The sequence below is a fragment of the Streptomyces rimosus subsp. rimosus genome, assembly GCF_000720725.1.
Lineage (GTDB): Bacteria > Actinomycetota > Actinomycetes > Streptomycetales > Streptomycetaceae > Streptomyces > Streptomyces rimosus_A.
In genome coordinates, this window is record NZ_JOCQ01000073.1 from 1 (window position 1) to 42,321 (window position 42,321).

Sequence of the window (42,321 nt, forward strand, 5' to 3'; positions counted from 1 at the left end):
CCCCGGGCCCGCACCCGCACCAGCCACTTCGCAGCGCTTTGTCCCGTCGAGCTGGCGCTCGACGGGACAAAGCAGAGGACCGATTAACCAACAGCATCCCATGAGGAGCGGCCCACACGTGCTCTGCGGCCATGTCGATCACACGGCACGTGCGGAAGCCGTAACCGCGCGCCGAAGAGGCCGCGAGCTCTGGGCCGCACCCCGGTGGGACGGCAGAATCACTGCATGGTGATCACCGCACGTGCCCTCAACCGTTCCACTCTCGCCCGGCAGTTGCTGCTCGCCCGTGCGCCGCTCGATGTGGCCGACGGGCTGAAACAGGTGGTCGCCCTGCAGGCGCAGCAGCCGGCATCGCCGTACGTCGCCCTGTGGAACCGGCTCAGCGCTTTCTCCCCCGCCGGCCTCGACGCCGCCGTATCCGGCTTCCAGGCGGTCAAGGCAACGCTGATGCGGGTGACGTTGCACATGGTGCACGCCATGGACTACCGCGCCTTCCGTGAGGCCGTGGAACCGACGCTCCGCGGCTCCAGGCTCGGTGACGCCCGTTTCACGGCGTCCGGACTGACCGCCGCCGACGCCGACACGCTCGTACCGCAGTTGCTGGAATTCGCCGACCGGCCGCGCACCACCGGCGACATGCAGGGATGGCTCGAAGAGCGTCTGGGCGCGCCACTGGAGCCGTCGGCGTGGCGCATGCTGCGTCAGTACGCTCCGCTCTGGCACGCGCCTGTTGACGCGCCCTGGCTGTTCGACACCCGTCAGACGCACGTCGCGGCGAGCACGCGGCCGGTCCTGGCGGACCCCGGCGCGGCCGCCACGGGTTTGCAAGCGCTGGTCCGCCGCTATCTGGCGGGGTTCGGGCCGGCGTCGGTGGCGGACATCGCGCAATTCGCGCTGGTGCAGCAGTCGCGGGCCCGCGCCGCTGTACAGGCGCTCGCCGACGAGCTCGTATCTCTGGAGGGCCCCGACGGGGCGGTGCTGTACGACATACCGGGCGCGCCCCGGCCGGACGAAGACGTTCCGGCGCCACCCCGCCTGATGGCGATGTGGGACAGCGTCCTGCTCGCCTACGCCGACCGCGGCCGTGTCCTTCCTCCCGCGTACCGCAAGCATGTGATCCGCAGGAACGGCGACGTGCTGCCCACTCTGCTGGTCGACGGGTACGTCGCCGGCGTCTGGCGCCTGGTCGACGGCAGGATCGAGGCCGGGGCCTTCCACCCGCTCCCCGGTCACGTCTGGGACGGGCTGGCCGCCGAGGCCCGTTCGCTCGCGCGGCTTCTCACCGACCGCGACCCCGGGGCGTACCGCCGTTACGACCACTGGTGGGCCAAGGGTCTTCCGGCGGCCGAGACGCGGCTGCTCCCGCCGGGCCCCTGAGCCGGGGCCGGAACCGCCCTGTACTCCGGCCCGCCCCGTGCTCCGGCCCGCTGCGTCACCCGGCCGGATCGTCGGCCGATGGGAACGTCGCGTCGATGGACTCGCGGATGACGCGGTAGCAGCTGCAGGCGTTCGCTTCGAGGCGGTCGCGGTCCAGGAGCGTGATGGTGCCGCGGCTGTAGGTGATGCAGCCGTCCTCGGCCAGGGCGCCCGCGACCTCGCTGACCGACGATCTGCGCACCGCGAGCATCTGGGCGAGGAACCGCTGGGTGAGCGGGAAGTGGTCGCTGTGCATCCGGTCGCCGGTCATGAGGAGCCAGCGGGCGCACCGCTGCCGGGTGCGGTGGCTGCGGTTGCAGGCCGCGTTCCGTGCCAGCTGGGTGAACATGGCCTGGGTGAAGCGTTGCAGCATCTGCTGGAGCCGCCCGTCCAGGACGGCGATCTCGTGGCGGAACCGGTCGGCGTCCATCCGCAGCCCCCGCCCGGGGACCTGGCACACCGCCCGTTCGGTGGGGCTGCCGACGCCCAGGAAGACCGGGAGTCCGACCATGCCCTCGTCGCCGACGGTGGCGACCTCGACGGCCGGGCCGTCCAGCTCGGCGACGATCGAGCACACGCCCAGCACGGGGAACCACAGGGTGTCGATCGTCTTTCCGGGGGTGTACAGCACGTCGCCGGTGTTCAGCTCGGCCGGCTCCAGGTGGGGCGCCAGCCGGCGGCGCTCGGCCTCCGGCAGGGCGGCGAGGAGCCGGTTGCCCCTGGGGTCGTACGGACCGGTGGCGCCATTCGTCATGCGTACCCGCCTTTCGTGCCGTGGTCAGGCGGTGGCCTCGGGCGGGATCACCGCGGCCCAGGACGGCAGCGACACCCGCATCAGTCCCGCGGCGCCCGGCACCATCACCAGGCTGACCAGCGCGTGAGCCAGCACCGGCAGGGGCAGCACGAAGTCTATGCAGCCGGTGGCCATCGCGGCGCTCGGCATGCCGAAGGCTTCCGAGGTGGTGATGTCCTGGGCCAGCACCCGTCCCCCCGCGCCTCTGATGTGCCGTACGCCCAGGGCCCCGTCCTCCAGGCGCCCGGTGAGCACCGCCGCCAGTACCCGGGACCCGAAGGCGGCCGCGGCGGACGCGAACATCGGATCCGCCGAACGGTGGCCGGTCGCGGTGTGCAGCGACACCTTTCCCTCGGGCGTGAAGGCCGCCCACTGGCCCGCCGGTACGACGTGCGCGACGCCGGGCGCCAGCTGATCGCCGTCCTCCAGCAGCCGTACGGGCAGCGCGGACCGGTACCGCAACACCCCGACCAGACCGTCCCGCTCCCGCACCGGCCGGTGCTGCACCAGCACCACTGCGGCGGGGAACGCCTCGGGCAGCGCCGCCAGGATGTGGCGGTACGCGCTCACGCCGCCGAGCGACGCGGCCATACAGACCACGTCGAAGGCAGCGGAGGACTTTTGAACGGTACCGAACACAAGGCCAGCCTAGTGCCCGGAACCGTACACAGGAGCACGGCGGGGCCGGGGCCTCCACGTCGGGTGGGTCGGGGCGGCCTGCGCGGCTTGCCCAGGGGTCGGTGGGGGCGGGCCCCTGGGCCCCGGCTCCCAGCCCCCAGCCCCCGGCTCCCAGCCCCCAGCCCCCAGCCCCGGACCGAAAAGTCGCATGCCCCCCGATCCTCCGTGCTGGAGAATTTCGGAGCATGGACAGTGCGTTGCATGTGTTGCGTCGCCGGTACTCCGGCCACCAGTGGGCTCCTGTGAGTGATGGGGCCTCGGGGGCTGGTGTGTTTCGGCTCGGGGGTGAAGGGCGGGACTTGTTCGTCAAGGTGGCGGCTGCTGGTGCGTCCGCTGCCTCTGGGCTGAGCTTGTCGGCTGAGGCGGAGCGTCTGGTGTGGCTGGCGGGGGTGGGAGTTCCCGTACCGCGTGTTGTGGAGAGTGGTGGGGACGGGGCAGCTGCCTGGTTGGTCACCGAGGCGGTTCCGGGGCGTCCGGCGAGTGCGCGGTGGCCGCGGGAGCAGCGGCGGGACGTGGCCGTCGCGCTCGCCGGGCTCGCTCGTTCGCTGCATGAGCTGGACTGGGAGCGGTGTCCGTTCGACCGCAGTCTCGCGGTGACGGTGCCGCAGGCGGCCCGCGCCGTCGCTGAAGGGAGCGTCGCTCTGGCGGATGTGGACGAGGAACGGGAGGGGTGGTCGGGAGAGCGGCTGCTCGCCGAGCTGGAACGGACCCGGCCTGCCACGGAGGACCTGGCGGTGTGCCACGGCGACCTGTGTCCGGACAATGTGCTGCTCGATCCTCGCACCTGCGAGGTGACCGGGCTGATCGACGTGGGCCGGGCCGGTCGTGCGGATCGGCACTCCGATCTCGCTCTGGTGCTGCGCGAGTTGGCGCATGAGGAGGATCCGTGGTTCGGGCCGGAGTGTGTCACGGCTTTCTTGCGGGAGTACGGTCGCGGACGGGAGGAGTCGGTGTCGGAGGAAAAGCTGGCGTTCTACCGGCTGTTGGACGAGTTCTTCTGAGGTGTGGCTGACGCGGGGGTGGTGACGGTGGCTGGGTAGGGTTGCGTCGCGTGGGTGACAGCACAGTGTGGACGCTGGCCATTGCGTCCGTGACGGGCGGTACGGCGGTCCTTGCGAGTTGGGTGGCCGGCCGGGGCAGTACGCGGGCCGCGCGGATCCAGGCAGAGACGGCCGCGCGGGCGCAGCGGTCCGAGCGGTTGCGGGAGAGCCGCCGGGCTGCTTACCTCGACCTGATCGAGCAGACGCACCGCATGGGCGAGCTGTATTGGGAGATCTTGGCGTTGCTGCGGAATGGTGCCGGTGGCGTTGGGGGTACTGGTGGTGCCGGGGGTACTGGTGGCGTCGGTGGGTCCGGTGGCACTGGTGATGCGGGTGGTGTCGGCGGTTCCGGTGGGGCGGGCGGCATGGCGGATGCCCTGAAGGAGCTGCACGATCGGGAGATCGCGGAGTACGCGAAGATCCGTCGTTGTGCGCGGGTCGTCGAGCTGGAGGGGCCGCCCGAGGCGGCGGCCGCCGCGCTTGCCCTCCAGCGGACGACCGGCACGTTCTACCGGTGCGTCAAGGCGGCGATGGAGGGCGATCCCGACGCCCGGGAGGAGTTCCGTACCGCCTTCTCGCCGTTCTGGGCGGCGCTGGAGGACTTCATCGAAGCGGCTCGCACTGCTCATCAGGCGGGCTGAGGGAGGGGCTCGGGGGCATGGCTCCGCTCACTGGAGGGGGCGGGGGCGAATTGGGCAGCAGGGGGCGTTAAGAGCCGTATCCGCTCGCTGCCCCCTGCCCCCAAGGCGCCGCCCTTCCGCACACCCCGGCGCCACCGCCCCTCCCTACGCCCCGGCCACCGTCACCCGCGCCCCCGTCGACGCCTCCACCAGAGCGACCGAGAAGGGGTGCCTGGGCGCGGTGAGGATTCGGTTGGCGGGGCCTTGCTCGACTGTGTTGCCTGCGTCCAGGACGAGGATCTGGTCGGCCGCGGTGACCGTGCTCAGGTCGTGGGTGATCCATACCAGTGCCAGGTCCGGCTGTTCGCTCAGGTGGCGGTCGAGGGTGGTGAGGATGCCGCGCCGGGTGACGGTGTCCAGGCCCGAGGTGATCTCGTCGCAGATCAGGACGCGGGGACGGGCGAGGAGAGCGCGGGCGAGGGCCGCGCGCTGGAGTTCGCCTCCGGAGAGCCGCCCTGGACGACTGTGGAGGTGCTGCTCGCCGAGCCCGACCTCGGCGAGCAGTTCCCCGGCCTCCCGCGCGGCGTCCGCCGGAGCGGCTCCGCGCAGGCGGATCGCTGTGCGGGCGACCTGCGCCAGGAGCGTGCGGTGTTCGTCGAAGGACGCCTGTGCGTCCTGGAAGACGTACTGGACGGCTGCCAGTTGCGCGGGCGTACGGTCGCGCAGGCTGCGCGGCAGGGGTACGCCGTCGAGGAGGACTTCGCCTTCGTACGTACGGTGGAGGCCTGCCAGGCACCGGCCGAGTGTCGTCTTGCCGCTGCCGGAGCGGCCGACGGCCGCCACCCGCCGGCCGGCCTGGAGGCGGAGGGAGGCGTTGCGCAGCACCTCGACGGTGCGGCGGGACCCGCGGCCGCGATGGTGGGCGGTCAGGTCCTGGACTTCCAGTACGGGGACTTCCGGTACGGGGGCTTCCAGTACGGGGAGGGGGTCCGGAACCGGTCCTGTGCGGAGCCCAGCACCGGACGCTCCCTCCCGTGGCGCGGCACCGGCCGCCCCGTCCCGAGGCTCGGCGCCGGCCGCCCCGACGCGAGGTCCGGCACCGGCCGCCCCCTCCCGAAGTGCGAACATCTGACGCGTTCCCTCCTGAGGCGCGAACATCTGGCGCGTCCACGTGTGCCGAGGCGCCGACACCACCTGCTCCGCGGGCCCCGCCTCGACCACTCGGCCTCCTTTGAGGACCACGATGTCGTCGGCGAGTTCGCGCACCACGTCCAGGTCGTGGCTCAGCAGCAGGACGCCGATGCCCTGCTGGACGACCGACGTCAGTTCCGCCACGATGCGGCGCTTGGTGAGGGCGTCCTGACCGGTTGTCGGTTCGTCGGCGACCACGACGCGGGCGCCGAGCAGGAGGGCCTGGGCGAGTACGACGCGCTGTTGCTGGCCGCCGGACAGCTGGTGCGGGTAGCGGCGCAGGAGGGCGGCGCCGTCCTGGAGTTGGGCTCGGCTGAGGGCTTCGGTCACGCGGTGTTCGGCGGCTTCGGCACGCTCGCGGCGCGGGAGGTGGCGTACCTGCGTACGGGCGATGTCGGCGAGCAGGGCGCCGGCCCGGCGGGCGGGGTTGAGGACGGCCGCCGGATGCTGCGGTACATGGCCGACCAGGTCGTCGGTGACGGTCACCGTGCCCGTGACCCGGGCGTCCGGCGGGTACGCGCCGAGCAGGGCCAGTCCCGTGGTGGTCTTGCCACTGCCGGAGGCGCCGACCAGGGCGGTGACCGCACCCGCGCGGACCCGCAGGCTCACTCCGTCGACGACGGCCCGGCCGCCGACCTCGACCCGCAGGTCGTCGACCTCGGCGACGACGTTCGCTGCCGCGCTCACCGTCGGCCCTCCTTGGTGTGTCGTGGGAAATACCGCAGATATCGGAAGTAGCGGAAGTAGCGGAAGTATTGGCGGAAGGGTTTTGGGTGGGGTCGTGGGGGCTTCCGGTTCTCCCCGTCCTCCCTCTCCAGCAGCGCGTCGAAGAACAGGTTGCCGCCCATCGACAGGGCCACGATCAGCAGCGCGGGCACGACCACGGCCCACGGCTGTACGAACAGCCCGGTGCGGTTGCGGTCGACCATGACCGCCCAATCCGCCGCGTCCGGTTCCACGCCGACGCCCAGGAACGCGGCGGTGGCGACGAGGTAGAGCACGCCGGTCAGCCGTACGCCCGCGTCGGCGGCGAAGGTGCGCAGCGCCGACCGGCCGACGTAGCCGACCGCCGTGCGCCACCACGTCTCGCCCTGCATACGCAGTGCCTCGACGGCGGGGCGGGCGGCCGCTTCGGAGGCGGCGGCGCGTACGATGCGGGCCGCGTCCGGGATGTTGACGAGGGCCACCAGCAGCGCGAGGCCCGCCGCGCCCGGTGAGAAGACGGCCGCGACCAGCAGGATCAGCAGCAGCGACGGTATCGCCAGCAGCACGTCCAGCGGGCGCATCAGGAGTTCTTCGAGCCAGGCGCGGTGGGTGAGGGCGGCGGCCAGGCCCAGCGGTACGGCGATCGCGTAGGCGAGGGCGGTCGCGGCCAGCGCGACGAGCACCACCGACTGTCCGCCGAGCAGGATCTGCCGCCACACGTCGCGGCCGACGAAGTCGGTGCCGAGCCAGTGGCCGCCGCCGAGGGTGAAGGACGCGGTGCGCGGCCCGGCGTCGCCCGCGATCAGCGGGCCCAGGAGGGCGAGCAGGAGCGGCACCGCGGCGATCAGCAGCCCGGCCCGGCCCGGCCACCGTGCGGCCCTCTTCAGCCGTTCCCCCGTCAGCCCTCTCCCCACAGCGCACTTCAGCCGCTCCCCCGTCAGCCACCCCTGCATCAGCCGTTCCTTCGTCAGCCGTCCCCTCGTCACGCCGCCACCCCCGCCCGCGGTGCCAGCCGGCGGGCGACCAGGTCGGCGCCGAGGTTGAGGACGACCGCGATGACGCCGAAGACCACGGCCAGGCCCTGGACCACCGGGACATCGCGTTCGGCGACCGCGTTCATCAGGACGGTGCCCAGGCCCGGGATCACGAACAGGGCCTCGACGACGATCACTCCGCACAGCAGCCAGTCGACGGTGCGGGCGAGCTGCTGGGCGGCGGGCGCGAGGGCGTTCGGCAGGGCGTGCAGGTAGCGGACGCGCGCGGTGGACAGGCCGTACCGGGTCGCCTGGCGGACGTACGGGGACCGCAGCGCGTCGATCATTCCGGCCCGTACCAGGCGGCTGATCGAGCACACCGGCCGGGAGAGCAGTACGAGTACGGGCAGGACCAGGACGGCCGGGTGGGCGAGCAGGTCGCCACCGAAGCCGACGGCGGTCGGTGGGAGCCAGCCCAGCCGCAGCGCGAAGAGGGTGACCAGGAGCACGCCGAGCGCGAACTCCGGTACGGCGTAGACGGCGAGGGTGGCGGAGCTGACCAGCCGGTCGGCGAGCGAGCCCGCGCGGCGCGCCGCCAGCACCCCGAGCCCGACCCCGGCGGGGACGAGCAGGACCACGGTGAGGGCGGCGAGCAGCAGGGTGGGGCCGAAGCCGTCGGCGAGGTAGGTGGCGACGGGGCGGCCGGAGGCCAGCGAGGTACCGAGGTCGCCGTGCAGCAGCCCGAGGACCCAGTCGGCGAACCGTTCGGCGGCCGGGCGGTCCAGGCCCAGTTCCGTACGGATGGCCGCGATGCGGGCCGGGTCGGGCTGGTCGCCCGCCAGGGCTACGGCGGCGTCGCCGGGCAGCGCCTCGGTCAGCGCGAAGACCAGCAGCACGACGGCGGCGGTCTGCGCGACACCGAGCAGCACACGGCGCGCGAGCCAGGAGCGCAGCAGTGCCGCCGGTACGGACCTCGCCCTCGCCGTCCGGGACGGCACGACCTCCGCCGCCCCAAGGGCCTCAGCGGTCCCCACAGAATCGCCGACCACACCCCCGGTCACTTCTTCTCCCCTCACACCGGCCACACCCCCCGTCGCTTCTCCTCCCCTCACACCGGCCACACCCCCCGCCCTTTCTCCTCCCCTCACGCCAGCCACACCTTGTCGAACCGCGCCCAGTCCAGGGTGTTGGCGGGCGCGTCGTGTGCCACGCCGTGCACCCGGCGGGACGTGCCGACGATCCAGTCCGCGAAGCCCCACACCAGGAAACCGCCCTCGGTGTACAGGCGGCGCTGCATCCGCCCGTACACGGCCGCGCGTTCCTTCTTGTCCTTGGTGGACTGGGCCTGCTGGTACAGGGCGTCGAAGTCCTTGTGGTGCCACTTGGTGGCGTTGGTGGTCGAGTCGCTGAGCAGGCGCTGGGAGATGTGCGATTCGATGGGCATGGCGCCGGAGCGGTAGCAGCACAGGGTGCCGCCGTCGAGGATGTCGCTCCAGTAGCTGTCCTTGCTGCCGGACCTGACCCGGACGGTGACGCCCGCCTTGGCGGCCTGGTCGCGGAAGATGCCGGCCGCCTCGGTGAACCCGGCGGCGACGGGCGAGGTGTCGAGGGTGATCCGCAGGTCCTCGGCGCCCGCCTGCTTGAGGAGGTGGCGGGCCCGGTCGAGGTCCTGGTGGCGCTGCGGCAGGTCGCCGGCGTAGTACTCGTAGCCCTTGCCGAAGAGATCGTTGCCGATCTCGCCCGCTCCGGAGAGCGCGCCGTCGACCAGCTCCTTGCGGTCGGCGATGAGGAAGAATGCCTCGCGGACCCGTGGGTCGTCGAACGGGGCGCGGTCGGTCTTCATCGCGAAGGACTGCATGGCGCTGTTGCGCAGCCGGACGATCTCGATCTGGCCCTTGCCCTCGTGGGCGCGCGCGGTGGTGGGGTTGAGTTCGTGCGCGTACTCGACCTGGCCGCCGAGCAGGGCGTTGACGCGTGCCGATTCCTCGTTGGCGACGACGAATTCCAGCTCGTCCAGGTGGGGGGCGCCGTCCCAGTAGGCGTCGTTGCGCTTGACGACGCAGGAGCGGCCCGGGGCGAAGGAGACGAAGCGGAAGGGGCCGGAGCCGACGGGCTTGGCGAGGTCCGCGGTGGTCGTGTCCTTGGGGATGATGTACGCGCCGAACGCGGCGAGGACGTTGGGGAATTCGGCGGTGGGTCGCTTCAGCCGGAACTCGACGGTGTCCGGGGAGACGGCCCGGCTGGCGGCGAGGTCGATGGGCTCCAGGGACGCCTTGGCGCGGTACGCCTTCTTGGGGTCGGCTATGCGGCGGTAGCTGTAGAGGACGTCCTCGGCGGTGACGGGCCTGCCGTCGTGGAAGGTCGCCTTGCGCAGGGTGATCCGCCAGCGGTCGAGGGTGTCGTTGGGTTCCCACTTGGCGGCCAGGCGGGGGCGGGCGGCCATGTCGGTGCCGCAGTCGGCCAGCTTGTCGTAGAGGGCCTTGGCGCGGGCGGCGTCGGCGAAGAGGTTGCCCAGGTGCGGGTCGAGGGTTTCGGAGGCGCCGCCTCCGGCGAAGGCGGCGCGCAGTCTGCCGCCGCGCCGGGGGCTGCCGCCGCCGCTGCCGGACGAACCGGACCCCGTACCGCAGCCCGCCAGGACGAGGCCGGTGGCGGCCGTGACACCGGCGGCCGCCGCCAGGAAGGCGCGCCGGCGCGGTCCGGGGAATCCGTCGGCGGCCGGGTCGGGGGAAGGGAAGTCGGTCATGGTGGGTCTCGCCTCGTGGTGAGTGAGTGGATGGGAGGGAGGGCGGGAGGCCGGTAACGGCTCAGGTGTCCGACAACCGGGCCACGACGTGCAGCCGGTCCCCGTCGGCACGGTCGCCGGGGACCGACCCTGGTTGCCACGCCGTCTCCGTCCGCGGCCCCGGCCCGTCGTGCAGCTCCAGCACCGTGAAGCCGTGCGCGGCGAGCGCGTACCGCAGTTCCTGGGGGAACAGCAGCCGCCACGCGGAGTGCTGTTCGACGGGCGGCGCGCCGTTCTCCGTGCTCCACACCCGCCGTCTGCGGAGCAGTTGGGCGGCCCGGTCCACGGTGAGTGTGGTGACGGACCGGTACACGGCTCCCTGCCACTCGAAGCCGCGGATCTGCGGTGCGTCCAGGAGTTCCGTACGGCCGAGGAAGAACGCTCCGTTGCGCATCTCCGCCACCAGCAGTCCGCCGGGCGCCAGCGCGCGGCGGCAGGAGTCCAGGAGGCCGTCCAGTTCGTCATTGGTGTGGCAGTACAGCAGCGCGCTGTCCAGGCAGACGACCGCGTCGAAGGGCTGCTCCGCGAGGTCCGCGCGGTCGAATCGGCGCAGGTCGGCCCGTACGTAGCGGGGTCCGGGGTGGTGGGTGCGGGCGTACGTGAGCATCGCGTCCGACAGGTCGGCGCCGACGACCGTACGGCCCGTGGCGTGCAGGTGGGCGGCGTCGCGTCCGGTGCCGCAGCCGAGGTCGAGTACGTGCGGCCCGGCGCCGTGTGTGCGCAGCACGTCCTCGGTCCAGCGGGCGGCGAGCCGGTCGGGGTCGGGGAAGCGTGCCTCGTACAGGGCGGGGTTGTCGGTCAGCAGGTTCCGGGCGGTGGCGGGCCCGCTCATGCCGTCACCGCCACGGGGCGTACGGGCAGGGCGCGCAGCCGGTGCAGCCAGAGGACGCCGGCCGCCGAGGCGAGGCCGAAGGCGAGGCAGCACGCCCAGGGCAGCCATGGGGCGTTGTGGGCTCCCGCGTCCATGGCCCAGCCGACGACGGTGTTGCCGACGGCGGCGGCGATGCCGGAGACGACGTAGAAGATCCCGAAGTAGGTGCCGGTCAGTTCGGCGCGGCCGAACTCCGGTATCAGCTCCATGACGAACGGCTGGGCGATCATGACGCCGACGTACAGCAGCAGCGCCCCGGCCAGCACGGGTACGAGGGCGAGCGCCGCGCGGCCCGCGCCGCCGCCCGCCCCGGGCAGTCCGGCGACCGCCATCGGCGGTACGAACGCCACACCCATCAGCGCCAGCCCGACGGCGACCCAGCGCGCTCGTCGGCCACGCTCCTTGAGGGTCCGGGTGATCCGCATCTGGAGGGTGAGGTTGGCCAGCGTCCCGGCCAGGAACACGATGCCCGCCGCGCCGTCCCAGCCGGTGGCCCGCCGGGCGCCGTCCGGGAGCAGCAGGTAGAGCTGGTTCTCCATGGTGAACATGCCGACCATGGCGAGGGAGAAGGCCAGGAAGGCCCGGTTGGCGAGGACTTCGCGCCAGTCGCCGAGCACGCTGCCCCGGGCGGCGGGCACCTCGCGGGCGGGCAGGACGGCGGCCTGGGCGGCGGTGAGCAGGGCGAAGATCGCGGCGGCGGTGAGGGCGGAGGCGCGGAAGTCGACGAGCAGCAGGGCGCTGCCGATCAGGGGGCCGACCAGGGCGCCGGTCGTCGCGAAGATGTTGAACAGGGCGAACGCCTCGGCCTTGCGGTCGCCCGCCTCGGCTGCCAGGTAGGCCCGTACGGCCGGGTTGAACAGGGCCCCGGCGAGCCCGCTGAGTATGGAGGCGGCCAGCAGTACGGGCAGCCCGTCGCCCAGCGCGAACAGTGCGAAGCCGACGGTGCGCAGCGCGCAGCCCGCGATGATCACGCCGCGCGCGCCGAGCCGGTCGGCGGCCGAGCCGCCCAGGATGAACAGGCCCTGCTGGCTGAGGTTGCGTACGCCCAGCACGATGCCGACCACGGCGGCGGACATCCCCAGGTCCTCGCCGAGGTGGGTGGCGAGGTAGGGGATGAGCAGGTAGAAGCCGATGTTCACGCCGAGCTGGTTGACCAGCAGGAGCCGGATGGCGAGCGGGAAGGCCCGCATCTCACTCCACGTCTTCACGGTGGTGCCTTTCCTTCGGTACTGCGGGTGGGGCGGTGCGGTCCGGGCCGCGCGGGGGCACCGGCCGTACGCCCAGCCCGGCGCCCGTTCCGGCGCGGACGGTTCCGTCGGTGCCGCCGATGCCGGTCCACGGGTCGTGGGCGAGCAGCAGGTGCCCGTCGAGGTCGACCCAGCGGGCCCGGTCGGCGAGGTGGACGGCGGGGGCGATGCCGAGGGTCCCGGCGGTCAGGCAGCCGAGCATGAGCCGAGTGCCACTGCCCGCGATCAGCTTCTCGATGCGCAGGGCCGCGTGGACGCCGCCGCATTTGGCGAGCTTGACGTTGACGCCCTGGACCCGTCCGGCCAGCCGCTCGGCATCGGCGGGGGACACGGCGTCCTCGTCGGCGATGACGGGCAGCGGGGAGCGCGCGGCGAGCCGGGCGAGCGCCTCGGGGTCGCCGGGCGGCGTCGGCTGTTCGACGGCCGCGACGCCGAGTTCGGCGAAGCGCGGCAGCAGCCGCCCGGCCTGCTGTGGCGTCCAGGCGCCGTTGGGGTCGAGCAGCAGCGCGGCCGTGGGGGCGGCGTCGCGTACGGCGCGTACGCGGGCGAGGTCGTCCTCGGGGTCCGCCGTACCGGCCTTGATCTTGAGGACGGTGAAGCCGCTCTCGGCCAGGCAGCGGGCCTGGGTACGGGCCCGTGCCGTGGGCACGATGCCGATGGTGCGGGCGGTGGCGGCGACGGGCCGCTCCGAGGTGCCCAACAGCTGGTGGACCGGCTTTCCGGCGCGCTTGCCGACGAGGTCGAGCAGTGCCGATTCGACGGCGGCGGTGACGGCGGGCGGCGTGTCCGGCGCGGGCAGGTCGCCTTCGCGGAGGGCGTCCAGGGCGCTTTCGGGGTCGGCGAAACGGCCCAGTCCGACGGCGGCGCCGGCCAGCAGACGGCTCAGGGTGTCGGTGTCGAGGCCGTAGTACACGCTGGTGACGGCTTCGCCGTGGCCGCGCAGTCCGCGGTGTTCCACGGTCAGCCAGACGGCGTCCCGTTCGGCCGTCACCGACCGCGAGATGCGCAGTGGCTCGGCGAGCCGCAGCCGTACGACGCGCAGGGTGCCCTTCATGCCACGCCCTCCCCTACGGCTGCTGCTTTCGGATCCACGACGGTGGTGCACCGCGCCCAGCCGGTGGCCTCGGCCGCCGTGGGGTAGGGCAGTTCCACCGGGCGGGTGGCGACGGCGCGGCCGTCCAGGCCGTGGGCCGCGGCGAAGTCCTCGTCGTAGACGGTGCCGAGGTAGCGGTGCAGGCCGTCGGGGAAGACGGTGGCGACGACGGCGCCGGGGTGGACGCGGGCCGCCCAGGCGGCGACCAGCGCGACGGCGCCGGTGCTCCAGCCGCCGCTGACGAAGCTGGCGCGGGCCAGCCGTCGGCAGGCGTCGGCGGCTTCGGCGGGTCCGACCCAGTGCACTTCGTCGAAGGCCCTGTAGGCGACGTTGCGCGGGTGGATGCTGCTGCCGAGGCCGCGCATCAGGCGGGGCCTGGCGGGCTGGCCGAAGATGGTCGAGCCGGTGGCGTCCACGCCGATCAGGCGCAGCGCGGGCCAGTGGCGGCGCAGCGGGCCGATGATTCCTGCGCTGTGGCCGCCGGTGCCGACGCTGCACACGAGTACGTCGAGGTGGTCGAGGGCGGCGGCCATCTCGGCGGCGAGGGAGGCGTAGCCCGCGGCGTTGTCGGGGTTGTTGTACTGGTCGGGCCAGTACGCGTGGGGCAGCAGGGTGCGCAGTTCGCGCAGCCGGGCGAGCCGGGCGGCCTGCCAGCCGCCCTCGGGCGCGGGCCGGTCGACGATCTCCAGCCGTGCGCCGTAGGCCCGCAGCAACCGGCGCATGGAGGGCTCCAGTTCGCTGTCACAGACCAGGATCACGTCATGGCCGAGGGCCTGTCCGGCGAAGGCCAGGCCGATGCCGAGGGTCCCGGAGGTGGACTCCACGACCGGCGCTCCGGGCCGCAGTTCGCCCCGTTCGCGGGCGCCGAGCAGCATGGAGACGGCGGCGCGCGCCTTCATGCCGCCCGCGCCGAGCCCTTCGAGCTTGGCCCAGAAGCCGGGGTGCGGGCAGGGCAGGTCGCCGGTGATACGGGCCAGGGGCGTACGGCCGACGAGGGCGAGGAGTTCCCGGTTGGCGGCGGGGGCGCCCAGAACGGCGGCGGTCATCGGGCGCCTCCCTGTACCGACAGTGCGTAGTCGTCGTCGCCGGTGTAGCGGTGGACGACGCCGGGTCCGCCGTCGAGCCAGAAGAAGGGGTACGGCTCGGCGCACACGGCGCTCACCCCGGCGCCCAGGAAGCGGGGCAGTACGGCGCTGCCGGTCTGCGCGAACAGCACCAGCGGCTTGGCGTGCCGCGCGCAGTGGGCGCGCAGCGGCTCGAAGGTGCCGTTGCCCAGGGTCATACCGGAGGCCAGCACGGCGTCGCACCGGTCGAGTTCGGCGAGCGCGTCGGTACGGACCGGCTCGCCCCACTCCGTACGGCCGCCCTTGAGGTCGCACGGTACGCAGACCAGTCCGCGGGCACGCAGCGCCTCCAGCAGCGAGTTGACGACGCCGACGACCAGGACGGTGCGGCCGGGCGCGACGGCGAGCAGCCCGGCGACGCCCCGGGCGCGGGCCCGGGATTTGGCGAGCGAGTCACCGGCGGGCAGCTGCCAGGGCTGCGCGCCGTTGGCGGGCGTGTGCGGCATGGCGTGCATCAGGTACGCGTCCAGGGCGGCGACCCGTACCGGCGCCAGCGGGTGGTCGAGGAGCGCCGCGATGTCGGCGCCCACGCAGTCGTCGATCGCGGCGGCGGGCAGCGCGCCGGGTTCCACGGCGCAGGAGCCCACCGCGCTGCCGAGGCGCAGGCTGAGCACTTCGTTGCGGTAGCCGCCGCTGCGTCCTTCGTGGCGTACGGCCTGGCTGGTGGTGAAGGCCACCGCGATCTTCTGCTCACGGGGGTCGGGCCCCAGCTCACCGGCCCGTACGCGGCGTACCAGGTCCGGGTAGTCGGCCGCGGCGGGCCGCGCGGCGCCTGCGACCGCCGTAGCCGACGCCTGTCCCGCCGGGCTCATGGCTCGTCCTGGGCTCATCGCTCGTCCACCACCCGCGGACACAGTCCGGCAAGCAGTTCCTCGACGCGGGCGCGTGCCCCTGCCCCGTCGCTGTCGGCGGCCATGACATGGCCGAGGTACCCGTTGTTGCTGCCGGTCTCCTTCACGGCCTTGCCGGGCGCGGCGAGCTGGACCTCCAGCACACCGGGCCGCCCGTCCAGCCGATCGGCGCCGGCTATCTCCCGGAGCACGCCGGTGCGTTCGGGGACGAGGAAGCCGATGGCGGCGCTGCGCAGCCCGGTCTCGCGCGGCACGAGGTCCGGCTCGCGGCCGAGCGCCACCTCCACGAAGGCGGCGGCCAGGTCGATGCCGGTGACGTGGCGGATCAGCTCGGTGATGCGGTTGCCGGCGGGCCGCGGATTGACCTCGACCACGCGCGGTCCGGCCGCGGTGAGCTTGATCTCGGTGTGTGCGACGACCTGGTCCAGGCCGAGCGCCTTGAGCGCGGCGCGGGCGGTGTCCGCCGCCGCTTCCGCATCGGCGGCGGACAGGGCGGCGGGGAACATGTGCCCCGTCTCCACGAACGCCGGAGCGCCGCCCACGCTCTTGTCGGTCACCCCGACGACGTGCACGGCTCCGCCGTACGACACGGTCTCGACGCTGACCTCGGGCCCGTCCAGCAGCTCTTCCAGCAGGACGACGGGGGCCCGCAGCTGCCCGCGCGCGTTGACGGGGAAGGCGGCCAGTTCGCGGTGCGCGCGGGCCAGTTCCGTCTCGTCGTCCACCCGCCGTACGTACATCCCGGCGCACAGGTCCACCGGCTTGAGCACCAGCGGAAAGCCGATCTCCCGCGCCGCCTCGGCGGTCCGTGCCCAGTCGCCGCAGACCGCGAACCGGGGGCCCGGCACTCCGGCGGCTTCCAGGGCGCGCCGGGTGGCGTCCTTGCGGCAGGCGGTCTCCACGGCGTCCGGCGCGGGTCCGGGCAGGCCCAGTCGGGCGGCGACGCGCGCCACGGCGGGCAGGTAGTAGTCGCACGAGCTGAGGACGCCGTCGAAGCCGATCGCCGCGTGCAGGCGTTCGGCGTACGGCAGCAGGGCGTCGGTGTCGTTGGTGTCGGCGGTGATCACGTTACGGGCCGCGAGCAGCGGGTGGGCGGTGCCCTCGGGGGCGGTCCGCAGGTAGTGGTGGAGGTCGCGGGTGAGGAAGGTGAAGTCGTGTCCGGCCTCGCGGAGGGCGCGGGGCAGCAGCCTGCCCATCGACCCGACCCAGCTCTCGACCATCAGCAGATGCGCCACAACTCTCCTTCTGCGCAGGTGGTTTCGCTTCCGGGCACGCCGCGGGGAGGCCCCCGGCGGCCGTGGTGCGGTGTTGACCGAACGCGATGCTAACGCTAATGATTTTCATTGTCACCTCGTGGGCTCATCTTTTCGCCGTCTTCTGCGCCCGCGATGCCGCCCGCGCCCTCCGCGCTGTCCAGAACTGCGAGCCCCATGCCTTTCGCCCTGCGGCGCACCGCGCTGCTCTGCGCGCTCCTGACGAGCGCCGTACCGCTGTCCTCCGCCGCGGCCGCCGAGCCCCGCGCCGACGCCCCCGCCCCGTCCCTGCGCTTCGGTGCCTGCCCGGCGTCGGTCCCCGCCCCTCCCCCGCCCGAGCGCGTCGAGTGCGGCACGGTGAGCGTGCCGCTGGACCACTCGCGTCCGGACGGCGCGCGCATACGCATAGCCGTCTCCCGCGTCCGCGCCTCGGGGACGCCCGCCGAGCGGCGCGGGGTCCTGCTGGTCAATCCGGGCGGTCCGGGCGGCTCCGCGCTTCCGTACGCGGTCACCAAGCGCGCCAAACTGCCGGACGCGGTCCGCCGCGCCTACGACGTCATTGGCTTCGACCCGCGCGGCACCGGACACAGTGCCCCCGTCGCCTGCGGGCCGATGGGCGGGCTTTTCGATCCGCCCGGCACCGGAACCGCGCCGCTCGATCCCGTACCGCGCGACCGGCCCGGTGAGCGCGCCTACCTGGACTCCCAGCGGCGGCTGGCCGGCGACTGCGCGGCGGGCACCGGCGACACCCTCCCCCACCTCTCCACCAGCGAGACCGCGCGGGACATGGACGCCGTCCGCGCCGCGCTCGGCGAGCGGCGCATCAGCTATCTCGGCGTCTCGTACGGTACGTACCTGGGCGCGGCCTACGTGGCTCGATTCCCGCACCGGGTGGACAGGTTGGTGCTGGACAGTGTGGTCGGGCCGCAGGACTGGCACGACTTCGACGTGCGGCAGGCCTTCGCGCTGCTGCGCCAGCGCGAGGTGCTGTTCGACTGGCTGGCGCGGCACGCCTCCCGGTTCCGGCTCGGCAGTACGGCGGGCGAGGTCCGCGCCGCGTATCAGCGGGTGCGGGACGGGCTGGCGGCGCGGCCGGTGACCGGGTTCGGTGCCGCGGCCTTCGACCGGACCGTCTACCGCGCCCTGGGGCGTACGGAACGGTGGACCGCCCTCGGCGACGGGCTGCGCGCCTATCTGGACGGGGGGAGCGTCGACCGGCTGCGGCCCGCCGCACCCTTCGACGGGGCCGAGTCACGTACGTACGAGGCCGCCAACCGGGCCGTGAAGTGCGCCGACGGGCCCGGGCCCACGCCGGGGCGGGTCGTCGCCGACATCCGGCGGCTGCGGCACGCGGACCCGCAGCCGGTACTGACCGGCCTGGAGGCGGCGGCCTGTGCGTACTGGCACGTCCGCCCGGCGGAGCGCACCCCGCTCGGCAGCCCCGCGGCGCCGCCGGCCCTGCTGGTGGCCTCCGCGCACGATCCCGTGACGCCGCTCGCCGGCGCGCGGGCCCTCGGACACGTCCTGCCCGGGTCGCGGCTGGTCACCCTGCACAACGACTACTCGCACGGCGTCTTCGCCAGCCGTGGCAACCGCTGCGTGGACGCCGCGGTCGGTGCTTATCTCGTCGGCGGCACCGTCCCCGCGCGGGATGTGCACTGCGACGGGCCGGGGCTGCCGGAACCTTCCCCGCGTACGTGAGGCACGTGCACGCGGGTGCCGCGCCCGTCCCCGGCGGCGGATTTTCCGGGAGGGCCGGAAAGCGCGGCGATCCTGCTTCGGCGGGCGGGCGGGTGCGCCCACCATGGGGGGACGACGCGGGCGGCAGCCCGCCCGGCCGCGCAGGCGCGAGCCGGTCCGTACCACCGCAGGAGCCAGCATGATCTTCATCGTCGTCAAGTTCACCGCCCGCCCCGAATACCAGGACTCGTGGCTGTCGCTGGTGGACGACTTCACGCAGGCCACCCGGCAGGAGCCGGGCAACCTGTTCTTCGAGTGGTCGACCAGCGTCGACAACCCGCGCGAGTTCGTGCTGGTCGAGGGCTTCGCCGACCGCAAGGCCGGGGATGAGCACGTGAACTCCGCGCACTTCAAGGCGGGCCTGGAGACGATGGCCGGGGCCATCGAGACCACCCCGCAGATCATCAGCAGCGAGATCGAGGCCGAGGGCTGGTCGGCCATGGGAGAGCTGTCGCCGCGCGAGGCCTGAGCGGACGGGGCGCCATGCCGCGCGGCCGACGGCCCGTCCGGCCGACGGCCCGTGTCCCGGCCGCGCGGGCTGTCGGTCCCGCGCGGCCGGGCTACGGGCAGGGCCGGTCAGAACGGCGTGGCCGGGAGGTACTTCCCGTCCAGGGTGATCACTGCTCGCGAGCCGCCCTCCGGGTCCTCGACCTTCTGTATGTCCAGCCGGAAGTTGACGGCGCTGATGATGCCGTCGCCGAACCGCTCGTGGATCAGGGCCTTGAGGGTGGTGCCGTAGACCTGGAGCATCTCGTGGAAGCGGTAGAGGGTCGGGTCGGTGGGGACGCCGTCCGGGATGCTGCCGCGCAGCGGGATCGTGCGCAGCAGCCGCTCCGCCGCCTCGTCCAGGTCCAGCCGTTCGGCGACGGTGCGGGCGGCGTCGGCGGGCAGCGCGTGCTGGCCGAGGAGCGCGGCGGTGACGAAGACGACGGACAGGCCGGTGCCGTCGGCCAGCTGCTCCCACGTGAGGTCCTTCTGGATCTTGGCCTCGACGATCGCCTGCGCCAGGTCGTGGCGGGCCTGCGGGTCGAGCTGGGCGTGGGTGTGGGTGTGGGTGTGGGACACGGGAGAAGTCCTTTCCGGACGGGGCTCAGGAGAGCGGGGTGAAGGTTTCGCCGCGCGGGTCGAGGACGTCGACGGCTCCGGTACGGATGTCGTGGGTCCAGCCGTGCAGCGTGACCGCGTCCCGCGCGAGGGCGCGGGCCACGGACGGATGGGTGGCGAGGCGGGCGAGCTGGGTGGCGACGTTGTCGCGGACCAGGGCCGCGACGCGGGACTCGGTCGCGGCGGCGGTTTCAGAGGCTTCGGTTTCGCCGGCTTCGGTTCCGCCGGCTTCGGTTTCGGAGGTTCCGGTTTCGCAGGTCTCGGTTCCGCAGGTCTCGGTTCCGGAGGCCGAGCGGGCGCGGTTCGCGGCGGGTCCGGCCGCGTCCAGCCAGCCGGCCAGGGCGGGCAGGCCGGTCAGGTCCTCGCCGGTGGCCAGGACCGTCATCGCGCCGCAGCCGGAGTGGCCGCACACGATCACGTCGGTGACGCCGAGCGCCGTGAGCGCGTACTCGATGCTGGCGGTCACCGCGTCGGGCCGCGGGCCGTACGCGGGGACGAGGTTGCCGGCCGTACGGATCACGAACAGCTCGCCCGGCTCCGACTGGGTGAGCAGCTCGGGGACCACCCGGGCGTCGGAGCAGCCGATGAACAGGGCACCCGGCCGGTGGGTGGTGGCGAGCCGCTCGAAGAGGGCCGCCCGGGCGGGGTGGACATCGCGCTGGAAACGCAGGACGCCGGCGGTGAGCTGAGGGTGCACGGACACTCCTTGCTGGGGGACCTCGGCCGGGAAGCCGATGGGTCCACCATGCGTGAGCTGGTGCTATAGCGTCCAAGACGTACAACTCATGGTGGTTATCGGTGTCGTCTATACCTGCTTGCCGTGGCTGCTTATCGTGGCAGGCATGGCCTTGGAACTGCGTCATCTGCGCTATCTGCTCGCGGTCGCCGAGCACGGGAATTTCACCCGGGCGGCCGAAGCCCTGCACGTCTCGCAGCCGACGCTCTCCCAGCAGGTCCGGCAGCTGGAGCGGGCCCTGAAGGCGCAGCTGCTGGACCGCACGGGCCGCACCGTGCGGCTGACCGACGCCGGGCAGGCGTACGCCCACTACGCCCGCGGCGCGCTGCGCGATCTGGAGGCTGCCGAGCGTGCCGTGCTGGACGTACGGGACCTGTCGCGCGGGACGCTGCGCCTGGCCACCACCCCGACCTTCACCGCCTATCTCGTCGGCCCGCTGACCGGCGCTTTCCACACCCGCCACCCCGGCATCTCGCTCACGCTGCGGGAGCTGCCGCAGGACCGCATGGAGTCCGCGCTGCTGGCCGACGAACTGGACCTGGGCATCGCCTTCAGCGGGCCGCACCTGCCGGGCATCACCGGCACCGCGCTGTTCACCGAGGCGCTCGGCCTGGTCGTCGGCGCGGCCCATCCGTACGCCGGCCGCTCCGCGCCGCTGCCCGTCCGCTCGCTGCGCGATCACCAACTCGCTCTGCTGAGCGCCGACTTCGCCACCCGGCTGCACATCGACGCATACTTCGCCGAGCACGGCGTGCGGCCCCGCATCGCCGTGGAGGCGAACTCCATCACCACCCTGACCGAACTGGTCCGGCGCACCTCCTTGGCCACCGTCCTCCCGGACGCCATCACCCGCGAACAGCCCGCCCTGCACCCGGTCGCCCTCTCCCCCGCGCTGCCCGCCCGCACGGTGACGCTGCTGCGCCGCGAGAGCGCCTACCGCAGCGCCGCGGCCGACGCCTTCGCGGGGCTCGCCCGGGAGTGGGGGCGGGAGTACGGGCAGGAGTAGCGTCCCCGCACGGTCCGGGCCGGGCGGCTCACCTCGATATGCCGCACAGGGCGTGGTCGACGAGGGTGTGCATGGCCCGGAGCTGGCGTACGGCGGTGTCCTGGTCGGCCGGGCGGCTGTGCAGGGAGACGGTGACGGAGCGGCGGCCGTCGGGGGTGGCGGCGGGCTGGACGACGTAGCCGAAGCCGCTGCCGGCGTGGCCCCGGTACGTGCCGCCGCAGGACAGCGGGACGCTGAAGAGGCCGAGGCCGGCGCGGGTGCCCGGGACCTTGTCGGGCGCGTCCGGCACCGCCACGGTACGGAGCATCTCGGTCTGTTCGGCAGGCTCCAGCAGACGTCCGGCGTTCAGAGCGGCGAAGAACGCGTCGACGTCGGCGGCCTTGCTGATCATGGCGCCGTCGGCGCCGGAGTCGAAGGGCAGGTACGGCGCGGTGGTGTCGGCGTACGGCCCGCCCGGCGTGAACTGCTGGTATTCGGTGGCGTGCGGGTGGGGGAAGTACGGGCGGCCCTCGGGCGCGCGGGTGTCCTCCAGGCCGAGCGGCCACAGGATGCGCTCTTCGACCTCCTTCTGCCAGGTGTGGCCGGTGACGGCCCGCACGATCATGCCTGCCAGGACGTAGTTGGTGTTCGAGTAGCCGTGGCGGGTGCCGGGGCGGAACGCGGGGCGGTGCTTCATGGCCAGGGCGACCAGTCGCTCCGGCGGGTGGAAGCGGTCGCGCTCGGCCTCGAACTCGCGGCTGTCGCGCGGGGCCACGTCGGCGGCGTAATCGGGCAGCCCGCTGGTGTGGCCGAGCAGCTGGCGCACAATGACGGCGCGGCCGTCGTTGCCGTTGCCGGTGACCGTGCCCGGCAGCCACCGCTCCACCGTGTCGTCCAGCCGCAGCCGGCCCTCGCCGACGAGCTGGAGGACGACGGTGGCGACGAAGGACTTGGTCGTACTGCCGATACGGAGAAACCCCCCGCGCGGCACGGGCCGGCCGGTCGCGAGGTCGCCGGTGCCGCTGGTGACCATGCGGACGCCGTCCGGGGTGCGCAGGCGTACGGCGACACCGGTGACGCCGGCGTCGCGCAGGGCGTCGGCGTCCCGCTGGAGCCGGTCGGCGCGCGCCTGACCGGCGGCGGTGGCCGGGCCCGGCAGCACGGCGAGCAGCGTGCCGAGGGCGGCCAGTGCGGCGATGCCGGTGCTGCGTGCGCGGCGGAGGTGGCGTCTCATGCGGCGATGGTCGCGTGGTGCGACGGGCTTGGGCCATCCGGCTGGCCCCCGTTCCGGTGGTGGGGTAAACCGCAGTCGGCGGGCGGCACGGGTCGCCGGTACAGGTACGGGTACTGGTACGGGCCGGTACGGCGACAGGGAGGCGCGGCATGGAACGGGTTCTGGTGACCGGGGCCACCGGGTACATCGGCGGGCGGCTGGTGCCGGAGCTGCTGGCCGCGGGGTACGCGGTGCGGTGTCTGGCCCGTACGCCGGGCAAGCTGCGGGACCACCCCTGGGCCGGCCGGGTGGAGACGGTACAGGGCGATGTCACGGACGCCCGGTCGCTCGCCGCGGCGCTGGAGGGGACCGATGTCGCGTACTACCTCGTGCACGCGCTGGGCTCCGGCAAGGATTTCGAGGAGACCGACCGCCGGGCGGCCCGCACCTTCGCCGCGTGCGCGCGTGCGGCGGGCGTACGGCGGATCGTCTACCTGGGCGGCCCGGTGCCGGAGGGCACCGACGAGCGGAAACTGTCGCCGCATCTGCGGTCCCGCAGCGAGGTGGGCCGGATCCTGCTGGAGTCGGGGGTGCCGACCGCGGTGCTGCGGGCCGCGGTGATCATGGGGTCGGGTTCGGCGTCCTTCGAGATGCTGCGGTACCTGACCGAACGGCTGCCGGTCATGGTCACGCCGAGCTGGGTGCGCACCCGCATCCAGCCGATCGCGGTACGGGACGTCCTGCACTACCTGGTGGGCTGCGCCGCGCTGCCGGACGAGGTGAACCGGGGCTTCGACATCGGCGGCCCGGACGTCCTGACGTACCGGCAGATGATGCAGCGCTACGCCCGCGTCGCAGCGCTCCCCCGCCGTCTGATCCTGGCGGTGCCGGTGCTGACGCCGGGCCTGTCCAGCCAGTGGGTGGGGCTGGTGACGCCGGTGCCGGCGGGCATCGCCCGTCCGCTGGCGGAGTCGCTGCGCCACGAGGCCGTCGTCAAGGAGCACGACATCGCGCGGTACGTACCGGACCCGCCGGACGGGCGCACCGGCTTCGACCGGGCGGTGGAGCTGGCGCTGCGGCGCGTACGGGAGGCGCGGGTGGCCACCCGCTGGTCGTCGGCCTCGGTGCCCGGAGCGCCCAGTGATCCGCTGCCGACGGACCCGGACTGGGCGGGCGGCAGCCTCTACACCGACCGCCGGCAGCGTGCGGTGGACGCGCCGCCCGAGGCCCTGTGGGAGGTCATCGAGGGCATCGGCGGCGAGAACGGCTGGTACTCCTTCCCGCTCGCCTGGGCCCTGCGCGGCTGGCTGGACCGGCTGTCGGGCGGCGTCGGGCTGCGCCGGGGACGGCGGGACGCCGAGCGGCTGCGCGCCGGTGATTCGCTGGACTTCTGGCGGGTCGAGGAGATCGAGCGGGGGCGGCTGCTGCGGCTGCGCGCGGAGATGCGGCTGCCGGGGCTCGCCTGGCTGGAGCTGCGGGCCGGGCAGGACGCGGCGGGCCGTACGGTCTACCGGCAGCGGGCGCTGTTCCACCCGCACGGGCTGGCGGGGCACGCGTACTGGTGGAGCGTCGCGCCGTTCCACGCGGTGGTGTTCGGCGGGATGGCGCGCAACATCGCGGCGGCGGCGCGGGAGCGGGGCGGCCGGGCGGCCGCGGCGGGGCGGTGAGGCCGGGCGGCGGCCCTGATCGGCTGCCGTCACCCTGCGTCCACGATCTTCGGTCGTATGAGTGAATACGCGGTCGGCGCTCTCACGGTCGGACGCAGTGGGAGGGCGGTGCGCGGACGGCGGGGAAAAGCTGGAGCCGTCCAGCCATCCCCGGCACTGGAGGCAAACCATGCCCACATCCCGTTCACTCACCGGCCGGAGGCGATCCCGGTCGTTGTACCCCCTGCTGGCCTGCGGTCTCGTCGGCGGGCTCGCCGCCCCGGCGGCCATCGCCGCGAGCCCCGAAACGTCCGGCACGTCCCGCACCGTCGCCGAGCAGCGCCAGCCTGGGCCCAGCGCGCCCGACGGCCAGGTGGGCCTGTGGACGAGCGTCAACCAGAGCCACCCGAACACGCGCTACTGGGCCACGACGGGCAACGTCGCGCGCGTCGGCAAGAGGGCCCTCGCGAACAACCGTGAGCTGAACGGCGTGTGGCGCTCGTTCATCACGATGGGCACCGACAACCTGCGCCACCGCAAGCCGATCCATAGGGCCCGACTCCTCATCCGGAACACCACGTCCCAGTCGTGCGCCCCTTACAACGTCGAGATCTGGGACACCGGCCGGGTCTACCGGAGCACGACGTGGAACACCCAGCCGCGGTGGTACCACTGGCTGGACACGAAGCACCCCCGCTCCGACGGGAACTGCCAGAACCGCCTCCTGTCCTTCGACGTCACGCGGAGCGCCAGAGAGGCCCAGAAGAACAGTTGGCCGAGCATGACCCTGGGGCTGAAGGCGTCGAACACGAACAGTTCGGACGCATACAAGACCTTCGCCCCGTCCACCGCCAGGCTGGTCGTGGACTAGTCGCAGCGCCACCCGGCACGTCCCCCAGCCGCCCCGGTGCCCGCACGGCGCACCGGGGCGGCCGCGCGCTCCGCCCACGCTGATCCGCCGTCAGCGGCTCCCGCCCGTTTTGATACCGGCGCCCGATCATCAATACGATCCGGCGATGATCACAAGAAAACGGCTGGCGGCCGGGGTGTGCGGGCTGCTCGCCACCTTGGCCGTGGGGCTGCTCCCCACCTCCGCCGCGGCGGCCGACGAACCGGACACGAAGAAGCCCTCCCCCAAGGTCGAGCTGGTGCTCGATGTCAGCGGGTCGATGCGGGCCCGCGACATCGACGGGCAGACCCGGATGGCGGCGGCGAAGCAGGCGTTCAACGAGGTGCTGGACGCGGTGCCGGGCGAGGTGCAGCTCGGCATCCGTACCCTCGGCGCGAATTACCCGGGGCCCGACCGGCAGACCGGGTGCAAGGACACCAAGCAGCTCTACCCGGTCGGGCCGCTCGACCGGACCGAGGCGAAGACGGCGGTGGCGACGCTCGCGCCCACCGGCTGGACGCCGATCGGCCCGGCGCTGCTGGGCGCGGCCGACGACCTCAAGGGCGGTGGCGGTGACGCCACCCGCAGGATCGTGCTGATCACGGACGGCGAGGACACCTGCGCTCCGCTCGACCCGTGCGAGGTGGCGCGGGAGATCGCTGCCAAGGGCATCCACCTGACCGTGGACACGCTCGGGCTGCTGCCGGACGCCAAGACCCGCAACCAGCTCAGCTGCATCGCGGAGGCCACCGGCGGCACCTACACCTCCGTACAGCACACCAGCGAACTGCGGGACCGCGTCCACCAGTTGGTGGACCGGGCGGCCGATCCGGTGGTGAACCCGGTGGCGGTCCAGGGCGCCGATCAGTGTGCCAAGGCCCCGGTGCTCAAGCCGGGCCTCTACAGCGACCGTGAGAAGTTCGCCGAGCACCGCTGGTACCGGGTGGACGTGCGGCCCGGCCAGGAGCTGCGGGCGTCCGCGAGCATCGGCGCCGACCGTGCCGTCAACAACGACTACGGCATCCTGCTGCGCGCCTCGACCGTGCACGGCCGGGAGATCGTGCGCGGCTCGGAGGCGGGCGACGGGCGCACCGACGTGATCTCGTCCGGGCTGCGCTATCCGAAGGCGCCGCTGAAGAACGCGGACGGTGCCGCGAAGGACGCGCCGGAGACGGTGTGTCTCCAGCTCAGCAACTCCTTCGCGGCGCCCGCCTCGGTGAAGACCGAGCCGGGCATGCCGGTGGAACTGGCCATCGACGTGGTGGACGGGCCGTCCGACGCCTCGGACGCCGCGTCCTTCGGCCTGGGCCGCGGCTGGTGGTTCCTGGGCGCGCTGGTGCTGGTCGGCCTGGTGGCCGGTCTGCTGTGGGGCTGGCTGTCGCGCTGGCGTGTCGCCGTCTGGAGGACCAACTGATGCGTACGCGTAAGTTCGTGACCGCCGCGCTGCTGGCGGGTGCCGCGCTCCTGGGTGCGGCGGGTACGGCGGCGGCGGACAGTCCGTCGCCGTCGCCGAGCGGCAGCGCCGCGGGGCCGACCGAGGCGGGGACCTCGTTCCGTACCGCCACGGCGGTCCAGCCGGGGCAGCGGGCGACGGCCGGGGCGTCGACCGGCGACTACCTGTACTGGGTGGTGCCGGTGGACACCGGGCAGCGCGCCACGATGAAGGCGAAGGTGACGCTGCCGAAGGCGGCCCGCCACGGCGCCTCGACGTGGCAGCTCGACGTGTACGACGGGCTGCGGCGCCGCCAGGCGTGCACCTACGGCGCGCAGACCAGGGCGGCGGCAGCGGACGCGGCGTCGGTGGAGGTGTCCTGCACGCTGCGTACGGTCCGCTCGTGGGCCGAGCAGTGGTCCAACGATCCGCTGCCGGGCAGCTATTACGTGCGGCTGACGGTCACCGGCCTGCCGCAGGACGACCTGGGCCTGCCGGTGAAGGCCGAGTTCGAGCCCACCGTGGACGAGGCGGGCGGCGCGTACGCGGTGGACGGCAAGCTGTCCAAGCCGCTCGTGCCGGGCGTCGCCACCGCGGCCCCGGAGGACGGGGCGAGCGCGTCGCCGACTCCGGCGGCGGGCAAGCGGTCCGCGGGCGCTCTGGAGCCGGAGGGCGGCTGGTCCTCGGGCCGCTGGTCCGACCGGTGGGTGTGGACGTCGGTGGGCGCGGTGCTGGCGGCGCTCGCCGGGATCTTCGGGTATGCGGTGACGCGGGGCTCCGGCCGTCCGTCGCGGGTGCCGCCGGGCGTCTGAGGCGCTGCGGGAAAGCGGAGCGGGGCGGTGCGCGGAAAGGGTCCGCGCACCGCCCCGCTGCCGTACGGTTATGGCTGACCGGTCCTCAGCCCGTGGCGCCCAGCAGCACCGCCCACTTCTCCAGGGCGGGTTCCTCCGACAGGTCGGTGACGGCGACCTCGATGCCGTGGTCGCGGTTCCAGCGGCCCACCAGGGCCATCAGGCGTACCGAGTCGAGGCCGTAGTCGACCAGGTTCTCGTCGGCGGGGATGTCGGCGGGGTCCTCGCCGAGGATGTCGGCGACATCGTTGCGCAGCTGTTCCAGGGTCAGGGCCATGGGGTCAGTTCCCTTCGAAGACGGTGGCGGTGGTGGTGACCACGGCGCACTTGCCGGCCGCCCAGCGCAGCGCCATCGCGTGGTCGTCCGCGGAGAAGTCGGCCACCGCGTCGGCCACCAGGAACGCCTGGAGGTCGCGCATCCAGGCGTCGCAGGCGGTCATCAGGACGCCGATGTGGGCGTAGACGCCGGTGATGACGAGCTGGTCGCGGCCGAGTCCGCGCAGCCGCTCTTCGAGGTCGGTGCGGACGAAGCCGCTGTACTTCCACTTGGTCAGCACGGTGTCGTCCGGGCCGGGGGCGACCGCGTCGGCGATGGCCGCGGCGTGCTCGTCGGCGGGCAGGCCCGGGCCCCAGAAGTCCTGCTGGAGGCCGCGTTCGGCGGGGGTCTGGCCGCCGGGCTGCGCGGTGTACAGGACGGGGATGCCGAGCCGGGCGGCCTGTTCCTTGAGGTCCGCGACGTTGCGCAGCAGGTCGGTGACGGGGGACGCCCCGGTCCGGTAGGCCGACAGGAAGTAGTTCTGCAGGTCGTGGACGAGCAGGACGGCGCGCGACGGATCGGCCTTCCAGTCCACGCGGTTCGCGGGCAGGTCGCCGGCGGACGGCATGGGGTAGGGGGCGATGGCGGGCAGGGCCATGGTGCGGTGCGGTCCCTTCAGGACGGGGCGGGGTGGGGCGTGGGCGGGGTGGGGTGTGGTCAGGACGCTTCGGTGCCGCCGGTGGCGGCGGACCTGAGGTCCTTCTTGGATATCTTGCCGACGCCGGTCTGCGGGAAGGCGTCCACGAACACGACGCGGTCGGGCACCTTGTAGGCGGCGAGGCCGCGGGTGCGGACGAACTTCTTGATCTCGACCGGCTTCACCGGTGCGGCGCCGTCCCGCAGGATCACGTACGCGCAGGTGCGTTCGCCCAGGTACGGGTCGGGTTCGGCGACCACGTTGGCGTCGTGCACGGCGGGGTGGGCGAGCAGGTGGTTCTCGACCTCCTCGGCGGCGATCTTCTCGCCGCCGCGGTTGATCTGGTCCTTGGCGCGGCCCTCGACGACCAGGTGTCCGGTGGGGGTGAGCCGGACGACGTCGCCGGTGCGGTAGAAGCCGTCCGCGGTGAAGGAGCGGGCGTTGTGCTCGGGCGCCTTCCAGTAGCCGCGGATGGTGTACGGGCCGCGGGTGAGCAGGTGGCCGGTCGCGCCCGCGGGCAGGTCGTTGTCCTCGTCGTCCACGACGCGGATCTCGTCGTCCGGGGAGATGGGGCGGCCCTGGGTGGTGACGATGGTTTCCTCGGGGTCGTCCAGCCGGGTGTAGTTCACCAGGCCCTCGGCCATGCCGAAGACCTGCTGGAGGGTGCAGCCGAGGGCGGGCCGTACCCGCCGGGCGGCCTCCTCGCTGAACTTGGCGCCGCCCACCAGCAGGACGTCGAGACTGCTCAGGTCGTACGGCGTGCCGGGCGCGGCCTCCGTCCAGACCAGGGCCAGCGGCGGGACGAGGCCGGTGAGGGTGACGCGTTCGCGTTCGATGAGCGGGAATGCCACGTCGGGGGTGGGCTGCGGGGCCAGCACGACGCGGGCGCCCGCGTACAGGGCGCCGAGGGTGCCGGGCGAGGACAGCGGGAAGTTGTGGGCGGCGGGCAGCGCGCACAGGTAGACGCTGTTCTCGTCGACGCCGCACAGGTCGTTGGAGCCCCACAGCGAGTAGATGTAGTCGTCGTGGGTGCGCGGGATCAGCTTGGGGACGCCGGTGCTGCCGCCGGAGAGCTGGAGGAAGGCCAGGTCGTGCGGGGCCGGTTCGTCCCAGGCCGGGCCGTCGGCGGGCGGGTCGGCCGGTACGTCGGCGAGGGCTTCGAAGGGGCCCGCGTCGCCGCCGGTGACGAAGACGTGCCGCAGGTCCGGCACGTCGGCCCGGACGGCGGCGGCCAGCTCGCGGTAGTCGTAGCCGCCGTGTTCGGCGGCGATGACGTAGGCGGCGGCGCCGGTGAAGTCGCAGAAGTAGCGGATCTCGGTCTCGCGGTGGGCGGGCAGCGCGAAGACCGGCAGGGCGCCGAGGCGGAAGAGGGCGAAGACGACCTCGAAGAACTCGGCGACGTTGGGGAGCTGGACGACGACCCGGTCGCCGCGCCCGATGCCGCGGGTGTGGAGTCCGGCGGCCAGCCGGGTGGCGCGGCGGTCGAGTTCGCCGTACGTCCAGCGGCGGCCCTCGCCGGCCGGGTCGACGACGGCGACGCGGTCCGGGTGGGCGGCGGCCCGTTCGCGCAGCATTCCGGAGAAGGTCTCGCCGCGCCACCAGCCCGCGGCGCGGTAGCGCTCGGCGAAGTCCTCGGGCCAGGTGGGGGCGTGCGAACGGGCGTAGGCGTACTGATCGGTCACAGCTCGGCTCCGACGGCGCTGAGGAAGGTACGGAACTTGGCGCCGGTCTCGGCGGTCTCGGCGGCCGGCTCGGACGCGGCGACGACGCCCGCGCCCGCGTACAGGCGCAGGGAGCGCTCCTCGGCCTCGGCGCAGCGGATGGTCACCACCCACTCGCCGTCGCCGGCCGCGTCGCCCCAGCCGACCATGCCGGTGAAGAACCCGCGGTCGAACGGTTCGGTGTCGGTGATCACCTGGCGGGCGGTGTCGGTGGGGGTGCCGCAGACCGCGGGGGTGGGGTGCAGGGCGCAGGCCAGTTCCAGCGCGGAGGTGTCCGGGGCGGCGAGGGTGCCGGTGACGGTGGTGGACAGGTGCCACATGGTGGCGGTGCGCAGCAGGGTGGGCCGGGCGGGGACGGTCAGGTCGGCGCAGTACGGGGCGAGGGCGCGGTGCACGGCGTCCACGACGACGGCGTGTTCGTGCAGGTCCTTGGCGGATTCCAGGAGCGCGGCGGCGCGGCGCACGTCCTCGGCCAGGTCGTCGCTGCGCGGGGTGGAGCCGGCCAGGGGGTTGGCGACGACGCGGTCGCCGCGGCGCGAGACCAGCAGTTCGGGGCTGGCGCCGAGGAGGGTGCGGCCGGGTGCGGTGGGCAGCGCGAAGGTGTAGCCGGAGGGGTCGCGGCGGGCCAGGCGCTGGAGCATCGCGGGGATGTCGAGCGGGTCGGGGGTGGTCAGTTCGAGGGTGCGGGCCAGCACGACCTTGCTGAACTCGCCGCGCCACATGCGTTCCACCGCGGCGGCCACGCCGGCGCCGTACACCTCGGGCTCCGGTACGGGTCTGATGTCCCACCGGGCCGCGGCGGGCGGGTCGGCGGGCAGCGCGATCAGCGGGTCGGCGGTGAGCGGCGGCGCGGTCAGCGCGCTGTCGGGGACGGCGAGCGCCGCGGGCGCGGTCTGGTCGAAGGGCACCGCGCCGACGACGAGCGGCGCGCCGTGGCCGGCGGTCCGTGCGGCGTCGAGGGTGGCGGCGACCCGCTGGGGCAGGGGGCGTTCGTCGTGCGGGACCTCGCTGTGGGTGCCCTGCGCGAGGATGGTGCGCGTGGGCGTGCCGAGGAAGCGGGCGCCGGGGGTGTAAGCGTCCAGGAGCGCGGTCGCGGCTCCGACGGCCGGGTGGGCCGGCTCGGCGAGGGGGACGTGCGTGGCGACTTCGGGTGCCGTCGGCACGGGAGCTCCAATTCTCGGAAGGTCGCGGGGATTTCCGGGGGTGACTGGTACGGGTGGTGTCGCGGAGGGTGTGCGGTGCGCGGGTGGTGTGCCGTCCCCGGCGAGCGGTGGGGTGCCGGGGCGCGGCGCGCGGGTCACCTGAGGGTGGCACCGCCGTCGACGTACAGCTCCTGCATGGTGATGTGCCGGGCGCGGTCGGAGGCGAGGAAGACGACCGCGTCCGCGATGTCGGACGGGTCGGCGATCCGGCCGAGCGGGATGCCGGTGCGGTACGTCTGCGGGTCCCCGGCGATCACGCGGCGGGGCGCGTCGTCGTCGGTCCACAGCGCGCGTTGCATGGCGGTGTCGGTGGAGCCGGGCGCGACGATGTTGCAGCGCACGCCGCTGCGGGCGAGTTCGAGGCCCAGGCATTTGGTGTACATGGCCGCGGCGGCCTTGGAGGCGGCATAGGCGGCCATTCCGGTACGGGGGACGCCGGCCGCGTTGGAGCCGACGGTCACGATGCTTCCGGAGCCTCGCTTGACCATGTACGGGGCGACGGCGGAGGCCGTGTGGAAGACGCCGGTGGTGTTCACGGCGAAGGTGTCGGCCCAGTCGGCTTCCGGCAGTTCGGCGGCGGGGCCGGGGCGCAGGATGCCGGCCACGTTCACCAGGACGGCGATCGGGCCCAGTTCGCGTTCGACGCGCTGGACGGTGGCCTCGACCGCGGCGCGGTCGGTGACGTCCATGGCCTCGGCGGTGACGGATCCCGCGGTGCCGCTCCCGTGCGGCGGGTCCGCGGGTGCGGTGCGGTCGGTGGCCACGACGTGGGCGCCGTGCCGCGCCAGCGCCGCGGCGACCGCGGCACCGATGCCCTGCCCGGCGCCGGTCACCAGCGCGATGCGCCCGGTGAACTCGGCGCGGCCGTCCGGTATGTGCTCAGGCATGAGCAACCTCCCCTTTTGTTAGGCAAGCCTAACCTAATATAGGACAGGTGCCCAGCCACGCCACCATTCCGCCCGCACGCTGGAGAAACGGTTAGGCTAGCCTCACCTTATGCAAAAGCAGCGCACGGGTATAGCGGCCCCGCCTTCCGAACACCACGCCGGGGGCGGCGCGTTGCCGGCGGCGGTGGCGCAAAAGGGCACCCCCGTACCCGCGGATGACCCGGACTTTGCCCACGCGGTACCCACGGCCGCCCCCACGGGGCACCGCGAGGGCACCGCGCGCCGGACCGTGGCGCTCGCCGTGGCGGGCTTCGCCGCCGCCGTCCTCGCGCTGGCCGCCGTGTCCCTGTGCGTCGGTGCCGGGGAGGTCGGCGCGAGCGGCGTACTGGACTACCTGCTCGACCGCGGCGGCGCGCGCAGCGACCCGCGGCTGGCCCTGGTCGTCGGCGACCTGCGGCTGCCCCGTACGCTCACCGCGCTGCTCGTCGGCGGCGCGCTCGGCGTCGCGGGCTGCCTCCTCCAGGCCGTCACCCGCAATCCGCTCGCCGAGACCGGCCTGCTCGGCGTCAACGCCGGGGCCTCGCTCGGCGTCGTCGCGGGCATCGCGCTGCTGGGCCTGGACAGCGGCTACGCCTACCTCGTCTGCGCCTTCGCCGGCGCGGTGGTCGCCAGCGGCCTGGTGCTGCTCATCGCGGGCCGCCGGGGCGGCGGCTCGCCGATGCGGCTGGTGCTGGCCGGGTCCGCGCTGGGCGCCACCTTCGGCGGGCTGACCAGCGTGATCGTGGTCAACTCGGCGGAGACCTACGACCGGTTCCGGTTCTGGGTGCTCGGGTCGCTGGCGGGTGTCGAGGGCTTCGGCGAACTCGGCAGGCTGGCGCCCGTGCTGGCCGCCGGATTCGTGGTGGCGCTGCTGGTCGCCCGGCCGCTGTCGGCCCTCGCGCTCGGCGACGACCTGGCCCGCAGCCTGGGCCACCGGCCGCCGGTCATCCGTACCGTCGTCGCCGTCGGCGTGACCCTGCTGACCGCGGCGGCGGTGGCGCTGGCCGGGCCGATCTCCTTCCTCGGGCTGCTCGCGGGCTTCCTGGCGCGGGCGGTCGCCGGGACCCGGCTCGCGGCCCGGCTGCTGCTGGCCGGGCTGATCGGCGCCGCCGTCCTCGTCCTCGCGGACGTGGTGGCCCGGGTGGTCTCCCGCCCGTTCGAGGCGCCCGTCTCCGTGATCGTGGCACTGATCGGCGCGCCCGTCCTCATCGGCATCGTCCGCTCGCGGCAGCTCGCCGCGATGGGCATGACCGAACCCGCCGCCGAGGAGCGCGCGTCCGGCAAGGCGCAGCGCGGGCCCCTGCACGCGCTGCGGCAGCGCCTCCCCCACCGCGCGCCGAAGCCCGACCGGACGCGCCCCGCCGACACGTTCGTGCTGCGCCGCGGCCCGCTCTCCTTCCTCGTCGCCCGGCGCGCCACGCTCGCGTCACTCCTGCTGGCGGCCGTGCTCTTGGTGGCGGTGGTGCTGTCCGCGTACGCCGGGCAGAGCGAGATGGGCGTGAGCCGCACCTTCCAGGCGATCTTCGGGCAGGGCGACCGGTTCGACGTGCTGCTGGTGCAGAAGTTCCGGCTGGGCCGCATCGTGGCCGGGCTGGCCGCGGGCGCCGCGCTGGGCCTGGCCGGCTGTCTGACCCAGACGCTGGCCCGCAACCGTCTCGCCACCCCCGAACTGCTCGGCGTCAACGACGGTGCCACCGCCGCCGTCCTGCTGTCCGTCACGCTCAGCGCGACCGGCACCTTCGGCGCCTGGTGGGCGGGTCCGCTGGGCGCGCTGGCCGCGGCGGTCGTGGTCACCCTCGTCTCCGGCGGCCTCGGGCAGCGCGGCTACCGCGTCCTGGTGGTCGGCCTGGCGATGTCCGCGCTGGCCTCCGCCGCCACGCAGGTCGTACTGTCCCGCCGCTCGCTGAACTCGGCGAGCTCGCTGTACGTGTGGACCTCGGGCAGCCTCAACGGGCGCAGCTACGCCGTCGCCGTGCCCGTCCTGATCGGTCTGGCCGTCCTGGTGCCGCTGAGCCTCGCGGTCGCCCGCCACCTGGGTGTGCTGCGCTTCGACGACGCCACGGCCTCGTCCCTGGGCGCCGCCCCGGCCCGTACCCGCGCAGTGTGCCTGCTGCTGGCGGTGGCCCTGGCGGGCCTGGCGGTCGGCATCTGCGGGCCGGTCGGTTTCGTGGCGCTGGCCTCGCCGGTCATCGCGTCGCGGCTGGCGGGACCGCTGCGGGTGCCGCTGGTCGGCACGATGCTGACGGGCGCGGTGCTGGTGGTGGCGGCCGACACGGTCGGGCGGATCGCGTTCGCCGGTACGGAGGTGCCGGTGGGCGTAGTGACGACGGTGCTCGGCGGGCCTTTCCTGCTGTGGGTGCTGCTGGGGCGCTCGGCGGCGACGCGTGTCTGACGAGTTGTCTTCTCCTGACGTTCCCGACGAGAGGGGTACGGAAGTGACCGCTGTCCGAAGTCCGCTGGTGCGCAGCCTCGCCGAGGACGTGCGGGCCGGGCGGCCCGGCGCCGAGGAGGAGTTCTGGCGCCGCGCCGAGGCGGCCGGGACGCCGCTGGTGGAGCCGGACCCGGACGGCGAGCCGGGCCACGTCCTGGCCACGTTCGTGTGGCGGGACGATCCGGCCCGCCCGGCCACCGACGTACTGGCGCTGCTGCACACCGTCACCGACCGCGACCGGCACGCAGGCGACCTGACGCCCCACTTGATGACCCGGATCGAGGGCACCTCGGTATGGGCCATCAGCCACCGGCTGCGGTCCGACCACCGCGCCTCGTACCAGTTCCACCCCGGCACCGGCCCGCGCGAGGACATCCTGCGCACGGACCGGCAGGCGTGGCTGAAGGTGCTGGACAGCGCCGTACCCGACCCGCTGAACACCTCGCCCGTCCTGCCGTCGCGGGACGGCCGCAACCCCGCCTCGGTCGTGGAGCTGCCGGGCGCGCCCGCGCAGCCGTGCACCGGGCGCAGGCCCGGCGCGGCGCGCGGTACGTCCGTACGCACCGAGGTGGACGGCCGTCACGTCACCGTCCACCTGCCGCCCGGCCACCGCGCCGACGGCGGCCCGTACGCGGTCGCGGTGCTGCTGGACGGCGAGATGTGGGGCCCCGTCCTCGGCGCCGCCGACCTCCTCGACAACCTGCACGCCGACGCCGACGTGCCGCCGACCGTCGCGCTGCTCGTGGACACGATGGGGCGGCGGATGGAGGACCTCAGCTGTAACGGCGCGTTCGTCGACTGGCTGGCGGACACACTGCTGCCGTGGGCGGCCGACACGTACGGGGCGGGGCTGCGCCCGGAACGCACCGTCGTCGCGGGCCAGAGCGCGGGCGGCCTGACCGCGGCGTACGCGGCCTTCCGCCGCCCGGACCGGTTCGGGCTGGCACTCTCGCAGTCCGGCTCCTTCTGGTGGCCGGACGACGCGGAACGCGGCGCCGAGTGGCTGACCCGCCAGTACGCCACGGCCGAACGCCGCCCGGTCCGCCTGCGCCTGGAGGTCGGCCTCCAGGAGTGGATGCTCCTCGCGGAGAACCGCAGGCTGCGCAACGTGCTGCGGGCGCGTGGTTACGACGTGGCGTATGAGGAGTTCAACGGCGGTCATGATTACGCGTGCTGGCGTGGGGGGTTGGCTTCGGGGCTGGGGGCGCTGCTGTCCGGGGGCTGAGCCGCGGGGAAGCGGTGCGGTGCCGGTCTTCTCCTAGGACCAGTCCACGGTTCCGGACTGGGTGATCCGGCCGAGGAAGTCGGCGTCGGCGATGTCGGTGCCGCCGCACTGGTTGACCGAGCCGCCGAAGGGGAACGCGGTCAGGCTTCCGTCGCCGGTCCCCGTGCCGTGCGTGATGGCGCCCTCGGCGTGGGGCGCGTGCTGGAGGGCGCAGCTGTTGCCGAACGCCGGAGCGAGGAAGGCGCCGATGCCTCCGGCGGAAGCGGGTGCGGCGGCGGCGAGAACCGCTGCGCATGCGACGGCAGCGAGGCCCAGGACGGTGCCGGCTCGAAGCATGGTCATGGTCGACGAACGACTGCCTCCGGGGTCGGTCACCGCTGACTCCGCCAGTCGGTGAGCGCCCGGAAAGGGGCGGGCGGTTCCCACGAGCCGCTCCGCCCGTGGGGACCGCCCGCTCCCTCAGCCCTTCACCGGGGCTTCGCAGGCCCCTCCCCCGCTCCCCCGGCTTTCCCCGTCGTTCCCGTCCTCGTCCTCGTCCTCGAACGGCGGCGGCTGCGGCGGGTCCTTCGGCAGCCGCAGGGCGGCCAGTGCGCCGACGGCGACCAGTGCGGCCGTCACCCACACCGCGGCCCGGTACGGGCCTGGGCCGGTGGCGTCCGTGCCGTGGCCGCCGATCACCCCGGCGCAGACGGCGATGCCCAGCGCGCCGCCGAGGGTGCGCAGGATCTGGAAGAGGCCCATCGCCCGGCCCATGTCGGGCGGGGCGATGTCCTCGAACCCGGCGAGCTGGACGGTGAGGACCGCCGTGCCGAGCACCAGGCCGATGGCGAACATCAGGCCCCGTACGAGCCAGGCGTTGCCCGCCGCGCCCGGTACGGCGAGGGCCGCGAAGACCACGGCGGCGAGCAGCAGGGCGGGCACCGCGAGCCGCCGCGGTCCGATGCGCGGCAGCAGCCGGTCGACGGCCTGGGAGGCGAGCATCAGGCCGACTGCCTCCGGGAAGACGCTCAGTCCCGCGTCGAGGGCCGAGGCGCCCAGCGCTGCCTGGTAGAGCAGCGGGAAGACGAACAGGACGCCCATCAGGCCGGCGGCGGTGAGCACGGCGAGCGTGGAGGCCGTACCGTACGCCCGTCCGGCCAGCAGCCGCAGCTTCAGCAGGGGCTCGGGCGTGCGGAGCTGGTGGACGACGGCGGCAGCGAGGAGCAGTACGCCGAGTACGGCGCTGACCGCGACGGCGGGCCGCGTCCAGCCCTGTGAGGGGCCGAACCCGAGAGCGTATGTGAGCAGTCCGAGCCCGGGGGTGGCGAGCCAGAACCCGGCCCGGTCGAACGGCCCGGGCACGCCTTCGACGTGCTCGCGCAGTCCGATGACGCCCAGCAGGACGGCGGCGGCGCCGATCGGCACGTTCACGAAGAACAGCCAGTGCCAGGACAGGTGCTGGGTCAGGAAGCCGCCCAGCGGCGGGCCGAGGGCCGGCATCAGGGCGGTGGGCACGATCAGGACCTTCGACAGCTTCGCCCGTTCGTGCGGCGGGAACGCGCGGAACAGCAGGGTCATGCCGACCGGGGTGAGCAGCCCGCCCGCCAGGCCCTGCACCGCCCGCGCCACCACGAGCGCGGGCAGGCCGTGTGCCAGGCCGCAGGCGGCCGAGGCGGTGGTGAAGACGGCGAGCGCGCCGAGGAAGACGCGCTTGGTGCCGAAGCGGTCGCCGAGCCAGCCGGCGACCGGCAGGGCCAGCGCGAGGGCGACGAGGAAGGCGGTCTCGACGGTGTTGGCCGCGGAGACCGGGCGGCCGAAGTCGCCCGCGATGGTGAACAGGGCGGGGTTGACGATGGTCGAGTCGAGGCCGTTCATGCACATGGCGGCCGTGTAGACGAGGATGACGGCGGTCTTCGGGGACAGCCGGGACGGTCGGGACGGCCGGGACTGCCGGGTCCGGGTCGGTGCGGTGGTCACCGGGTCATCCCTCCAGCTCGGTGAGGCGGTCGGCGACCACTCGCGCGATGTGCGCGATCGGTTCGGGCAGGGTCATGTCCTTGTGCGAGCAGGCGATGTTCGTGTTGTCGATGCGGCCGGTGACGTACGGGGTCCAGGTCTCGGGGGTGAGGGTGTCGTCGATGGTGTCGACGGTGGCCCGGAAGAAGAGAACGTCGCCGCGGAAGACGCGGTGGTCGTAGGCCCGTACGAGGTGGTTGGTGTTGAGGTAGATGTCCCCGAGCGCCTTGATCGTGTCCGTGGGCAGCGCGGACAGCGGGCTGCCCTCGCGTTGCAGGACCTCAACTACGTTGGCGGTGGTCAGCGGCTTGCCGTCCAGGCTGTCGGGCCCGTAACCGCCCATGGTGAGGAGGGATTCGAGTGCTTCGGCCTCGTCCGGTACGGGCAGGTCGCGGAAGCCCTCGGCCGGATAGGCGTCGAGGATGGCGAGGAGTTCGACCTCGTGGCCCTCGTCCTGGAGGTGGGTGGCCATGGCGTGCGCGATGATGCCGCCGGTGGACCAGCCGAGCAGCCGGTACGGGCCTTCGGGCTGCACCTCGCGGACGCGTGTGGCGTAGTGGGCGGCCAGTTCCTCCAGGGTGGCGGGCAGCGGTTCGTCGGCGGTGGCGGCGCCGACGCCCTGGGCCTGGAGGCCGTAGATCGGCACGTCGGCCGGCAGGTTGCGGATGAGCCCGGCGTAGCACCAGCTCAGGCCACCGGCCGGGTGGACGCAGTGGACGGGGGCCCGGCCGCCTCCGGCGCTTCCGGCGGACTGGCGCAGCGGCAGCAGCACGTCGAGCGGGTCGTCGTGGCGGACGGCGTCCAGCGCGGCGTCGAGGGCGGCGACGGTCGGTGACTGGAAGACCGTGCCGATGGAGACCTCGGTGCCGAGCACGGCCTTGACGCGGTCGGCGAGGCGCACCGCGAGCAGGGAGTGTCCGCCGAGGTCGAAGAAGTTGTCCTCGACGCCGACCCGGTCCAGGCCCAGCACCTCGGCGAAGACCGAGCAGAGCTGCTCCTCGCGGGGGGTGCGGGGCGGGCGCCCGGTGGCGGCCGGGCGGTCCGGGGCGGGCAGCGCCTTGCGGTCGAGCTTGCCGTTGTTGGTCAGCGGCAGCCGGTCGAGGAGCACGACGGCGGACGGGACCATGTGGGCGGGGAGTTCGGCGGCGGCGTGGTCGCGCAGCGCGGCGGGGTCGGGGGCCTGTCCGGCGGCGGGTACGGCGTAGCCGACGAGCCGCTTGTCGCCGGGGGTGTCCTCCCGTACGACGACGGCCGTGTCCGCGACGGCGGGGTGCGCGGCGAGCACCGCCTCGATCTCGCCCGGCTCGATGCGGAAGCCGCGGAGTTTGACCTGCTGGTCGGCGCGGCCGAAGTACTCCAGGGCGCCGTCGGTACGGCGCCGCGCGAGGTCGCCGGAGCGGTACATGCGGCTGCCGCGCTCGCCGAAGAGGTGGGCGTACGGGTCGGCGACGAAGCGGGTGGCGGTCAGCTCCTCGCGGCCCAGGTAGCCGCGGGCCAGGCCCTCGCCCGCGACGTACATCTCGCCGGTGACGCCCGGCGGTACGGGCTGGAGCCGGTCGTCCAGGACGTAGACGCGCAGGTCGGGGATGTTGACGCCGATGGTGCTGGAGGTGGCGCCCGCGGCGGTGGCGCGGTCGAGCGGGAAGTAGGTGACGTGCACGGTGGTCTCGGTGATGCCGTACATGTTCACCAGGACCGGCGCGTCGTCGGCGTGCCGCGCGTACCAGTCGTCCAGCCGCCCCAGCTCCAGTGCCTCGCCGCCGAACACGACGTACCGCAGCGCCAGTCCCGGACCGTCGCTCTCCCGGTCGGCGGCGGCGAGCTGGTAGAAGGCGGACGGGGTCTGGTTGAGGACGGTGACCTGTTCGGTGGCCAGCAGCTGCCGGAAGGCGTGCGGGTCGCGGCTGGTCAGGTGGGGTACGACGACGATTTTGCCGCCGTACAGGAGCGCGCCCCACAGTTCCCAGACGGAGAAGTCGAAGGCGTAGGAGTGGAAGAGCGTCCAGACGTCGCCGGGGCCGAAGCCGAACCAGGGGTCGGTGGCGGTGAACAGCCGGGTGACGTTGTGGTGGGTGACGACGACGCCCTTGGGGCGGCCGGTGGAGCCGGAGGTGTAGATGACGTACGCGGCGTCGTCGGGGCGCAGCGGCCGGGTGCGGTCGGCGTCGGTGAGCGGCCCCGCGGCGTACCCGACCGCCGCGTCGCCGTCCACGGTGATCAGCGGCAGGGTGTGGCCGGGCAGCCGGGGCGCGGTCGCGGCGTCGGTGATCAGGGCGGCCGGGCGGGCGTCGTCCAGCATGTAGGCGAGGCGGTCGGCCGGGTAGTCCGGGTCGAGCGGCAGGTAGGCGGCTCCGGCGAGGGAGACCGCGAGCAGGCCGGTGACCAGGTCGGCGGAGCGCGGCAGCGCGAGCGCGACGATCGAGCCGGGGCCGATGCCGCGGGCGGCGAGCAGCCGGGCCAGGCGCTGGGCGCGGGCGGAGAGTTCGGCGTAGGTGAGGGACTGTCCGGCGCAGCTGACAGCGGTGCGGGCGGGGTGGCTGCGGGCGGCGGCCTCGTAGACGTCGGGGAGGGTGGTAACAGGGCGTACGGGCAGCGGTTCGGCCGGGGTGTTCCACTCGACCAGGGTGCGGTGGGCCTCCTCGTCGCCGAGCAGCGGCAGCAGTCCGAGCGGCGTGTCCGGAGTGTCCGCGGCGGCGGTGAGCAGCCGGGTCAGCCGGTCGGCGAGGGCTTGCACGGTGGCGCGGTCGAAGAGGTCGGTACGGAACTCGAAGAAGCCGCCGATGCCGCCGCCGGGCTGTTCGCCCGCGTTGAGGGTGAGGTCGAACTTGGCCGTGCCGGAGGGCACCGCGGTCATCCGGGCGGTGGCCCGCGGGCCGAGCGCGAAGGCGGCGTCCGGCACGGACTGCCAGGCGAGCATCACCTGGAACAGGGGGTGCCGGGCGAGTGAGCGCCGGGGGTTCAGCTCCTCGACGAGGTGGTCGAAGGGCAGCGCGTCGTGCTCGTACGCGGCGAGGGTGGCGGACCGTACCCGCTCCAGGAGCGTGCGGAAGGCGGGGTCGCCGGAGGTGTCGGTGCGCAGCACGACCGTGTTGGTGAAGAAGCCGACGAGGGCGGCGGTGGTGTCCTCGGCGCGGCCGGCGACGGGGGTGCCGAGGGGGATGTCGGTGCCGCAGCCGTGCCGGGTGAGGAGGGCGGCGAGGCCGGCCTGCACGGTCATGAAGACGCTGGTGCCGGTGGACCGGGCGAGACGCTGGAGGGCGGTGTGGGCCGTCGCGTCGAGGGTGAAGGGGACGGTGTCGCCGACGTGCGAGGCGACCGCGGGGCGCGGCCGGTCGGTGGGCAGGTCGAGCTGGTCGGGCAGCCCGGCGAGGGCCTGCTTCCAGTGCGCGAGCTGGGTGGCGGCGAGCGGGGTGGGATCGGCGGGGGTGCCGAGGAGCTGCTGCTGGTGGGCCGCGTGGTCGGCGTACTGGAAGGGCAGCGGCGCGAATTCCGGTGCCCGGCCCGCGTGCCGGGCGCTGTAGGCGGTGGCGAGGTCGCGGGCGAGGGGCGTGGTGGAGGCGCCGTCACCGGCTATGTGGTGCAGGAGGAGGAGCAGGGTGTGGCGGTCCTGGCCGTCGCTGAACAGGGTGGCGCGCAGCGGGGGTTCGGTGGCCAGGTCGAAGCAGTGGCGTACGGCGCGGGCGAGGCCGTGACCGGGCTCGTCGCCGGGACCGGCACCGGGGTCGTCACCGGGCTCGTCACCGGGTCCGGCGAGGTGCACGTCCGGCTGGGCCAGCGGGTGGTCCGCGGGGAGAATCCGCTGGTAGGGGCGCTCCTCACCGCCGTTGTCAGTGGTCGGATATACCGTTCTCAGTGTCTCGTGGCGAGCCGTCAGGTCGCCCAGGGCGAGCCGCAGCGCGCCGCGGTCGACGGGTCCGTCGATGCGCAGCACGAGCGGGATGTTGTAGGTGGGGCTGGGGCCTTCGAGCCGGTGGAGGAACCAGAGCCGCTGCTGAGCGGGCGAGAGGGGGAGGTGTCCGGTGCGGGGTACGGCAGTCGTGGGCAGGGCCGCGGGAAGGGTCGCGGGCAGGGGCGTGGACGGCACGCCGTCGCCGCTCGCCGGAGCAGCGGAGTGGACGAGCGCGGCGAGCGCCGCGGCAGTGGGGTTGCGGAAGACGTCCGCGGTGCTCAGCGGCACCTGGAAGACCTCCCGAATACGCGCGGCCAGCCGGGCGGCCAGCAGCGAGTGACCGCCCAGGTCGAAGAAACCGGCGTCCGCCGGGGGGCTGGTGTCGAGCGAGAGGAGGTCGGCCAGGAGACCGCGGATGATGTCGGTGTGGGGGTCGGCGGGGGCGTGGGCGTCCGTACCGGTGGAGCTGGTGCCGGTGCCGGAACCGCTCCCGGTGCCGGAACCGTTGCCGATGCCCGTGCTGCCGATGCCCGTGCTGTCGGTTCCGTGATCGCCGGTGCCCGGGGCGCCGGTGCCGGGGACGCCCGGCGTGGGGTCCGGCAGGGCGCGGTGGTCCAGCTTGTCGTTGGCGGTGCGCGGCAGTTCGGCGAGCAGCGTCACCGTGGCCGGCACCATGTGCGCGGGCAGCGCCGCGGCCAGGTGCGCGCGCAGAGCGGCGGGGGTGGGGAGCCAGTGCAGGGCGCGG

At 73.9% G+C, this 42,321-nt stretch carries 35 protein-coding genes; 12 read left to right on the forward strand and 23 right to left on the reverse strand.

Annotated features, from left to right (window positions below; genetic code table 11):
• Positions 1–225: 225 nt before the first annotated feature.
• Complete coding sequence (locus IH45_RS0129835) at positions 226–1,377, forward strand: winged helix DNA-binding domain-containing protein (protein ID WP_030675358.1); 1,152 nt, start codon at positions 226–228, stop codon at positions 1,375–1,377.
• Positions 1,378–1,432: 55 nt separating this feature from the next.
• Here the strand turns inward: IH45_RS0129835 and IH45_RS0129840 are convergent, their stop codons facing one another.
• Both IH45_RS0129840 and IH45_RS0129845 read right to left on the reverse strand, forming a co-directional pair.
• Positions 1,433–2,170: a Crp/Fnr family transcriptional regulator gene (locus tag IH45_RS0129840; protein WP_050515283.1), complete on the reverse strand. Its 738-nt coding sequence runs from the start codon at positions 2,168–2,170 to the stop codon at positions 1,433–1,435.
• Between the two features lie 24 nt (positions 2,171–2,194).
• On the reverse strand, positions 2,195–2,848 hold the full coding sequence (locus IH45_RS0129845) for a chemotaxis protein CheB (RefSeq protein WP_030675364.1): 654 nt from the start codon (positions 2,846–2,848) through the stop codon (positions 2,195–2,197).
• Positions 2,849–3,072: 224 nt separating this feature from the next.
• On the opposite strand from IH45_RS0129845, the gene IH45_RS0129850 reads away from it, so the two are divergent.
• Together IH45_RS0129850 and IH45_RS0129855 are read left to right on the forward strand one after the other, a co-directional pair.
• Entirely contained in the window at positions 3,073–3,888 is an 816-nt protein-coding gene (locus tag IH45_RS0129850) for an APH(3') family aminoglycoside O-phosphotransferase (protein ID WP_030675367.1), read from the forward strand.
• 50 nt (positions 3,889–3,938) lie between these two features.
• Positions 3,939–4,568: a hypothetical protein gene (locus IH45_RS0129855; RefSeq protein ID WP_030675370.1), complete on the forward strand. Its 630-nt coding sequence runs from the start codon at positions 3,939–3,941 to the stop codon at positions 4,566–4,568.
• A gap of 144 nt (positions 4,569–4,712) precedes the next feature.
• Here IH45_RS0129855 and IH45_RS0129860 read toward each other — a convergent pair whose 3' ends face one another.
• The 10 genes from IH45_RS0129860 to IH45_RS0129905 form a co-directional block, all read right to left on the reverse strand.
• Positions 4,713–6,425 (reverse strand): ABC transporter ATP-binding protein, encoded by a 1,713-nt coding sequence (locus IH45_RS0129860; protein WP_030675373.1) that lies wholly within the window; start codon positions 6,423–6,425, stop codon positions 4,713–4,715.
• A complete protein-coding gene (locus tag IH45_RS01000000144250; RefSeq protein WP_030675376.1) occupies positions 6,422–7,396 on the reverse strand; it encodes an ABC transporter permease subunit in 975 nt (324 codons plus the stop codon). The genes IH45_RS0129860 and IH45_RS01000000144250 overlap by 4 nt, the downstream gene beginning before the upstream one ends.
• Positions 7,397–7,425: 29 nt before the next feature.
• On the reverse strand, positions 7,426–8,415 hold the full coding sequence (locus IH45_RS0129870) for an ABC transporter permease (protein ID WP_050515285.1): 990 nt from the start codon (positions 8,413–8,415) through the stop codon (positions 7,426–7,428).
• Between the two features lie 146 nt (positions 8,416–8,561).
• Positions 8,562–10,160 (reverse strand): ABC transporter substrate-binding protein, encoded by a 1,599-nt coding sequence (locus tag IH45_RS0129875; RefSeq protein WP_030675381.1) that lies wholly within the window; start codon positions 10,158–10,160, stop codon positions 8,562–8,564.
• 61 nt (positions 10,161–10,221) lie between these two features.
• Complete coding sequence (locus tag IH45_RS0129880; protein ID WP_030675383.1) at positions 10,222–11,031, reverse strand: class I SAM-dependent DNA methyltransferase; 810 nt, start codon at positions 11,029–11,031, stop codon at positions 10,222–10,224.
• Complete coding sequence (locus tag IH45_RS0129885) at positions 11,028–12,278, reverse strand: MFS transporter (protein ID WP_030675386.1); 1,251 nt, start codon at positions 12,276–12,278, stop codon at positions 11,028–11,030. Before IH45_RS0129885 ends, IH45_RS0129880 begins: the two co-directional genes overlap by 4 nt.
• Positions 12,262–13,371, reverse strand: a complete 1,110-nt coding sequence (locus tag IH45_RS0129890) for a dipeptide epimerase (protein ID WP_030675389.1) — start codon at positions 13,369–13,371, stop codon at positions 12,262–12,264. The genes IH45_RS0129885 and IH45_RS0129890 overlap by 17 nt, the downstream gene beginning before the upstream one ends.
• Complete coding sequence (locus IH45_RS0129895) at positions 13,368–14,456, reverse strand: PLP-dependent cysteine synthase family protein (RefSeq protein ID WP_030675394.1); 1,089 nt, start codon at positions 14,454–14,456, stop codon at positions 13,368–13,370. The genes IH45_RS0129890 and IH45_RS0129895 overlap by 4 nt, the downstream gene beginning before the upstream one ends.
• A complete protein-coding gene (locus IH45_RS0129900) occupies positions 14,453–15,346 on the reverse strand; it encodes a Rossmann-like domain-containing protein (protein ID WP_030675397.1) in 894 nt (297 codons plus the stop codon). Before IH45_RS0129900 ends, IH45_RS0129895 begins: the two co-directional genes overlap by 4 nt.
• A 14-nt stretch (positions 15,347–15,360) precedes the next feature.
• Positions 15,361–16,620, reverse strand: a complete 1,260-nt coding sequence (locus tag IH45_RS0129905) for an ATP-grasp domain-containing protein (RefSeq protein ID WP_030675400.1) — start codon at positions 16,618–16,620, stop codon at positions 15,361–15,363.
• A gap of 195 nt (positions 16,621–16,815) precedes the next feature.
• Between IH45_RS0129905 and IH45_RS0129910 the strand changes: the two genes are divergently transcribed.
• Both IH45_RS0129910 and IH45_RS0129915 read left to right on the forward strand, forming a co-directional pair.
• Positions 16,816–18,339 (forward strand): alpha/beta hydrolase, encoded by a 1,524-nt coding sequence (locus IH45_RS0129910; protein ID WP_030675403.1) that lies wholly within the window; start codon positions 16,816–16,818, stop codon positions 18,337–18,339.
• Between the two features lie 178 nt (positions 18,340–18,517).
• A complete protein-coding gene (locus IH45_RS0129915) occupies positions 18,518–18,847 on the forward strand; it encodes a putative quinol monooxygenase (protein ID WP_030675406.1) in 330 nt (109 codons plus the stop codon).
• A 107-nt stretch (positions 18,848–18,954) separates the two neighbouring features.
• Here IH45_RS0129915 and cynS read toward each other — a convergent pair whose 3' ends face one another.
• Both cynS and IH45_RS0129925 read right to left on the reverse strand, forming a co-directional pair.
• Complete coding sequence (cynS, locus tag IH45_RS0129920; protein ID WP_030675409.1) at positions 18,955–19,443, reverse strand: cyanase; 489 nt, start codon at positions 19,441–19,443, stop codon at positions 18,955–18,957.
• Positions 19,444–19,468: 25 nt separating this feature from the next.
• Positions 19,469–20,179: a carbonic anhydrase gene (locus IH45_RS0129925; RefSeq protein ID WP_030675412.1), complete on the reverse strand. Its 711-nt coding sequence runs from the start codon at positions 20,177–20,179 to the stop codon at positions 19,469–19,471.
• 145 nt (positions 20,180–20,324) lie between these two features.
• Here IH45_RS0129925 and cynR point away from each other — a divergent pair, with 145 nt between their 5' ends.
• The gene (gene cynR, locus IH45_RS0129930) at positions 20,325–21,224 is read left to right on the forward strand and encodes a transcriptional regulator CynR (RefSeq protein WP_030675414.1); all 900 of its coding nucleotides are present in this window, start codon (positions 20,325–20,327) and stop codon (positions 21,222–21,224) included.
• A gap of 28 nt (positions 21,225–21,252) precedes the next feature.
• On the opposite strand, the gene IH45_RS0129935 is transcribed toward cynR, so the two are convergent.
• Positions 21,253–22,437, reverse strand: a complete 1,185-nt coding sequence (locus tag IH45_RS0129935) for a serine hydrolase domain-containing protein (RefSeq protein WP_078897841.1) — start codon at positions 22,435–22,437, stop codon at positions 21,253–21,255.
• A 149-nt stretch (positions 22,438–22,586) separates the two neighbouring features.
• Here IH45_RS0129935 and IH45_RS0129940 point away from each other — a divergent pair, with 149 nt between their 5' ends.
• From IH45_RS0129940 to IH45_RS0129955, 4 genes are all read left to right on the forward strand, one after another.
• Positions 22,587–24,083, forward strand: a complete 1,497-nt coding sequence (locus IH45_RS0129940; RefSeq protein WP_030675418.1) for an SDR family oxidoreductase — start codon at positions 22,587–22,589, stop codon at positions 24,081–24,083.
• A 169-nt stretch (positions 24,084–24,252) separates the two neighbouring features.
• Positions 24,253–24,933, forward strand: coding sequence for a hypothetical protein (locus IH45_RS0129945; RefSeq protein ID WP_158813312.1), 681 nt, complete (start codon positions 24,253–24,255; stop codon positions 24,931–24,933).
• Between the two features lie 145 nt (positions 24,934–25,078).
• Positions 25,079–26,365, forward strand: coding sequence for a VWA domain-containing protein (locus IH45_RS0129950; protein ID WP_030675422.1), 1,287 nt, complete (start codon positions 25,079–25,081; stop codon positions 26,363–26,365).
• Entirely contained in the window at positions 26,365–27,195 is an 831-nt protein-coding gene (locus tag IH45_RS0129955; RefSeq protein ID WP_030675425.1) for a hypothetical protein, read from the forward strand. The genes IH45_RS0129950 and IH45_RS0129955 overlap by 1 nt, the downstream gene beginning before the upstream one ends.
• An 85-nt stretch (positions 27,196–27,280) precedes the next feature.
• Here the strand turns inward: IH45_RS0129955 and IH45_RS0129960 are convergent, their stop codons facing one another.
• The 5 genes from IH45_RS0129960 to IH45_RS0129980 all read right to left on the reverse strand — a co-directional run bounded on the left by IH45_RS0129960 (position 27,281) and on the right by IH45_RS0129980 (position 31,997).
• Complete coding sequence (locus IH45_RS0129960) at positions 27,281–27,511, reverse strand: phosphopantetheine-binding protein (protein WP_030675439.1); 231 nt, start codon at positions 27,509–27,511, stop codon at positions 27,281–27,283.
• Between the two features lie 4 nt (positions 27,512–27,515).
• Complete coding sequence (locus IH45_RS0129965; protein ID WP_030675443.1) at positions 27,516–28,148, reverse strand: isochorismatase family protein; 633 nt, start codon at positions 28,146–28,148, stop codon at positions 27,516–27,518.
• Between the two features lie 59 nt (positions 28,149–28,207).
• On the reverse strand, positions 28,208–29,869 hold the full coding sequence (locus IH45_RS0129970) for a (2,3-dihydroxybenzoyl)adenylate synthase (protein WP_030675445.1): 1,662 nt from the start codon (positions 29,867–29,869) through the stop codon (positions 28,208–28,210).
• Entirely contained in the window at positions 29,866–31,071 is a 1,206-nt protein-coding gene (gene dhbC / locus IH45_RS0129975) for an isochorismate synthase DhbC (RefSeq protein WP_030675448.1), read from the reverse strand. Before dhbC ends, IH45_RS0129970 begins: the two co-directional genes overlap by 4 nt.
• A gap of 134 nt (positions 31,072–31,205) precedes the next feature.
• Positions 31,206–31,997, reverse strand: coding sequence for a 2,3-dihydro-2,3-dihydroxybenzoate dehydrogenase (locus IH45_RS0129980; protein ID WP_030675451.1), 792 nt, complete (start codon positions 31,995–31,997; stop codon positions 31,206–31,208).
• A gap of 109 nt (positions 31,998–32,106) precedes the next feature.
• Between IH45_RS0129980 and fhuB the strand changes: the two genes are divergently transcribed.
• Both fhuB and fes read left to right on the forward strand, forming a co-directional pair.
• Positions 32,107–34,428, forward strand: a complete 2,322-nt coding sequence (gene fhuB / locus IH45_RS0129985; protein WP_234440728.1) for a Fe(3+)-hydroxamate ABC transporter permease FhuB — start codon at positions 32,107–32,109, stop codon at positions 34,426–34,428.
• 43 nt (positions 34,429–34,471) lie between these two features.
• Positions 34,472–35,692, forward strand: a complete 1,221-nt coding sequence (gene fes / locus IH45_RS0129990) for an enterochelin esterase (protein ID WP_030675456.1) — start codon at positions 34,472–34,474, stop codon at positions 35,690–35,692.
• 33 nt (positions 35,693–35,725) lie between these two features.
• On the opposite strand, the gene IH45_RS0129995 is transcribed toward fes, so the two are convergent.
• From IH45_RS0129995 to IH45_RS0130005, 3 genes are all read right to left on the reverse strand, one after another.
• Positions 35,726–36,034, reverse strand: a complete 309-nt coding sequence (locus tag IH45_RS0129995) for a hypothetical protein (RefSeq protein ID WP_030675459.1) — start codon at positions 36,032–36,034, stop codon at positions 35,726–35,728.
• 117 nt (positions 36,035–36,151) lie between these two features.
• Entirely contained in the window at positions 36,152–37,648 is a 1,497-nt protein-coding gene (locus IH45_RS0130000; protein WP_050515287.1) for a DHA2 family efflux MFS transporter permease subunit, read from the reverse strand.
• Between the two features lie 4 nt (positions 37,649–37,652).
• The coding region (locus tag IH45_RS0130005; protein ID WP_030675466.1) for a non-ribosomal peptide synthetase at positions 37,653–42,321 on the reverse strand (4,669 nt) is incomplete at its 5' end.

Bases quoted from the DNA above. Each gene is read 5' to 3' on its own strand.
- IH45_RS0129835 (WP_030675358.1), top strand. From the start codon at position 226: ATGGTGATCACCGCACGTGCCCTCAACCGTTCCACTCTCGCCCGGCAG.
- IH45_RS0129840 (WP_050515283.1), bottom strand. From the start codon at position 2,170: ATGACGAATGGCGCCACCGGTCCGTACGACCCCAGGGGCAACCGGCTC.
- IH45_RS0129850 (WP_030675367.1), top strand. From the start codon at position 3,073: ATGGACAGTGCGTTGCATGTGTTGCGTCGCCGGTACTCCGGCCACCAG.
- IH45_RS01000000144250 (WP_030675376.1), bottom strand. From the start codon at position 7,396: ATGCAGGGGTGGCTGACGGGGGAGCGGCTGAAGTGCGCTGTGGGGAGA.
- IH45_RS0129875 (WP_030675381.1), bottom strand. From the start codon at position 10,160: ATGACCGACTTCCCTTCCCCCGACCCGGCCGCCGACGGATTCCCCGGA.
- IH45_RS0129880 (WP_030675383.1), bottom strand. From the start codon at position 11,031: ATGAGCGGGCCCGCCACCGCCCGGAACCTGCTGACCGACAACCCCGCC.
- IH45_RS0129890 (WP_030675389.1), bottom strand. From the start codon at position 13,371: ATGAAGGGCACCCTGCGCGTCGTACGGCTGCGGCTCGCCGAGCCACTG.
- IH45_RS0129895 (WP_030675394.1), bottom strand. From the start codon at position 14,456: ATGACCGCCGCCGTTCTGGGCGCCCCCGCCGCCAACCGGGAACTCCTC.
- IH45_RS0129900 (WP_030675397.1), bottom strand. From the start codon at position 15,346: ATGAGCCCGGCGGGACAGGCGTCGGCTACGGCGGTCGCAGGCGCCGCG.
- IH45_RS0129910 (WP_030675403.1), top strand. From the start codon at position 16,816: ATGCCTTTCGCCCTGCGGCGCACCGCGCTGCTCTGCGCGCTCCTGACG.
- IH45_RS0129915 (WP_030675406.1), top strand. From the start codon at position 18,518: ATGATCTTCATCGTCGTCAAGTTCACCGCCCGCCCCGAATACCAGGAC.
- cynR (WP_030675414.1), top strand. From the start codon at position 20,325: ATGGCCTTGGAACTGCGTCATCTGCGCTATCTGCTCGCGGTCGCCGAG.
- IH45_RS0129935 (WP_078897841.1), bottom strand. From the start codon at position 22,437: ATGAGACGCCACCTCCGCCGCGCACGCAGCACCGGCATCGCCGCACTG.
- IH45_RS0129940 (WP_030675418.1), top strand. From the start codon at position 22,587: ATGGAACGGGTTCTGGTGACCGGGGCCACCGGGTACATCGGCGGGCGG.
- IH45_RS0129945 (WP_158813312.1), top strand. From the start codon at position 24,253: ATGCCCACATCCCGTTCACTCACCGGCCGGAGGCGATCCCGGTCGTTG.
- IH45_RS0129950 (WP_030675422.1), top strand. From the start codon at position 25,079: ATGATCACAAGAAAACGGCTGGCGGCCGGGGTGTGCGGGCTGCTCGCC.
- IH45_RS0129955 (WP_030675425.1), top strand. From the start codon at position 26,365: ATGCGTACGCGTAAGTTCGTGACCGCCGCGCTGCTGGCGGGTGCCGCG.
- IH45_RS0129960 (WP_030675439.1), bottom strand. From the start codon at position 27,511: ATGGCCCTGACCCTGGAACAGCTGCGCAACGATGTCGCCGACATCCTC.
- IH45_RS0129965 (WP_030675443.1), bottom strand. From the start codon at position 28,148: ATGGCCCTGCCCGCCATCGCCCCCTACCCCATGCCGTCCGCCGGCGAC.
- IH45_RS0129980 (WP_030675451.1), bottom strand. From the start codon at position 31,997: ATGCCTGAGCACATACCGGACGGCCGCGCCGAGTTCACCGGGCGCATC.
- fhuB (WP_234440728.1), top strand. From the start codon at position 32,107: ATGCAAAAGCAGCGCACGGGTATAGCGGCCCCGCCTTCCGAACACCAC.
- IH45_RS0129995 (WP_030675459.1), bottom strand. From the start codon at position 36,034: ATGACCATGCTTCGAGCCGGCACCGTCCTGGGCCTCGCTGCCGTCGCA.